48 protein-coding genes and 1 tRNA gene (1 of these 49 running past the window's edge) are annotated in these 57,034 nt (G+C 65.7%); 23 read left to right on the top strand and 26 right to left on the bottom strand.

All coding sequences use genetic code 11. The features are described from left to right. Positions 1-2 precede the first annotated feature (2 nt). Positions 3-78, bottom strand: a tRNA-Glu gene (locus BLP96_RS00755). A gap of 168 nt (positions 79-246) precedes the next feature. Here BLP96_RS00755 and msrB point away from each other — a divergent pair. From msrB to htpX, 4 genes are all read left to right on the top strand, one after another. Then, positions 247-648 (top strand): peptide-methionine (R)-S-oxide reductase MsrB, encoded by a 402-nt coding sequence (gene msrB / locus BLP96_RS00750; protein ID WP_089682092.1) that lies wholly within the window; start codon positions 247-249, stop codon positions 646-648. Between the two features lie 79 nt (positions 649-727). After that, positions 728-1,684, top strand: coding sequence for a ribosome biogenesis GTPase YlqF (ylqF, locus tag BLP96_RS00745; protein WP_089682090.1), 957 nt, complete (start codon positions 728-730; stop codon positions 1,682-1,684). A 53-nt stretch (positions 1,685-1,737) separates the two neighbouring features. Further along, complete coding sequence (locus BLP96_RS00740) at positions 1,738-2,970, top strand: pyridoxal phosphate-dependent aminotransferase (protein ID WP_089682089.1); 1,233 nt, start codon at positions 1,738-1,740, stop codon at positions 2,968-2,970. Between the two features lie 120 nt (positions 2,971-3,090). Continuing rightward, the gene (gene htpX, locus BLP96_RS00735) at positions 3,091-3,993 is read left to right on the top strand and encodes a protease HtpX (RefSeq protein ID WP_089682087.1); all 903 of its coding nucleotides are present in this window, start codon (positions 3,091-3,093) and stop codon (positions 3,991-3,993) included. A 145-nt stretch (positions 3,994-4,138) separates the two neighbouring features. Here htpX and pdxB read toward each other — a convergent pair whose 3' ends face one another. From pdxB to BLP96_RS00720, 3 genes are read right to left on the bottom strand one after another with little or no spacing between them, the layout of a single operon-like run. After that, positions 4,139-5,284 carry a 4-phosphoerythronate dehydrogenase PdxB gene (gene pdxB, locus BLP96_RS00730; RefSeq protein WP_089682085.1) on the bottom strand — a complete coding sequence of 382 codons (1,146 nt, stop codon included), beginning with the start codon at positions 5,282-5,284 and terminating at the stop codon, positions 4,139-4,141. Between the two features lie 2 nt (positions 5,285-5,286). Beyond that, entirely contained in the window at positions 5,287-6,768 is a 1,482-nt protein-coding gene (locus BLP96_RS00725; protein WP_089682083.1) for an ABC transporter substrate-binding protein, read from the bottom strand. Next, positions 6,761-8,155: a GGDEF domain-containing protein gene (locus BLP96_RS00720; protein WP_089682081.1), complete on the bottom strand. Its 1,395-nt coding sequence runs from the start codon at positions 8,153-8,155 to the stop codon at positions 6,761-6,763. The genes BLP96_RS00725 and BLP96_RS00720 overlap by 8 nt, the downstream gene beginning before the upstream one ends. 172 nt (positions 8,156-8,327) lie before the next feature. Between BLP96_RS00720 and BLP96_RS00715 the strand changes: the two genes are divergently transcribed. Continuing rightward, on the top strand, positions 8,328-8,609 hold the full coding sequence (locus tag BLP96_RS00715; protein WP_089682079.1) for a hypothetical protein: 282 nt from the start codon (positions 8,328-8,330) through the stop codon (positions 8,607-8,609). Between the two features lie 95 nt (positions 8,610-8,704). On the opposite strand, the gene BLP96_RS00710 is transcribed toward BLP96_RS00715, so the two are convergent. Continuing rightward, a complete protein-coding gene (locus BLP96_RS00710) occupies positions 8,705-9,049 on the bottom strand; it encodes a glutaredoxin family protein (protein WP_089682077.1) in 345 nt (114 codons plus the stop codon). After that, complete coding sequence (gene rlmKL / locus BLP96_RS00705) at positions 9,046-11,238, bottom strand: bifunctional 23S rRNA (guanine(2069)-N(7))-methyltransferase RlmK/23S rRNA (guanine(2445)-N(2))-methyltransferase RlmL (protein ID WP_089682075.1); 2,193 nt, start codon at positions 11,236-11,238, stop codon at positions 9,046-9,048. Before rlmKL ends, BLP96_RS00710 begins: the two co-directional genes overlap by 4 nt. 270 nt (positions 11,239-11,508) lie before the next feature. Here rlmKL and rmf point away from each other — a divergent pair, with 270 nt between their 5' ends. Next, positions 11,509-11,715 (top strand): ribosome modulation factor, encoded by a 207-nt coding sequence (gene rmf / locus BLP96_RS00700; protein WP_089682073.1) that lies wholly within the window; start codon positions 11,509-11,511, stop codon positions 11,713-11,715. A gap of 80 nt (positions 11,716-11,795) precedes the next feature. Here the strand turns inward: rmf and BLP96_RS00695 are convergent, their stop codons facing one another. The 5 genes from BLP96_RS00695 to BLP96_RS00675 form a co-directional block, all read right to left on the bottom strand. Further along, positions 11,796-12,857, bottom strand: a complete 1,062-nt coding sequence (locus BLP96_RS00695; RefSeq protein ID WP_089682071.1) for a quinone-dependent dihydroorotate dehydrogenase — start codon at positions 12,855-12,857, stop codon at positions 11,796-11,798. Positions 12,858-12,981: 124 nt separating this feature from the next. Beyond that, on the bottom strand, positions 12,982-17,823 hold the full coding sequence (locus BLP96_RS00690; protein ID WP_089682069.1) for an NAD-glutamate dehydrogenase: 4,842 nt from the start codon (positions 17,821-17,823) through the stop codon (positions 12,982-12,984). A 193-nt stretch (positions 17,824-18,016) separates the two neighbouring features. Beyond that, positions 18,017-19,126 (bottom strand): tRNA (uridine(54)-C5)-methyltransferase TrmA, encoded by a 1,110-nt coding sequence (trmA, locus tag BLP96_RS00685; RefSeq protein ID WP_089682067.1) that lies wholly within the window; start codon positions 19,124-19,126, stop codon positions 18,017-18,019. A 45-nt stretch (positions 19,127-19,171) separates the two neighbouring features. Continuing rightward, positions 19,172-19,948, bottom strand: coding sequence for a glutamate racemase (murI, locus tag BLP96_RS00680; RefSeq protein WP_089682065.1), 777 nt, complete (start codon positions 19,946-19,948; stop codon positions 19,172-19,174). 154 nt (positions 19,949-20,102) lie between these two features. Then, positions 20,103-20,648 (bottom strand): hemerythrin domain-containing protein, encoded by a 546-nt coding sequence (locus BLP96_RS00675; RefSeq protein WP_089682559.1) that lies wholly within the window; start codon positions 20,646-20,648, stop codon positions 20,103-20,105. Positions 20,649-20,899: 251 nt separating this feature from the next. Between BLP96_RS00675 and BLP96_RS00670 the strand changes: the two genes are divergently transcribed. Further along, positions 20,900-22,240 carry a replication-associated recombination protein A gene (locus tag BLP96_RS00670; RefSeq protein ID WP_089682063.1) on the top strand — a complete coding sequence of 447 codons (1,341 nt, stop codon included), beginning with the start codon at positions 20,900-20,902 and terminating at the stop codon, positions 22,238-22,240. Between the two features lies 1 nt (position 22,241). On the opposite strand, the gene BLP96_RS00665 is transcribed toward BLP96_RS00670, so the two are convergent. Beyond that, the gene (locus BLP96_RS00665; protein ID WP_089682062.1) at positions 22,242-23,624 is read right to left on the bottom strand and encodes an aminotransferase-like domain-containing protein; all 1,383 of its coding nucleotides are present in this window, start codon (positions 23,622-23,624) and stop codon (positions 22,242-22,244) included. A gap of 114 nt (positions 23,625-23,738) precedes the next feature. Here BLP96_RS00665 and BLP96_RS00660 point away from each other — a divergent pair, with 114 nt between their 5' ends. Then, complete coding sequence (locus BLP96_RS00660) at positions 23,739-24,893, top strand: MFS transporter (protein WP_089682060.1); 1,155 nt, start codon at positions 23,739-23,741, stop codon at positions 24,891-24,893. A gap of 85 nt (positions 24,894-24,978) precedes the next feature. Here BLP96_RS00660 and lolA read toward each other — a convergent pair whose 3' ends face one another. Next, positions 24,979-25,608 carry an outer membrane lipoprotein periplasmic chaperone LolA gene (gene lolA / locus BLP96_RS00655; protein WP_089682557.1) on the bottom strand — a complete coding sequence of 210 codons (630 nt, stop codon included), beginning with the start codon at positions 25,606-25,608 and terminating at the stop codon, positions 24,979-24,981. A 135-nt stretch (positions 25,609-25,743) separates the two neighbouring features. Beyond that, positions 25,744-28,755: a DNA translocase FtsK gene (locus BLP96_RS00650; protein WP_422666794.1), complete on the bottom strand. Its 3,012-nt coding sequence runs from the start codon at positions 28,753-28,755 to the stop codon at positions 25,744-25,746. A gap of 192 nt (positions 28,756-28,947) precedes the next feature. Between BLP96_RS00650 and aat the strand changes: the two genes are divergently transcribed. The 3 genes from aat (at position 28,948) to infA (ending at position 30,788) form a co-directional block, all read left to right on the top strand. After that, on the top strand, positions 28,948-29,691 hold the full coding sequence (gene aat / locus BLP96_RS00645) for a leucyl/phenylalanyl-tRNA--protein transferase (protein WP_089682057.1): 744 nt from the start codon (positions 28,948-28,950) through the stop codon (positions 29,689-29,691). Between the two features lie 12 nt (positions 29,692-29,703). Further along, entirely contained in the window at positions 29,704-30,444 is a 741-nt protein-coding gene (locus BLP96_RS00640; protein WP_089682055.1) for an arginyltransferase, read from the top strand. Positions 30,445-30,569: 125 nt separating this feature from the next. Next, a complete protein-coding gene (gene infA, locus BLP96_RS00635) occupies positions 30,570-30,788 on the top strand; it encodes a translation initiation factor IF-1 (protein ID WP_010627817.1) in 219 nt (72 codons plus the stop codon). A 129-nt stretch (positions 30,789-30,917) separates the two neighbouring features. On the opposite strand, the gene clpA is transcribed toward infA, so the two are convergent. From clpA to icd, 3 genes are all read right to left on the bottom strand, one after another. Further along, the gene (gene clpA / locus BLP96_RS00630; protein WP_089682052.1) at positions 30,918-33,194 is read right to left on the bottom strand and encodes an ATP-dependent Clp protease ATP-binding subunit ClpA; all 2,277 of its coding nucleotides are present in this window, start codon (positions 33,192-33,194) and stop codon (positions 30,918-30,920) included. A 138-nt stretch (positions 33,195-33,332) separates the two neighbouring features. Further along, entirely contained in the window at positions 33,333-33,716 is a 384-nt protein-coding gene (gene clpS / locus BLP96_RS00625; RefSeq protein ID WP_176761420.1) for an ATP-dependent Clp protease adapter ClpS, read from the bottom strand. A gap of 180 nt (positions 33,717-33,896) precedes the next feature. Beyond that, positions 33,897-35,153 (bottom strand): NADP-dependent isocitrate dehydrogenase, encoded by a 1,257-nt coding sequence (icd, locus tag BLP96_RS00620; protein ID WP_089682051.1) that lies wholly within the window; start codon positions 35,151-35,153, stop codon positions 33,897-33,899. 118 nt (positions 35,154-35,271) lie between these two features. Here icd and BLP96_RS00615 point away from each other — a divergent pair, with 118 nt between their 5' ends. Beyond that, positions 35,272-35,865, top strand: a complete 594-nt coding sequence (locus BLP96_RS00615; RefSeq protein WP_089682049.1) for a pseudouridine synthase — start codon at positions 35,272-35,274, stop codon at positions 35,863-35,865. After that, positions 35,862-36,311, top strand: a complete 450-nt coding sequence (locus tag BLP96_RS00610) for an NUDIX domain-containing protein (RefSeq protein WP_089682047.1) — start codon at positions 35,862-35,864, stop codon at positions 36,309-36,311. Before BLP96_RS00615 ends, BLP96_RS00610 begins: the two co-directional genes overlap by 4 nt. A gap of 24 nt (positions 36,312-36,335) precedes the next feature. On the opposite strand, the gene BLP96_RS00605 is transcribed toward BLP96_RS00610, so the two are convergent. The 3 genes from BLP96_RS00605 to BLP96_RS00595 are packed head-to-tail and all read right to left on the bottom strand — an operon-like array spanning position 36,336 to position 41,077. Beyond that, positions 36,336-39,341 (bottom strand): efflux RND transporter permease subunit, encoded by a 3,006-nt coding sequence (locus BLP96_RS00605; protein WP_089682044.1) that lies wholly within the window; start codon positions 39,339-39,341, stop codon positions 36,336-36,338. Then, positions 39,338-40,414 (bottom strand): efflux RND transporter periplasmic adaptor subunit, encoded by a 1,077-nt coding sequence (locus tag BLP96_RS00600; RefSeq protein ID WP_176761419.1) that lies wholly within the window; start codon positions 40,412-40,414, stop codon positions 39,338-39,340. The genes BLP96_RS00605 and BLP96_RS00600 overlap by 4 nt, the downstream gene beginning before the upstream one ends. Before the next feature lie 57 nt (positions 40,415-40,471). Continuing rightward, a complete protein-coding gene (locus BLP96_RS00595) occupies positions 40,472-41,077 on the bottom strand; it encodes a TetR/AcrR family transcriptional regulator (RefSeq protein WP_176761418.1) in 606 nt (201 codons plus the stop codon). Positions 41,078-41,213: 136 nt separating this feature from the next. Here BLP96_RS00595 and mnmA point away from each other — a divergent pair, with 136 nt between their 5' ends. The 6 genes from mnmA to BLP96_RS00565 all read left to right on the top strand — a co-directional run bounded on the left by mnmA (position 41,214) and on the right by BLP96_RS00565 (position 48,232). Continuing rightward, on the top strand, positions 41,214-42,344 hold the full coding sequence (gene mnmA, locus BLP96_RS00590) for a tRNA 2-thiouridine(34) synthase MnmA (protein WP_089682038.1): 1,131 nt from the start codon (positions 41,214-41,216) through the stop codon (positions 42,342-42,344). Beyond that, positions 42,341-42,982, top strand: coding sequence for a high frequency lysogenization protein HflD (gene hflD, locus BLP96_RS00585; protein ID WP_089682036.1), 642 nt, complete (start codon positions 42,341-42,343; stop codon positions 42,980-42,982). The genes mnmA and hflD overlap by 4 nt, the downstream gene beginning before the upstream one ends. Positions 42,983-43,031: 49 nt before the next feature. Continuing rightward, positions 43,032-44,396, top strand: a complete 1,365-nt coding sequence (gene purB, locus BLP96_RS00580; RefSeq protein WP_089682553.1) for an adenylosuccinate lyase — start codon at positions 43,032-43,034, stop codon at positions 44,394-44,396. 191 nt (positions 44,397-44,587) lie between these two features. Further along, the gene (locus BLP96_RS00575; protein WP_089682034.1) at positions 44,588-45,766 is read left to right on the top strand and encodes a cupin domain-containing protein; all 1,179 of its coding nucleotides are present in this window, start codon (positions 44,588-44,590) and stop codon (positions 45,764-45,766) included. A 55-nt stretch (positions 45,767-45,821) separates the two neighbouring features. After that, positions 45,822-46,253 carry a GNAT family N-acetyltransferase gene (locus tag BLP96_RS00570; RefSeq protein WP_089682032.1) on the top strand — a complete coding sequence of 144 codons (432 nt, stop codon included), beginning with the start codon at positions 45,822-45,824 and terminating at the stop codon, positions 46,251-46,253. Between the two features lie 383 nt (positions 46,254-46,636). Next, positions 46,637-48,232, top strand: coding sequence for an isocitrate lyase (locus BLP96_RS00565; protein ID WP_089682030.1), 1,596 nt, complete (start codon positions 46,637-46,639; stop codon positions 48,230-48,232). Between the two features lie 118 nt (positions 48,233-48,350). On the opposite strand, the gene BLP96_RS20555 is transcribed toward BLP96_RS00565, so the two are convergent. After that, the gene (locus BLP96_RS20555) at positions 48,351-48,473 is read right to left on the bottom strand and encodes a hypothetical protein (protein WP_176761417.1); all 123 of its coding nucleotides are present in this window, start codon (positions 48,471-48,473) and stop codon (positions 48,351-48,353) included. Here BLP96_RS20555 and BLP96_RS00560 point away from each other — a divergent pair. After that, positions 48,472-48,939 (top strand): outer membrane lipoprotein, encoded by a 468-nt coding sequence (locus BLP96_RS00560; protein WP_089682029.1) that lies wholly within the window; start codon positions 48,472-48,474, stop codon positions 48,937-48,939. The genes BLP96_RS20555 and BLP96_RS00560 overlap by 2 nt on opposite strands. Before the next feature lie 79 nt (positions 48,940-49,018). On the opposite strand, the gene BLP96_RS00555 is transcribed toward BLP96_RS00560, so the two are convergent. Further along, positions 49,019-49,303, bottom strand: coding sequence for a hypothetical protein (locus BLP96_RS00555; protein ID WP_089682027.1), 285 nt, complete (start codon positions 49,301-49,303; stop codon positions 49,019-49,021). Positions 49,304-49,519: 216 nt separating this feature from the next. On the opposite strand from BLP96_RS00555, the gene BLP96_RS00550 reads away from it, so the two are divergent. Further along, on the top strand, positions 49,520-50,002 hold the full coding sequence (locus BLP96_RS00550) for an FKBP-type peptidyl-prolyl cis-trans isomerase (protein ID WP_089682025.1): 483 nt from the start codon (positions 49,520-49,522) through the stop codon (positions 50,000-50,002). Positions 50,003-50,071: 69 nt separating this feature from the next. Here the strand turns inward: BLP96_RS00550 and BLP96_RS00545 are convergent, their stop codons facing one another. Further along, on the bottom strand, positions 50,072-52,294 hold the full coding sequence (locus tag BLP96_RS00545; protein ID WP_089682023.1) for an FAD-dependent oxidoreductase: 2,223 nt from the start codon (positions 52,292-52,294) through the stop codon (positions 50,072-50,074). Positions 52,295-52,433: 139 nt separating this feature from the next. Here BLP96_RS00545 and msrA point away from each other — a divergent pair, with 139 nt between their 5' ends. Further along, positions 52,434-53,072, top strand: a complete 639-nt coding sequence (gene msrA, locus BLP96_RS00540; protein ID WP_089682021.1) for a peptide-methionine (S)-S-oxide reductase MsrA — start codon at positions 52,434-52,436, stop codon at positions 53,070-53,072. Between the two features lie 125 nt (positions 53,073-53,197). Next, on the top strand, positions 53,198-53,647 hold the full coding sequence (azu, locus tag BLP96_RS00535; protein WP_089682019.1) for an azurin: 450 nt from the start codon (positions 53,198-53,200) through the stop codon (positions 53,645-53,647). Between the two features lie 15 nt (positions 53,648-53,662). Here the strand turns inward: azu and BLP96_RS00530 are convergent, their stop codons facing one another. The 3 genes from BLP96_RS00530 to BLP96_RS00520 all read right to left on the bottom strand — a co-directional run. Continuing rightward, complete coding sequence (locus tag BLP96_RS00530; protein WP_089682017.1) at positions 53,663-54,865, bottom strand: MFS transporter; 1,203 nt, start codon at positions 54,863-54,865, stop codon at positions 53,663-53,665. 126 nt (positions 54,866-54,991) lie between these two features. After that, complete coding sequence (locus BLP96_RS00525) at positions 54,992-55,555, bottom strand: C40 family peptidase (RefSeq protein ID WP_422666798.1); 564 nt, start codon at positions 55,553-55,555, stop codon at positions 54,992-54,994. Between the two features lie 287 nt (positions 55,556-55,842). Then, positions 55,843-57,034, bottom strand: the end of a protein-coding gene (locus BLP96_RS00520) for a DUF1266 domain-containing protein (RefSeq protein ID WP_089682013.1). Its footprint extends 1,268 nt past the window's final position; the window shows 1,192 of its 2,460 coding nt (coding positions 1,269-2,460); its start codon lies beyond the right edge, outside the window — the gene reads right to left on this strand; its stop codon occupies positions 55,843-55,845.

Genomic DNA, 57,034 nt, shown 5'->3' with positions numbered 1-57,034 from the left:
AGTGGCGTCCCATAGGGGGTTCGAACCCCTGTTACCGCCGTGAAAGGGCGGTGTCCTAGACCACTAGACGAATGGGACGCAGCCGTCTCGCCTCAACGAGGTGGCGCGCATGTTACTCGAGCCCCTAGGAGCTGTCAACTCCGCCCATGAACGCCCCGGGGCTGGAAATTACCGCTGCCGACGATGTCTGATGGAAGAGACCATGACACGCCGGCAGGACGACCTGAACCGAAAGGAGCAGAAACCATGCGCAGAAAAGTCGAGAAGAACGATGCGGAATGGCGCAGCCAGTTGACCCCGGAACAGTATCGCGTCACCCGGGAAAGGGGCACCGAGCCCCCCTTCAGCGGCGACTATCGGGTACATGACGAGCACGGCATCTACCACTGCATCTGCTGCCACGCCCCGCTGTTCGAGAACGAGCACAAGTTCGACGCCGGCTGCGGCTGGCCCAGCTTCGATCGCCCGCTGGGCAAGGCCGCCGTCGAGGAGCGCCCCGACGGCTCAGCCGGCATGCAACGCACGGAAGTGGTATGTGCCCACTGCGATGCCCATCTGGGGCATGTCTTTCCCGACGGCCCGCCCGAAACGACGGGGCTACGCTACTGCATCAATTCCGTGGCCCTAGCCTTCCATCCCGGCGAATGACCCTCGACCACTGCCCTGAGGCGGCCGACCATCTGCTATGATGGTCGGCCGTCACGTTTTGGGCAGGAGAGACCAAGCAATGCTCGGCTGGTATCCGGGACACATGAACAAGGCTCGCCGCCAGATCAAGGAGGCGCTGCCGGAAATCGACGTGGCGATCGAAGTGCTCGATGCCCGCCTGCCCTACTCCAGCGCCAATCCCATGCTGGCCGAGCTGACCCGGCACAAGCCGGTGCTGAAGATCCTCTCGCGGGCCGATCTGGCCGATCCCGAACGAACCCGCGAATGGGTTGCCCACTTCGATGCCCAGGCCGGGATGCGCGCCCTGGCGGTGACCACCACCCAGGCCCGGGAGCTCAAGCGCATCCCCAAGCTGTGCCACGAACTAGCCGGCGCGGTGCGCCCTGACCGTGACGTGCGTGTGATGGTCATGGGCATTCCCAACGTGGGCAAGTCGACGCTGATCAACGGCCTGGCCGGTAAGGCCATTGCCAAGACCGGCAACGAACCGGCGGTGACCAAGCGCCAGCAGAAGGTGCGCATCGCCGGCCGCGTGGCACTGGTCGATACACCCGGAGTGCTGTGGCCCAAGATCGAGGATCAGGCCAGCGCCTATCGGCTGGCGGCCAGTGGCGCCATCCGCGACACCGCCATCGACTACGTCGACGTGGCGGTGGTCACCGCCGCCGAACTGGCTCGGCGCTACCCCGAAGCGCTCACGGCACGCTTCAAGCTCGCGGCACTTCCGGCCTACGCGCCCCACCCGGAGGCCGAACGGGTCGAGGCCGATGGCCCCGAGCGGCCCGACCTGCTGGCCCAGGCCGGCTTCGACGGCCATGCGATACTGGCCGAGATCGCCGCCAAGCGCGGCGGCCTGCGCGCGGGCGGCGAGGTCGACCTGCACCGCGGCGCCGAGGTGCTGCTACACGAACTGCGCCATGGCAAACTGGGCCGCCTCACGCTGGAAACGCCGGCGGACATCCCGCCCGACGCCACGACCGATGACGAACTTTCGACCGCCGACACGCCCACCTGACACGACCGGCGCCCACCGGGCGCCACTGGACACCACCGACTTTCGGAATCGCCATGGAAACGCCCTCTCCGTTCAGGAAATCGCACAAGCTCGACAACGTCTGCTATGACATCCGCGGTCCCGTCCTCGAACAGGCCAAGCGCCTGGAAGACGAGGGCCAGCGCATCCTCAAGCTCAACATCGGCAACCCCGCCCCGTTCGGCTTCGAAGCGCCGGAGGAGATCCTCCAGGACGTGATGCGCAACCTGCCCACCGCCCAGGGCTACTGCGATTCCAAGGGGCTCTACTCAGCGCGCAAGGCGATCATGCAGGAGTGCCAGCGCAAGGCGATTCCGGGCGTCAGCATCGAGGACATCTACATCGGCAACGGCGTCTCGGAGCTGATCGTGATGGCCCTGCAGGCGCTACTCAACGACGGCGACGAAGTGCTGATCCCCGCACCCGACTACCCGCTGTGGACCGCCGCCGCCAACCTGTCCGGCGGACGAGCCGTGCACTACCGCTGCGATGAGCAGGCCGACTGGGCGCCCGATATCGCCGACGTGCGCGCCAAGGTGACCGGCCATACCCGCGCCATCGTCATCATCAACCCCAACAACCCCACCGGGGCGGTCTACCCGCCGGAGGTCGTCCGCGAGCTGCTGGCCATCGCCCGCGAACACGACCTGGTGGTGTTTTCCGACGAGATCTACGACAAGATCCTCTACGACGACGCCGAACACGTCTCCACCGGGGCCCTGGCCGACGAAGACCAGTTGGTGGTGACCTTCAACGGCCTGTCCAAGAGCTACCGCTGCGCCGGCTTTCGCTCCGGCTGGATGATCCTCTCCGGCCAGGTGGCCATGCAGCGCGCGACCGACTACATCCAGGGCATCAACATGCTCGCCTCGATGCGCCTGTGCGCCAACGTGCCGGCCCAGCATGCCATCCAGACGGCACTGGGTGGCTACCAGTCGATCAACGACCTGATCCTGCCCGGTGGGCGCCTGCGGGCCCAGCGCGACATCACCTTCGACAAGCTCAACGCCATTCCCGGCGTCAGTTGCGTCAAGCCCAAGGGAGCGCTCTACGCCTTCCCGCGCCTCGACCCCAAGGTGTTCGACATCCGCGACGACCAGCAGCTGGTGCTCGACCTGCTGCTGCAGGAGAAGATCCTGCTGGTCCAGGGCACCGCCTTCAACTGGCCGGACCCGGACCACGTACGCATCGTCACTCTGCCCTGGGCCGACCAGCTCGGCGACGCGCTGGACCGTTTCGCGAGGTTCCTCTCGCGCTACCGCCAATGAACAAGGTATTGCGATTGCGTACCCGACTTGAAACCCCGCGGCCAAGGCCGTATCTAAGCAACAGCTTGTCGACGCCGTGAACGGTGCGGACCCTTTGACGATCGACGGAGAGATCCCGAAATGATGCGAATCCTGCTCTTCCTGGCCACCAACCTGGCGGTACTGCTGGTTGCCAGCATCACCCTGCGCCTGCTGGGCGTGGACGGCTACCTCAGCGACCAGGGGCTCAACTTCCAGAGCCTGCTGATATTCTGTTTCATCTTCGGCATGGCCGGGTCGATGATCTCGCTGTTCATCTCCAAGTGGATGGCCAAGCGCAGCACCGGCACGGTGATCATCGAACAGCCTTCCAACGCTACCGAAAAATGGCTGGTCGACACCGTCGCCGAGCTGGCCCGCGAGGCCGGCATCAAGACGCCGGAAGTCGGGATCTTCCCCGCCCAGCAATCCAACGCCTTCGCTACCGGCTGGAACAAGGACGACGCCTTGGTGGCGGTCTCCGCCGGCCTGCTCAACCGCATGAAGCCGGACGAAGTGCGTGCCGTACTGGCCCACGAGATCGGCCACGTGGCCAACGGCGACATGGTCACCCTGGCGCTGATCCAAGGCGTGGTGAACACCTTCGTGATGTTCTTCGCCCGAGTGGTGGCTCACCTGGTCGATCAGTTCCTGCGTTCGCGCAGCGACGGCGAAGGCGGCCTTGGGTTCATGGGCTATTTCGCGGTGGTGATCGTCGCCGAGATCGTCTTTGGCATCGTCGCCTCCGCCATCGTGGCCTGGTTCTCGCGCTTCCGCGAGTACCGCGCCGATGCCGCCGGCGCCAAGCTCGCCGGCTCGGGGGCCATGATCGGCGCCCTGTCGCGCCTCAAGGCAGAAGTGGAAATGCCCGACCAGATGCCCGACACTCTGCGTGCCATGGCCATCACCAAGGGCCAGACGCGTTCGCTGATGGAGCGGTTGTTCGCCAGTCACCCGCCGCTGGACGATCGGATTCAGGCATTGAAGGAAGCCGAATACCGTTGAGGGCTGCGGGCTGCGGGCTGCGGGCTGCGGGCTGCGGGCTGCGGGCTGCGGGCTGCGGGCTGCGGGCTGCGGGCTGCAGGCAAGTCTAACTCGCCCATCGAAACCCGCAACTCGAACCCCGTGGCTCGTAGTCGTGGCTGGCAACTCAGCCCGGCGCTACCTGAAAGCCGGCGCCGGCCAGCAGCGGTGCCAGATCTTCGGTGCCCTCGCCTAATTCGATGCCCAGCGTGGCGAACTCGCGCCTCAGCGGGTAGTTCGCCCGGCAGGCATCGAAGCCACGTGCCAGGCCCTGGCGGTGCTGCTCACGCAGCAGGCGGTCGTGGTCGCGTCGCACGTCGAAGACGGCCCGAGCACAGAGCCGCAACGCCTCCTCCGGGGTGAGCCCGCCGCCGAGTTCGAGCCGCCGCAGGGGCGGTGTCGGCAGCAGGTCGGCCAGCCCGATGCGTGCCGGCAGCCCCAACTCGTGGCAGAGCGCAAGATAGACAGCATGGGTGCCACGCAGTTTGCCGTCGAGGCTGTAGCCAGCGACGTGTGGGGTAGCGATGGCGGCCAGGTCGCGCAAAGCCGGATCGATGGCCGGCTCGCCCTCCCAGACATCGAGCACCGCCGTGATGTCACCGGGGCCGGCGAGACGCCCACGCAGAGCCTGACCGTCCACGCAGTCACCCCGCCCGGCATTGACCAGCACGGTCTGCGGCGCCAGCTCCGCGATGCGCCGGGCATCGAGCAGATGATGGGTGGCATGGGGGCCATCGCGAACCAACGGCGTATGCAGGCAGAGTACGTCGCAGGCGTCGATCAGCGTCTCCAGGTCATGGAAGCCGGAGGCCCCCTGCCGTTGTGCACGTGGCGGGTCGCAAGCCAGACACTCGACGCCGAGGTCCTGCAGTCGCGTCAGCAAGCGCCCCCCCACGTTGCCGACGCCGACGATACCCACGCGCCGATCGGTCAGGCACCAATCGTGGCGCTCGCCTAGCGTCAGCAGGCTCGAAAGCACGTAGTCCACCACCGCTTCGGCGTTGCAGCCCGGCGCATTGGCGAAGTCGATGCCATGACGGACCAAGGCCGTCTCGTCGACATGATCGGTGCCGATGGTGCAAGTGCCGACGAAACGCAGCCGGCTGCCCGCCACCAGTGCTTCGTCTACCCGCGTGATGGAACGCACCACCAGGGCGTCGGCGTCACGCACGGCATGCGCGTCGATGTCACGTCCGGCCAGACGCACGACCTCACCCAGCTCGCCGAAACATGCCTCGGCGGCGGGAACGTTGGCGTCGACGACGATGCGCATGCTCACTCCCACGCGAGTTCCTGGAGAACCACCGCCGGAATCGGCGTATCCGACCAGACGCCCGTGAGACCAACCTTGTGGATCGCCTGCTGCGGCTTGAGAAAGAGGAAAACGTTGACTGCCTCGTCGGCGAGATGACGCTGCGCCTCGCCCAGCAGTGCGTGGCGAGCCGACGCTTCCTGCGCCGCCTCGATGCGCTTCCACAGCGCCTTAAAATCCGCATCTTGGTAGTTGAAGTAGTAATCATCGCGAGCATAGATATCGATATCCATGGGCTCGACGTGGGCAACGATGGTCAGATCGTAGTCGTGTTCGTTGAACACCTGAGCGAGCCACTCCGGCCAGTCGAGGCGTTCCAGGGTCACCTCGATACCCACCGCCTCGAGATCGGCAGCGATGTACAGGCTGGCGGATTCGGCGTACTGGGTCGGCGGCACCGTCAAAGTCAGCGACGAACCTTCGGCCTGGCCGGCTTCCGCCAAGAGTTCGCGCGCGCGCTGCGGATCATGGGGATAACGGTCGACCAGATCGACATAGGCCGGATGGCGAGGCGAGAAGTGGCTGCCGATCAACGGTGGGGAGATGGCGGGATAGATATCGAGCAGGGCTTCCCGGTCCACGGCATGGGAGAGCGCGCGTCGTACGCGGCGGTCGTCGAAGGGCGGGCGAGCATGGTTGATCGCCAGAATCACTTCGCCTTCGCTGAAACCGTCCTTGATTCGATAATCGGCACGGAGTGACAGGGCCATGTGCGACGTGAGGCTGCTGGCATCGGGGTAGAGGTCGATCAGCCCTTCGGCGAGCCCGCCCTCCAGTTCCAGGCGATTGCCGGTAAAGGTGAAGGTGGCACGCTCGATGGCCGGGGCTTGGCCCCAGTAGTCGGCGAAAGCCGCCAGGCGTACGCCCGAACCGCGCTCCCAGCCCTGGAATGCATACGGCCCAGTGCCCACCGGCCGCGTCACGTTGGTGTGGACGCTATCGGGATGCACCATCACGGCAGCGGAGAGTCCCAGCCGAAACGGCAGCAGGCTGTTGGGTTGCGAGAGATGCAGAACGAGCTCGTGGGAGCCGGCGACCTCCACCTCGCGAATCGCGCGATACAGCTGCCGCTGTGGATTGCCGGCATCCTCGCTCAACAAGCGTCGCAGGCTGTAGGCCGCCACCTCGGCGTCGAAACGCCGGCCATCGTGGAAGCGCACTCCCTTGCGTAGCCAGAAGCGATAGCGCAATCCATCCTCGGATACCCGCCAGCGCTCTGCCAGCCCGGGCCGTACCTCACCGTGGCGATCGATGCGGGTCAGTCCCTGGAAGACATTGCGATGAACGGTCTCGGCGGTAGTGGCCGACGGCGTACGCGTGGGGTCCAGGTGCGGCGGTTCGAGCTGCAGGTCGACTCGCAGGCTCTGCTGCGCCACTGCCACGCCAGACAGGCTCATCGACACGGCCAGCAGCAGTGTCGGCAACGCCGCGATTCGCTTACCCATTGTCGCCTCCCTCGCTATCGGACTGGCGCAGCGGCCGCACCACCACGCGGTTTCGGCCGCGACGCTTGGCCTCGTAGAGCGCCTCGTCGGCCGCCTTGAGGCAGCGATCGAACGCCGCGCCGGGAATCTTTTGCGCCACTCCGAAACTGGCCGTCACCCACAGCGTCACGCCATCGACCCGGACGACGGCCCCCATCAGTGCATGGCGAATGGTCTCGAGCATCGACGCCACTGCCGCCGCCGAACACCCCGGCACGAGCGCCACGAACTCCTCGCCGCCGTAGCGTGCCAGCAGCGCCGAATCCGGCAACCCCCGACTCAGTTGGTCGGCCACCATGCGGATCACCTGATCCCCCGCATCATGGCCATGATTGTCGTTGATCCGCTTGAAATGGTCGATATCGACCATGACCACGCTGTAGAGCTCGCTGTCGAGTGCCTGCTGTCGCTCGTTGATGGCACGCTCGAAATGGTGGCGATTGTAGAGATGGGTCAAGGCATCGTGACTGGCCATGAAGTCGAGTTCGCGATTCATCGCCAGGATGCGACGCTCGTTGTCGCTGATATTGTGCATGTAGCGCTGAATGGAACTCGCCATGCGGGCAATCTCGTCGTTGCCGCTGACATCGAGCTCCTCCGGCGCCGGCCGCTCGCGGCTGATGGCCCGATGCAGACGCAGCACCCGATGCACCACCGAGCGGCTGACGTAGAGCACCGTCACCAACAGTACCAGCATCGCCATGCCGGCAAAGCCGGCAAGCAAGCGCTCGCGCTGGCCGATCTCCTCGTTGAGCCGGTGCACCGAAGCGTCGAGCTGCGAACGGATATGGTTGACGTGATAGCCCACGGCCACGCCGAGCTCCATCGACAGCGAACGATTGGTGCGCATCTGTTCGGCGATCCGCTCCTCGAGATGATAGAGGCGCACCACGCTGTCTTCGTCGTGTGGCCCGCGACTCAGACGCAACGCCTGGGTATCGATGCGTCGCCGTACCAACGCATCCAGGGCGTTGAAGTTCTCGACCAGTTCGACCAGCGTGGTCTCGAGTGCGGTGAAGGAACCTTGTGTCGCGGGCGACGCTTCCAGTTCCGAAAGCAGCTCGCGAATCCACTCCTCGCGGTCGCTGATCTCGAACATCGCCTGGCGGCGACTGAAATGATCGTCGGCCAGCAGCAGCAAGGCTCCGCTACCCACCATGCTCTCGCTCTGCTGCTTCAGGCGGCTGGCCGTCATCAGCGCTCGGGTCGACTCATCGGACAAGCGCGACAGTGCCTGACGATACTCGCCGAACGACATCAGTGCCAAGCCGATGGTCGAGAGTATCACCAACGTCAGCAGCCCCGTCAGTACCGCCAGCCTGACGGTCAGACCGAACCCCTTTCTCATGTCACATCCTGTGCCCGAGAGCGTGGCGGATGAGTCGTGCCCGCCAAAGCCGACAAGCCACTCCGGCGAGATACCGTTGGCCCGCTTGTCCGGCAGAACGAGTGCATTACAATAGTTCCATCTCTTATCGGCCGCCAAGGCGGCAACTTGATGGCAGAAGCCGGGAGCACGCGTGATCGTCCGCTGGGAAAGTGACCATGACTATGTGTTGGTGCACATCCACCAGGACATGTTCGGAGACTGGATATTCAGCCGCGCCTGGGGGCAGATCGGCACCCAGTTCGGCGGGCTGAAGCACCAGCTGGCCGACGACCACGCCCAGGCCATGATGTGGCTCGCCGACGAGACCACCATCCAGGCCTCGCGAGGCTTGCGCAAGGTACTGGAAGCCGAGGACCACAGCGCCGAGGGCCGCGAAGCGGTCGGCCAGCTATCGCTGCTGGACACCCTTTAGAGCCGTAAGCCGAGAGGATGCCATCCGCGTAGCCAGTGGCGAATGTTTTTCTTACAGCTCAAGGTTCATAGCTTATGGCTCCCGGCGAAGCCGGGTCAGCCCAGGTAGCGCCGCCCATCCCGCATGACGGCACCGCGAGCCGTGCCCGGCGGCGTCGCTCCGGTCTCCTCCCGCAGCCTTGCCCAGGCCGCTTCGTCCAACTGGCCGCGTGCTGCCAGCCAGGCCGCCAAGCGCGTGGGCTCGAAGCCGCGATCGAGCTCCTCCCCTGCGGCATCCACCAATACCGGAATGCGCACCCCGTAGCGAGCCAGCAACGCCTCGTCCTCGCTGATCTCGACTCTTTCCAGCCGATAGTCGCCGTCGTGCAGCAGCGTCAGCAGAGCTTCCAACTGCTCGCACAGATGGCAGCCCAGGGTGGTGTAAAGCGTCAAGTGGGTCATGGGCTTTCCCGGTGGCGTATCAGGAATACGTGGTGCAGGTCGGGGTTACGATGGAAGTCCGGGTCGAACGTCCGCGCCGATATCTCCTCCACCGCATAGCGTTCGCCGAGGTCGGAGTCGAGCCGGAAGCGGCGCTGGTTGTTGGAGAACACCAGGGTACCGCCCGGTGCCAGACGGGCCATGGCGAGATCGACCAGGCGACCATGATCGCGCTGGACGTCCAGGGTATCCGTCATCTTCTTGGAGTTGGAGAAGGTCGGCGGATCGAGAAAGATCAGATCGAACTCGGCGCGGGCCGTCTCCAGCCAGCGCAGACAATCGTCGCGCACCACCCGATGGCACGAAGGATCGAGCGCGTTGAGGGCGAAATTGTCGCGCGCCCAGGACAAGTAGGTGTTCGAGAGGTCGACGCTGACGCTCTCGCTGGCACCCGGCGCCATCCGAGTGCCCAGCGCCGCCTGCACGGTAGCGGCAGCGGTGTAGCAGAAGAGATTGAGGAAGCGACGTCCGGCGGCCATCTCACCGAGCATTCGGCGTACCGGCCGATGGTCGAGAAAGAGTCCCGTGTCCAGGTAGTCGTGGAGATTGACCCACAGCCGCGCACTCCCCTCCTGCACCACGAACCGCTCGCCGCTGTCGCCCTGCTTGCGATACTGGTCGCGCCCGCTCTGGCGCTCACGGCGTTTGACCACGACATGGCCGGGATCGACCTCTAGCACCTCGGGAATCACCGCCAGGACATCGAACAGGCGTTTCTGAGCCTGGGACGGGTTCACCGAGCGTGGCGGGGCATATTCCTGCACGTGAATGCGATCGCCGTAGACGTCGATGGCCACGGCGTACTCCGGCATGTCGGCATCGTAGAGCCGATAGCAGGTTTCGCCGGAGCGGCGCAGCCACTTGGCCAGCCGCTTGCGGTTCTTCTCCAGGCGGTTGGCGAACATTTGCGCCCCGTCGCCGCGGACCGGACGCTCGGCCGCGGTGTTCTCATGGGCCTGATTCTCGACGGGCACGTCCAGCAACAGCAGTTTGGCCTCCAGCGGGCCGTTGTTGAGCGCATACTGCTTGTCGGCACGCAGGCCGAGACGGTGGCCCAGGTCAGGATTGGCGGTGAACACCGCCAGACGCCAACCGGGAAAGGCGCGCCGCACGCCCTCCCCCAGCTCGGCGTAGAGACTCACCAGTTCGGGCAGCTCGCCCAGCCGCTCGCCGTAGGGGGGATTGGTGATCACCAGTCCCCGCTCCGCCCCACCGAGTGACTGGGGCCGCTGCAACTGGGCCAGCGAGACCCCGTCGAATTCGATCAAGGCAGGTATGCCGGCACGCATGGCATTGGCCTTGGCCGCGGCCAACGCCGGCGGACTCCGGTCGAAACCGTACAGGCGTGCGCGGCAGCGCTTGCGCCCGATGCGCGCTCGCGCCTCGGCTTCGCGCTTTAGCTCGTGCCACTGCGCCGCGTCGTGGCCGGCCCAGCCGTGGAAGCCGAAGCGCTCGCGATTCAGGTTGGGTGCCATGTCGGCCGCCATCAGCGCCGCCTCGATCAGTAGCGTGCCAGCTCCGCACAGCGGATCGACCAACGCTTCGCCGGCACGCGCACGGGCCGGCCATCCCGCACGGATCAGCAGCGCCGCGGCTAGGTTCTCCTTGAGCGGAGCATGCCCAAGGTCGCGACGATAGCCGCGACGGTGCAGGCTATCGCCGGCCATGTCCACGCCGACCGTCAACCGACCGCGATGCAGGTGCGCATAGAGGCGCAGGTCGGGCTGCTTGAGCTCGACCCGCGGGCGCTCCCGGCCGGCGGCCTGGGCGGCATCGACGACGCCGTCCTTGACGATCTGGGCGCCGAAGCGGGTGTGGCGTATCTGCTCGCTGCGCCCGTGGAAATCTACCGCCAGGGTGCTGCCGGGGCCCAAGTGCTGCGTCCAGTCGACACGAGCCACCGCCTGACGCAGTGCGTCGGGCTGCTCGATGCCGTCCTCGCGAACGACGCAGAGCACGATACGGTTGGCCAGCCGCGACCACAGGCACGCCCGGTAGGCACCGGCCAGGTCGGCATGGAAGTGCACGCCGGCCACGGTGGTCTTTTGCGGCTCGCCACCCAATTCACGCAGCTCGTCGGCCAGTAGCGCTTCGAGCCCACGGGGACAGGTCGCCAAAAAGGCGAAAGGCGGTGTAGGAGTTTCGCTCATGATTCTCGTGCCGGCGTCTGACGCCGCGCATATTCCTTTTGTGGCATTTCCATGGCGATCTTATGACGAAACACAGGTCGACAGTCGCTGCCATGATGCGCTATGAATGAGGGTAGTAGCTACTGTCAAGACGCATGCGTCCATTGGCGAGCCGAGGGCTCGCCACCACTCGCTCGGCCGTGGAAAACGCCTCCTCGCGCCGAGAGCGTGGCACGCCGGGCTCCACGCTGTCGTGAGGCCCAAATTGGTACCTTGACAAGAGGTCATCCGATGAAAAGACAGAAACGTGATCGGTTTCAGCGCGCCTATCTGCATGGCTACAAGGCGGGTATCTCGGGGCGCTCCCGCGACGACTGTCCCAGTCAGGATGTCAATATACGCGAGTATTGGATGAGCGGTTGGCGTGAAGGCCGTGGGGACCAATGGGCCGGGATGACCGGCGTCTCCGGCATTCACAAGAACCCCATGGTCATTTGACCTTCCACTTTCGTTACACCCAATCGATCGTCCTGTGAGCCGATGCGTCGGCCTCATCTCAGCCAAGCCCATGACTGCGGTCATGGGCTTTCTTCTCGTCCCACGTCTTGCCTCACGGCCTCTCCCATCGCCACCGCCTGCAACGCCCTGGCGCACTCGGCCACCAGCGCAGGCCCGCGATAGATGAAGCCCGAATAGAGCTGTACCAGATCCGCTCCCGCCTCTCGCTTGGCAACGGCCGCCGTGCCGCTGTCGATACCGCCCACGCCAATGATCGGCAGTGTCGGCAGGTGGTGCCGCAGCTCGCGCAGGATGGCATTGGAGGCCTCGAACACCGGGCGGCCGGAGAGCCCGCCCGCCTCGTCGGCGTAGCGCCGGCCGGCCACCCCTTCGCGTGATACCGTGGTATTGGTGGCGATCACCGCATCGATGCCGTTGTCGGCGATGCTGCGGGCCACCAGCGCCACCTCTTCCGACTGCATGTCGGGAGCGATCTTCACCGCCAGTGGCACTCGCCGCCCACTCTCGCTGTCGAGCCGCGATCCAGCCTCGCGCAACGCGCCCAACAGCGCGTCCAAATGATCGCCGAACTGCAGGTCGCGCAGCCCCGGCGTGTTGGGAGAGGAGACGTTGACGGCGATGTAGTGGGCATGGGCGTGCACCTTTTCCAGACACGCCAGGTAGTCATCGACGGCACGCTCCACCGGGGTGGTCAGGTTCTTGCCGATGTTGATGCCGATCACCCCGTCATAGCGGCTCGCCTTGACCCGTTCCACCAGATGGTCGACGCCGGCATTGTTGAAGCCCATGCGATTGATGATGGCGCCCGCCTCGGGCAGGCGAAACAGACGCGGCCGCGGATTGCCGGGCTGAGGCTTCGGCGTCACCGTGCCCACTTCGACGAAGCCGAAGCCCAGCGCCCCCAGGGCATCCAGATGATCGGCGTTCTTGTCGAGCCCGGCGGCAAGCCCCACTCGGTTGGGGAAGCGCAGCCCCATGAGTTCCACCGGATCGTCGATGCGCTGGCCGACCAGCAACGAAGCGAGCCCCAGGCGATGCCCCACGTCGAGGCCGCGCAAGGCGATGCCGTGGGCCGTCTCCGCATCGAGACGGAACAGCAGGGAGCGGGCAAGAGCGTACATGGACATCTCCGAGCGGCGGTAACGAGCGGGCAGGAGTATACCAGCCCCGCTCGTCGGCCACGACTCACACCGCGCCCGGCCCGAAGCGAGTGCCGCTTGGCGGCACCGCCGACTGACCTAGGCCTCACCCATCGCCGTTGCTCTCGGCCAGATCGACCAGCTCGCGCACGGCCACCGCGAACAGCGGGAAGCCGCCCTGGCTGCCGCCGCGTACCTCACTGACCAAGCGGCACCAGCGCTCGTGCAGGTGACGGTGCTGATCGAGCCAGTGGGCGACCCGCTCGTCCGCATCGCGGCCTCCCTCCTCGGCCTTGAGCACGCTGACGGTGAGCGCCAGCTGCTGGCGGTCGATATCGTCGCGGAAGGTTTCCCGCGCCTGGGCCTGCCAGCTGTCGCGAACCTTGAGATTGGTTACCTGCTGGAGCATCCACGGCAGCTCTAGGCGATGCCCGATCTCGTAGAAGATCTCGGCCACCCGCTGCGGCTTCTCTTCGGACTGGCGGGCCGCCTGAATGATGCCCAGCGCGCTGTACAGGCTGCCGGCAGCCGCCACCGTGGCCGCCAGTCCCTCGGGCACCCCGGCTTCGAGCAGCTCGTCGCGGCGCGTTTCCCATTGGGCGCGCTCCTCGCCGCGCAGCAGATCGCCGACGCTCTCCTCTAGCTGGGCCACCCGCGGGGCGAAGTACTCGATGGCATCACGCGTCGACAGCCCCATCCGCTGACGCAGGAACCAGCGGGTCGCCCGCCGAATCAGACGCATCAGGTCGAGCATCATCGCGTACTGCACCTGGCTCGGCACCTGATTGTCGAGCGCCTCGATCTGTTCCCAGGTCGTGGCGAGTTGGTAGCTGTCTCGTGCCACGATGTAGGATCGAGCGATCTCGGCACGGCTCGCCCCGGTGGAGTCGATCAACCGCCGCACGAAGACGATGCCCATGTGGTCGACCAGATCGTTGGCCACCTGGGTGGTGACGATCTCGCGCTTCAGACGATGCTGGTACATCTCGTCGCGGAAGCGCTCGACCAGCACCGGCGGGAAGATACGCTCCAGGTACTGCTGGATGTAGGGGTCATCGGGAACGTCCGAGGCCAGCACCTCGCCCTTGAGCACGCTCTTGGCGTAAGAGATCAGCACCGAGAGTTCGGGCAGCGTCATGCCCTGCTCATTGTTGGCCCGTTCATGGAGCTCATCGTCGGCCGGCAGGTATTCCAGCTCGCGATCGATCTGACCGGCCGCCTCCAGCTCGCTGATGAAGCGCCGATAGGGCCCGATGCCGACTCGCGAGAGGATCTCGGAGAGATCCAGCGCCTGCGTCTGGCGGTAATTGTCACGGATCACCAGCTCGGCGACCTCATCGGTCATGTCGGCCAGCAGCCGGTTGCGCTGCTTTTCGGTCATGTCGCCGCGCTTGACCACCTCGTCGATGAGGATCTTGATGTTGACCTCGTGGTCGGAGCAGTTCACGCCGCCGGCGTTGTCGATGAAGTCGGTATTGACGCGAATGCCCTTGAGAGCGGCCTCCATGCGACCGAGCTGGGTGAGGCCCAGGTTGCCGCCCTCGCCCACCACGCGACAGTTGAGCTCGGCGCCGGTGACGCGCAGCGCGTCGTTGGCCTTGTCGCCGACCTCGGTATCGTTCTCTTCACTGCCCTTGACGTAGGTGCCGATCCCGCCGTTCCAGATCAGATCCACCGGCGCCTTGAGCATGGCGCGAATCAGCTCGTTGGGGGGAAGCTTGTCCTCCTTGATACCGAAGCGCTGTTTCATCGGCTTGGAGATGGGAATCGACTTGGCGCTGCGCTTGAACACGCCGCCGCCCGCCGAGATGAGGCTGGTATCGAAGTCCTCCCAGGACGAGCTCGGGGCAGTGAACAGGCGTTGACGCTCGGCGAAGGTGGCCGCCGCATCGGGCTCGGGGTCGACGAAGATGTGCAGGTGGTTGAAGGCGCCGACCAGGCGAATCTTGTCGGAGAGCAGCATCCCGTTGCCGAACACGTCACCGGCCATGTCGCCGATGCCCAGCACCGTGAACTCGTCACGCTGGGTATCCACCCCCAGGCCGCGGAAGTGGCGCTTGACCGACTCCCAGGCCCCCTTGGCGGTGATGCCCATCTTCTTGTGATCGTAGCCGTTGGCGCCGCCGGAGGCGAAGGCATCGCCCAGCCAGTGGCCATACTCGGCGGAGATCTCGTTGGCGATGTCGGAGAAGGTGGCGGTGCCCTTGTCGGCCGCCACCACCAGGTAGGCATCGTCGTCGTCGTGACGGACCACGTCGCGGGGCGGCACCACTTCACCGCCGACCAGATTGTCGGTGACATCGAGCAGCGCGCGAATGAAGGTCTTGTAGCAGGCGATGCCCTCTCGCTGCATGGCCTGGCGGTCGCCACCCTCGGGCAGACGCTTGCACACGAAGCCACCCTTGGCGCCCACCGGCACGATCACCGCATTCTTGACCTGCTGCGCCTTGACCAGCCCCAGCACTTCGGTGCGGAAATCCTCGTGGCGGTCGGACCAGCGCAGACCGCCACGAGCCACCTTGCCGCCGCGTAGGTGTACGCCCTCCACTCGTGGCGAACAAACGAAGATCTCGTAGACCGGCCGCGGGCGAGGCATGTTGGTGACCTGGCTCGGATCCAGCTTGAAGGCGATGTAGTCCTTGATCTGCCCATCCGGCGTGGTCTGGTAGTAGTTGGTGCGCAGCGTCGCCAGGATCAGCTCCATGTAGCGTCGCAGCAGCTGATCGTCGTTGAGGCTCGCCACCCCGTCGAGATGACGCACGATGGTCTCGACGCAGGCATCGATGGCCTGTGCGCTCCCCGTTTCCTGAGGATGGAAGCGCAGCGCGAACAGGCGCACCAGCTCACCGGTGATCTCGGGATGATTGGCCAGAGTCGTGGCGATGTAGTCCTGCGACATGCCGAAGCGAATCTGCTTCAAGTAGCGTGCATAGCCGCGCAGCATGGCGACCTCTCGCCAGTCCAGATTGGCGACGATCACCAGGCGATTGAAGGCGTCGTTGTCCGCTTCGCCAGCCCAGATGCGCTGGAAGGCCTCGATGAAGGGTTCGCGCATCGCCTGCAGGCTGACTTCGATGCTGGTGTGATGTTCCAGGTCGAAGTCGTGGATCCAGTAGGTCGTCTCCTCCGTCTCGATCTCGTAGGGCCGCTCGCCGATCACCCGCAACCCCAGGTTCTCCATCATCGGCAGCACGTCGGACAGCGGAATCGGGCGGCCACGGTGGAACAGCTTGAGGTTGACTCCGCTGCTCTCTTCCTCCAGCAGGCGATAGAGCGACAGCGCCAGATCCTTGCCGTCGTCCAGCTCGATCAGGTGATGAACGTCGAATACCGCCGTGCGTGCGCCATAGTCGTCACGATAGCTGGCGGGAAAAGCGTTGCGGAAGCGATCCATCAGGCGATTGGCCTGCTCCTCGCCATAGCCTTCCACCATGGCTTCCTGGAGCTCGTCTCGCCAGCTGCGGGCCAGGCGGGCCACCTTCGCCTCGATCCGCCGGATGTCGACGTCCTTCGGCGTCTCGCCGTTGAAGCGCAAGATGAACTGGATGCGTGCCAACACCGATTCCGAGAGATAGGTATTGAAGTCGCCGAAGACGGCATCGAGTTCCTCGCAGAGCAGATCCTGAATGCGCAGACGCAGGTCGGTGGAGAAGACGTCGCGGGGCACGAACACCAGGCAGGAATGGAATCGCCCCGAACGGTCGGTACGGACGAACAGCCGCACCCGACGCCGCTCACGGATGTCGAGAATGCCCAGCGCCGTTCGCGCCAGCTCCTGAATGTCGATCTGGAAGAGATCGTCGCGCGGGTAGACCTCGAGGATCTGCAACAGTTGCTTGCCGTTGTGCCCCTTGGGGTTGAAGCCGGCGATGTCCATCACCGCCTTGAGCTTGCGGCGCAGCAACGGGATGTTGCGTGGCGACTCGTTGTAGACGGTGGCGGTGAAGAGTCCGAGGAAGCGACGCTCACCGACCACCCGGCCGTGTTCGTCGTAGCGATCCACCGAGATGTAGTCAGGGTAGGTGGGTCGGTGAACTCGGGCGTGGTGAGCGCTCTTGGCGAACGACAGCAGTTGGGGCACCAGCACGAAGCGTTCGCCATCGACGCCCAGCTCGGTGCGAATGCGCTCGCGATAGCGCGGCTGATCGAGGCGGAAGACGCCCAGTTCGCTGCCGGCGACCTTCTCCAGGCGATCGCCCTCGGTATCCGTCTCGACGGTGAACTCGTCGTAGCCGAGGAACGTGAAGTTGTCGCGCACGAGCCACTCGAGAAAGGCGATCGCCTCGGCATGATCGTCGGCATCGACCGTCTCCGGCCGTCCCGCCTCGAGCTCGTCCACCGCTGCACGCACCCGCTCGCACATGGCGGGATAGTCGCCCACGGCGGTACGTACGTCCTGCAGCACTTCATGAATGCCGCTTTCGATCTCGGCCAGAAAGGCGGGATTGGAGTGGCGGTCTATCTCGATGACGATCAACGACTCGCGGGCAGCCGGCGCCCCATCGCCACGCGGCGAAGTGACTTGTTGGAGGTCGTGCCTGGCACTGCGCTTCACGGCCAACACGGCATTGTGGATGGCATGCACGGTGAGACCGCGACGGTTCAGTTCGATGCGTACCGAATCGACGAGGAAGGACATGTCCTCGTGCAACACCGCCACGAAGGTGTGCGTCGACTGCCAGCCGTGCTCTTCGAAATCGGGGTTGAAGACCCGCACCTTGGGTTCGGCAGAGTCGAAGTGCTGAATGAAATGCCACACCGACAGCGTGGCACCGTAGAGATCGTCGAGTCGTCGGTCGGCCAGATCGTCCAACGGCACCGTGGCGTAGAAGTACCGCGCGAAGGCATCCACCGCCTCGGCGCGCTTCCGGTCCAGGCCGCTCTCCAGCCGCTCACGCAACTGATCGAGGATATCCTGCCTGTCCGCTTCGATCGTCTCGTAATGCATCCCTCACCTCGACTGCCACGGGCCGCGATCGGCGACCCAGATAGATGTTCGGCGATGACCCCGCCCGTGACGCCAGCTTACTGCAGCCCGTTCAGCCAACCTACCGAGTTGCCGGCCTTTTCATGGTGCATGTCGCTTGCGCATCGCTGTCGACGCCATGATGCCTTGACTTTCCTGCCAGGCATCGAAAGGCTCAGGCTTCACGGCGAACCAGCAGCACACCGCATTCGCAGTGGTCGGTCCAGGGAAACTGGTCGAACAGCGCCAGGCGTTCGACGTCGTGGGATTGACTGAGAGACTCCAGATTGTGCGCCAACGTATCGGGGTTGCATGAAATATAGACGATACGCCGATACCCGCTCAGTTGACGACAGCTCGCCGCGTCGAGACCGGCACGCGGCGGATCGACCAGCACGGTGGAAAAGTCGTGATCATCGAGGGCCATGGCGGCCACGCGCCGCCCCGCTTTTTCACCGGCCAAGGCCTCGGCGAACTCCTCGGCGGACATGCGTGCCACATGCACGTTGTCGATGCCGTTGGCTGCCAGGTTCTGCTGCGCACTGGCCACCGACACCCGCGAGATTTCCGTGGCCACCACACGCCGGAAATTCTCGGCCAGCGCCACGGTGAAGTTGCCGTTTCCACAGTACAGCTCCACCAGATCGCCATCGCCGCTGTCACGCGTCACGTCCCGAGCCCAGGCGAGCATCGAGCGACACACTTCGGCGTTGGGCTGGGTGAAGCCATTCTCCACTTGCTGATAGTGGAAGGTCTGCCCTTCCACCTCGAGTCGCTCCCAGACGTGATCCCGAGCGAGCACCAGGCGCTGCTTGCGAGCCCGCCCGATGATGTCGATGCCCAGCCGCTCCTGCAGCTGGCGGGCCTCGGCCTCCCAGGCGTCATCCAACTGGCGGTGGTAGATCAGCGTCACCAGCGCTTCTCCGGAGAGCGTGGTGAGGAACTCCACCTGAAAGAGCTTGCGCCGCAGCACCGGACTTGCCAGCAGCGCCTCGCGCAGGCGCGGCATCAGCGCGTTGATGTGCCGGCTGGCCACCGGGTAGTCGTCCAGGCGCACCACCCTCTTGTGCTTGGGGTCATCGGGGTCGACCTCGAACATGGCGTAGAAGAGATCGTCCCCGGCGTGCCAGATGCGGAATTCGCAGCGCTGCCGGAAGTGGCTCGGCGGCGAGGCAAAGACCTCGAGATCGGGCGGTGCGAAGCGCGCGAACTGGCGGCGGATGCGCTCGCACTTGGCAGCGAGCTGGTCGTCATAGCGGGGCGGGTCGACAGCAGGAATGGACACGGCAACTCCGTAGGGATGACGGTAACGGGAAGACTAGAAAGGCGCTCAACCGACAGGCAACAGGCGCGGCTCGGCAAACCCGAAGCGGGCCAGACCACGGGCCAGGCGCGCGTCGGGGGCAGTGGCCAGGCTCGCATCTTCAGCGTGGCGCTGGGCGGTATCGCCCACCACCTGCCCGGTGCGACGGGCGATGGCCGAACTGGAATCGACCAGCGTCACCGGCCAGGGAGCCGACTCGGCGATCTCGCGATGCAGTAGCGGAAAGTGAGTGCAGCCAAGCACCAGGGTATCCAGCGTGGGCGACCGCCACAGCGGGGCCAGCGCCGCACGGATGGCGCTCTCGTCGACCGTCTCTCCCGCTACCCGACGCTCGGCCTGCACCACCAGGCCATCGGCTGCCACGCGCTCTACCCGGCAGTCGCTGGCGAAATCACGGATCAGTCGCTCGGTGTAGGGGCGCACCACGGTGGCACTGGTCGCCAACAGGGCGACATGGCGGTTTCGGCTGAGACGTGCAGCCGGCTTGATGGCCGGTACCGTCCCCACCACCGGCACCGAAAGGCGCGCACGCAGGGCATCGAGCGCCAGGGTGCTGGCCGTGTTGCAGGCCACTATCAGCACCGCGCAGCCACTGGCTGTCACGGCCGCCTCGCACACCGCCAGGATGCGCGCTACCAGCCAGGCATCGGGGCGAGTGCCATAGGGCAGCATGGCGTTGTCACAGACATAGGTCAGCGCCGCACCAGGCAGCTGGCGACGCAGTTCGGCGACCACGGACAGCCCGCCGACGCCGGAGTCGAAGATCAGGATCGGGCCGGGCATGCAGCGGTGCAGGTCATTGCGTTGAAGCGCGCCTGCCGGCGCGGCCGGCAGGGACGGAGAAAAAGGTCGATCATGCAGCTGGACTCCGCGACGACGAGGCGCCCATTCTAGCAGCCTGCCGTGCCACGCAAAGCCCGGCACCCTCCCGCTCGGCTCAAGACACTGGCTCGGGAGCCTCCTTCAGCTCGGCATAGAGTTCGGGGTACGCCTGCTGGAGCCGCTCCAGCTCGGCCGCGGCGCCTTCCGGCAACGCCTCGGCGAGCCGGTCGAGATCCTCGTCCTCGAAGTGTTCGCGAATCAGCGGGAACAGCAGCTCGCGCTCATCGCGCAAGTAGGCGCGGTGGGCGTCGAGATAGGCCTTGAGATCGTCGGCGAAGCGGTCCATCGGGACCACGGCGTCCATCAGTATCATGTCGATGTCGTTGGACAGTCGCTTCAACTGGCGGCGCAACGCCTGGTAATCGCAACTCAGGCGTTCCGTCAGCACCTGGCAATCGGGTTGCTTGGCCTGGAGACGCTCCGCCAGCACGCTCTCGAGCGGCTGGGTGAAACCTTCCATGTAGTCGAGAATGTAGTCGACCACCTCCCGAACCAACTGAAAGTTGGGCCGCTCTCCAGCGGACAGGGTCTTCTGCTTGAGCTGAAGGACGTGCAACATGCGCGCCATGTTGGCATGATCCTGGCGCAGCTGGGTCAGCATGGGCATGTCGAGGCCTCCTCTAACCGGCGGGTGAACGGCATACTGGATTGGAGTCGCGTAGCGGGGGCGGGTTCAGTGCCACGTCAACGTCCCGACGCACGTGACCGGGAGTGCTGTATCACCCTAGTGCCTTTGTGCCCGCAGCGCCTATCATCAAAAGTCATATTGACAAAGCCGCCAAGCAGCTTTCAACGCTTGATCCCGACTCTCCGATTCGGCACCGTTGCCGACATTCCAGCAAGGACGAGCCCATGGACCTCTTCGAATCGGCCAACGACGCTGCCTCCCCGCTCGCCTACCGTATGCGCCCGCGGCGCCTGGCTGACTACGTCGGCCAGCAGGCGCTGGTCGGGCCCGGCAAGCCGCTGGCCCGCATGGCCGAGACGGGCAAGGTGCGCTCGATGATCCTGTGGGGCCCACCCGGCAGCGGAAAGACCACCCTGGCCGACATTCTCGCCGAGGAGTCGGGCTCCCACCTGGAGCGCCTCTCGGCGGTCATGGCCGGGGTCAAGGAGATCCGCGCTGCAGTGGAGAGAGCCCGCGCCCTGCAGGCCCAGGGGCGCACCACCCTACTGTTTCTCGACGAGATCCACCGTCTCAACAAGAGCCAGCAGGACGCCTTGCTGCCTCACGTCGAGTCGGGGCTGTTGACGCTGATCGGCGCCACCACCGAGAACCCTTCCTTCGAGGTCAACTCGGCGTTGCTATCGCGGGCCCGCGTGCACGTGCTCAAGCCGCTCGGCGAGACGGAGCTCATCGAGGTGATGCGCCGTGCCCTGGCCGACCGCGAACGCGGCCTCGGCGAGCGACGCATTGCCGTGAACGACGACGTGCTGGAGATCATCGCTCGGGCAGCGGCAGGAGACGCGCGCCGCGCCCTGGGCCTGCTGGAAACCGCCTGCGATTTCGCCGAGCCGGGAACGGACGGGGGCGAAGTGCTGCACCGCGAAGCGCTCGACGACGTGCTCGGCCACCAGGCCAGCGCCTTCGACAAGCAGGGCGACCATTACTACGACTTGCTGTCGGCCATCCACAAGTCGGTGCGCTCCTCGCGGCCCGATGCGGCGCTGCTCTACATCGCCCGTTTCGTTCAGGGCGGCGGCGACCCGCTGGATGTGATCCGTCGACTGGCAGCCATTGCCTCCGAGGACGTCGGCAACGCCGACCCGCGCGCCCTGCCGTTGACGATGTCCGCCTGGGACGCCTACCTGCGCCTGGGCGACTACGAAGGGCAGCGCGCCATCGCCCACGCCGCCATCCACCTCGCCGTGGCGCCCAAGAGCAACGCCATCGACCGGGCATGGAAGCGCGCCCAGGCTTTCGTGGCCGCCCAGCCGAGCCTGGAAGTGCCCACCTATCTGCGCAATGCGCCCACCAAGCTGATGGAGTCGCTGGGCCACGGTGACGGCTATCGCTACGCGCATAACGAGCCCAACGGCTATCCGGCGGGCAGCGCCCACGACTGCTGGCCGGGTGACACACCTCGGGAGCGTTTCTACCGGCCCACCGAATACGGTCAGGAGAAGCGGTACGGCCAGATGATGGAATGGCGGGCGGAGCTGGATGCGGCCGCCGACCGGGAATCGTCCTGAATCATCGCGGGGAATCCAGAAACGCCCGCGCCCGAGGGTCGTCGACGTAGGCCACGTTGAGTCGAATCCAGGGCGACTCGTTCGCCTCGGGGAGGAAGACATCTCCCGGAGACAGCCGAATGCCCCGTCGCCCCGCGCTGGCCACCAGTTCCCGAGATGATGCGACATCCGGATGACGCGCCCACAGGAACATCCCGCCTTGGGGCGTCGCGTACGTTTCCCAACCGCCGTCGCGGGCCAGCGCGAGGGCAGTGACCATGCGCCGCGACAAGCGCTGGTACAGTTTCTCCGTCAGTCGGCGGTAGCTCCCGTTGCGCAACAGGGTGGCCACCACCTGCTCGGCGAAGGGCGAGGTGGCGATGTTGCTCAGCATCTTCACGTCGACCAGCGGCTTGAGGAGTTCCGGCGGCGCGGCGATGAAGCCGACCCGCAGCGAGCAGGACAGGGTCTTGGAGAAGCTGCCCACGTAGAGGACCCGCTGGAGGCCATCCAGCGCGGCCAGTCGCGGCGTGGGCGTCGGCTGGAAATCGGCGTAGATATCGTCCTCGACGATCCGCAGATCATGGCGCTCGGCCAACGCCAGCACTCGCCGGGCAACCGCCGCGGAAAGGGTCGTGCCGGTCGGGTTGTGGAGGACGCTGTGGCAGAAGAACAACTTGGGGGAATGGCGCTCGAGCAGCGTCTCGAGGTGCTCCGGATCCGGCCCCTCCTCGGTGCGGCGCACGCCGACGACGTTGACGCGGTGGAGGTGCAGCAGCCCGAACAGGTTGTAGTAGCCCGGAGACTCGACGATGACGGTGTCTCCCGGCCGCAGCAGCCAGCGCACGATGACATCGAGCGCCTGGCTCCCGCCACCGGTCATCAGCAATTGATTGGCATCGACCTCGATGGCGAGACGACGCAGCCGTTCCTGCAGCAGGGCGCGCAGCTCGGGCGACCCCAGCGGCGTGCCGTACTCGAACAACCCCGCCGACGACTGCCGCGTCACCTGGCGCAGGGCATGACCGAAGAGGTCCTCGTCGCGCCAGGCGTTGGGCAGCCAACCGCAGCCCAGCCGCAGCGACTCGCCGTCCTCCTGGAAGAGGTTCCACATCTCGTCGGAGACATCGGCCATGCCCGAACGCGCCCCCCGCTCGGCGTCATCGACCGCCCCATCGGCCACATAGAACCCCGAGCCAGGCCGCGAGACGATCCACCCCAGGGCAACGAGCCGTTCGTAGGCCTCGATCACCGTGTTGCGGCTGACGCCGTGCGTCGCGGCGAGTCGGCGGATCGACGGCAATCGCTCGCCGGATACGCCGTGCCGCACGATCCAGTCCTGGATGCCATCGGTCAGTTGCTCGACCCGGGGACGCGCCGCGAGCGGATCGACCTTCACCTGCATGGGCCTCCCCCTCCTCGCCCGCACCGTTACCGCAAAATCCGTCGCCAGTGTACCTTATGCCGCACCGGGTGGGATGGGAGCCTGAGCTCTCCATCCATTCGCTCGAGGAACACCATGCCATCGCTTCCGGGACTCCGCCTGGCCTTGGCCCTGTGCCTGATCACCACCGCCGTCAACCTCCAGGCCCCCTACTACGACGCCCTGGCGACCCATGACGGCCTCGGCGTCACCGCCACCAGCATCGCCTTCGCCTGCTATGTGCTCGGCATCCTGCCCGTGCTCCTCCTGGGTAACGGACTGCCCGACCGGTTTGGACGACGCTCGCTGATCGCGGCCGCCCTGGGGCTGTGCCTCGTCGCCACCCTGCTGACATGGCTCGCTCCCGGTGTCATCACGCTCGCCGTCGCCCGTTTCCTGATGGGCATCGCCACCGCTCTGACCTCGGCCTCGGCGCCGGCCTACATGCTGTCGCTGTTCTCCGGTCGCGATACCCGACGCCCTACGGCCTGGGTGACGACCAGCACCTCGCTCGGCTTCGGCCTGGGGGCCGCCCTGACCAGCCTGTGCCTGCTGTACGAACCCAGCCTGGCCCCGCCGAGCCTGTGGTGGTATCTATGCGCGGCTTCCCTGGCGTTGCTGGGCCTGTGGCGCCTGGAGGACGGCACCTCCCATCCCCCAACCCCCGTGCGCTTGCGTCTGCCCACCTATCCAGCCGGTGGCGTGACGTTCGGCGTCGCGATCCTGTTGGCCTGGGCCACGGTCGGGCTGGTCATCGCCCTGCTGCCCGGCGTGCTGGCTCGACACGGCCTGTCGGCCTGGTCCGGATTCGCCACCCTCGGCGTCTGCAGCGGCGGCGTCCTGTTCCAGCCCCTGGCCAGGCGCCTGGCCCCGGTGGTCTCCGTTCGCCTCGGCCTGGTCATCCTGCCGTTGGCCTATGCGCTGATCGCCTGGGGCGCGCTCAACGGCCAGTTGCCCGCCGTGCTGCTGGGCGCCGTGGGGGCCAGCAGCGCCTGCTACGGCTTCATCTACCTAGGTGGCCTGAGCGGCGTCCTGGAAGCGGCCGGCGACCAGCCTGACCGCGCCAGCGCGGGGTTCTTCCTGCTGGCCTACATCGGCTTCAGCGTGCCGGTCGTCGTCACCGGCGCACTGATGGAACACCTCGGCCAGCACGATGCCCTCATCGCCTTCGGCATCGCGCTGCTCATCACCAGCCTGGCGGTGAAGGGTCGACTGTGGCAGCAGGGCCGCCGCGCCTCCCCGCTGGCATGATCGCCGGTGCCTGAACGCCGACGGCCATAACGAGATCGCCCCCGAGCATTGCCGGGGGCGATGACATGCCGCGAAGCCGTCTGGCTCAGCGAGACTCGCGAATCACATCGACGCCGTCGGGTACCTCGAGTTCGAAACGCGCTGCGTCGATGGACGAGTTCATCACCACATCGTGGAATTCGATGGCGGTTTCCTGACCGGTGCTGTCGGTCATCTGCAGGAAACGCAGGCGCTGATCGCGGAAGGTCATCTCAAGCTCCTCGAAGAGGGTATCGGAAGCCTTGGGCACCAGCGTGAAGCTATCGCCCCCTTCCTGTTGGCGATACGAAACCTCGTAGCTCTCGGTGAGCTCGTCGGCGCTACCGGAAAGCAGCAGGGCAGGCGTGTGGGTGACGCGCTGATCGAGCGCCTGGACGGTGACCTGCTCCAGATCGGGATCGTAGAGACTGACCTCTTCACCGTCCGACACCACCACCTGCTCGTAGGGAGCGTCGACCTCCCAGCGGAACTTGCCGGGACGCGACAGCCACATCCGGCCACGGGTCTCCTGCAGGCGTTCACCGCCGCCATCGAGGATCAACTGCTCGAAGCTGGCCTGGTAGGACTCGAGCGGCTCGAGGATGGCAGTCAGTCGCTCAGCGCCGTCGTTGGCCAGCACCGCCGTCGGTACGGCAAGGGCCGCAGCCAGCACGGCCAAGCGTTTTTTCACGGTCATCGTCATGAGTCTCCTTGGACGGTTGCACGACACTCCTGTCACTCGGACTGCCGCCGCGCCGGTGGGTTGCGCACCCGCCGACGCTTGCAGGATGATTGCACGGTTACCCGCTGGCGTCGCTGGGTGGCGACATCGTCAATCCCCCGCCGGCGGCCCTGCCAGCACTTCGCGCGCGCCGTTGGTGCCCATTGAGGAGACCACCCCCGCGGCTTCCATCGCCTCCACCAGGCGCGCCGCGCGGTTGTAGCCGATCTTGAAGCGGCGCTGCACCGCCGAAATGGAGGCGCGGCGGCTTTCGGTGACGAAGGCCACGGCTTCGTCGTAGAGCGCGTCCTGCTCGGCATCACCGCCACCCTCGCCACCATCGGACTCGAGGCCGGTAAGCGCGTCGGCGGTGACGCCACCAGAAAGGATCTCCTCGATGTATTCCGGTTCGCCGCGACGCTTCCAGTCCTCCACCACGCGGTGTACCTCGTCGTCGTCGACGAAGGCGCCGTGGACGCGGGTGGGCAAGCCGGCACCCGCCGGCAGGTAGAGCATGTCACCGTGGCCGAGCAGGTTTTCGGCCCCGCCCTGGTCGAGGATGGTGCGCGAATCGACCTTGGAAGAGACCTGGAAGGCCATGCGCGTGGGGATGTTGGCCTTGATCAGGCCGGTGACCACGTCCACCGAGGGGCGCTGAGTGGCCAGTATCAGGTGGATGCCGGCGGCCCGCGCCTTCTGCGCCAGCCGCGCGATCAACTCCTCCACCTTCTTGCCGACGATCATGAACATGTCGGCGAACTCGTCGATCACCACCACGATGTAGGGCAGCTTCTCGAGCACCGGGGGATGCTCGTGCATCTGCCACGGTTGCGGCTCCCACAGCGGGTCGGCGACCTGGGCACCGGCGCGCTCCGCCTCGTCGAGCTTGGCGTTGAAGCCGGCGATGTTGCGCACCCCCATGGCGGCCATCAGCTTGTAGCGCCGTTCCATCTCGGCGACGCACCAGCGCAGGGCGTTGGCGGCCTCTTTCATGTCGGTGACCACCGGCGCCAGAAGATGCGGGATGCCGTCGTAGACGGAGAGCTCGAGCATCTTGGGGTCGACCATGATCAGGCGCAGCTCGTCGGGCGTGGCCTTGAGCAGCATCGAGATCAGCATGGCGTTGACCCCCACCGACTTGCCCGAGCCGGTAGTGCCAGCCACCAACAGGTGGGGCATCTTGCCCAGGTTGGCCACCACCGGGCCACCGCCGATGTCCTGACCGAGCGCCAGAGTGAGCGCCGAAACGGCCTCCTGGTAGCGGTCTGAATCGATCACCTCGCGCAGGCGGATCATCGCCCGGTGCGGGTTGGGTATCTCGATGCCCACCGTGGGCCGCCCCGGGATCACCTCCACCACGCGTACGCTCTTGACCATCAGCGAGCGCGCCAGGTCCTTGGCCAGGTTGCTGATCTTGGAGACCTTCACCCCCGCCGCCGGCTTGATCTCGAAGCGGGTGATGACCGGCCCCGGCCAGGTGTGCACCACCTCTGCCTTGACGCCGTACTCACGCAGGCGCGTTTCGAGCAACTCAGCCATGTCGGCCAGCTGCTGCTGGGTGTAGTTCTGCTGGTGAGGCTCGGGTGGCGTGAGCAGGCGCAGGTCGGGCAGCTGACCATCCGGCTCCGGCAAGCCGTCGAGCACCGGGCGTTGGCTCTGCAGATGTTCGACCGTCCACAGCGCTGGACCTTCGGGGTCCTCCGCCGCGTCATGCGCCTGCTCGGCCGTAGCGTGGCGCTGCGGGTCTGCAGCGCTTCCCGGCGTGTCGGCCGACTCCCCGCGCGACTCGCGCCACGAGCGCAGTCCCGAGGCCTGATCATCCCCGGCCGGGCCGTCGGTCTGATCCTCGGCTTCGCCCTCCGACGGCTCGGGCGGCGCGAAGGTCATGACGGCACTACGCTCTGCGCCAGCCTCCGGCTTCATGTCGTCCCAGCGCAGTCGCGGTTCGTTGTCGTCTGGCTCCGGCTCGGTCGGCTGCCAGTCACCCATGCCCGGCTCGCGGCGCGCCTTGGTCGTTGCCGGCTCTTCGTTGCCGGATACGACCGGCCGCGACGGCGTCGAGCTGCCCTCGCTCTCACCTTCCTCTGCCGGCTCGGGGTCGCGGGCTCGCAGCGGCATGGCTTCGGCCAGCGGTTCCGGCTCGTCGCGGCGGGCGCTGAGCGGCGACCGAGGCGACTCGGGGGTGGCGTCCCTCGCCGGGCTCTCCGTTCGGGCGGCATAGGCCGCCCCGGGCTGCTTGGCTGAGGGCGTGCGCTCGGGCACTTCCCAGGGGATCTGCACATCGCCGTCATCGCCGTAGTTCTCCGACAGCCCGGGCTCTCGCGCAGCACCCTCGACCGGACGCCGCTGACGCTGCCACCAGCGGCGCCGCGGCGGCTGATGCGGCGCCGCTGGCGCCTCGGCGGCCGGTTCGCCGACGTCATCCTCGACATCACGCCCGGCCTGGCGCGCCTCGCGTCGCTCGCGCGCCAGGCCGAAGGGAACGGCCGTCCAGCGCCATAGCCTCAACGCCCCATGACCCAGCTCATCCATGACGGTCAGCCATGACAGACCGCTGAACAACGGAAAGCCGCACAACATGGCAGCCACCGCGAGCAGACCGGTACCGCCGGTATCCACCAGCGGAACCAATGCGCCCACCAGTCCTTCGCCGAGAATCCCGCCCGCAGCGTAAGGCAACAGGCTGTCGGGATTGTAGAAATGCAGGGCTCCCAGGGTGGTCGTGCCCAGCAGCAGCAGCACGAGTCCGCCCAGACGCACGGCCAGCGCCGTGGCATCCCACTCGAAGCGCACTTGCCGCGAGCGCACCAGCCACCAGCCACCGAAGCCCAGCATGCCGGGCCACCACAGTGCGCTGGCACCGAACAGCGAATAGAGCACGTCGGCCAGCCAGGCGCCGATGGGGCCCATCCAGTTGGTCACGGCCGTCTCGGGACCGCGCTGAGACCAACCCGGGTCGCTGGGTTGGTAGCTGAACAGCGCCAGCAGCAGGAACACGCAGGCGGCCAGCAGGACGATCACCACGCCCTCGCGTGCGGCCCCCTGCAGGCGCAGTCCGAACCGCTTGGCGCTGGCTCGGGCCTGGTCGGCCGTGGCCCGTGCCGAGGCTCGCTTCTCCTTCACGCTCAACTGTTATCCCCCTAGCGCCGTGACAACGGCACCTTGCAGAAGCCTCGAATGGTCCGAATCGTTCTCGACCGTCCATCATACCGGGACGACGCGCCAGCGCACAGGGAGTGACCACCTTGCGCTTGAGCGGCCGCACAACCAGCGTCACACTGGGCATTCATTCACGCGAAGGCGCCCCGTGTCATCATGCTGCCCTGGCTGCCCAAGTCACCGATCGCTTTCCCTTGCGTCTCGCAGGCGCTTCGCGACCCCGACGGCCTGTTGGCCGCCGGCGGCGATCTGACGCCCGAATGGCTGCTCGCCGCCTATGCCCGTGGCATCTTCCCCTGGTACAGCGACGACCAGCCGATCCTGTGGTGGAGCCCCGAGCCACGCATGGTGCTCTTTCCCGACGCGCTGCGCGTCTCGCGAAGCCTCGCCAAGCGAGTGCGCAACGGTGGCTTCTCGGTCACCTTCGATCATGCCTTCGACACCGTGGTTGCCGCCTGTGCCGCCCCGCGCCCCGGCCAGCCGGGCACCTGGATCACCGACGCCATGCGCCAGGCCTATGGCACTCTTCACACCCTGGGTTTCGCCCGCTCGGTGGAGGTATGGCGAAACGATCGGCTGGTGGGAGGACTCTACGGCGTGGCCATGGGCGGCGCTTTCTTCGGCGAGTCGATGTTCTCGCGCGAGAGCGATGCTTCCAAGGTCGCGCTGGTGCATCTCGTGCGGGCCATGCGCACCGGCGGCGGACGGCTGATCGATTGCCAGATGCATACCGCTCACCTGGAGCGTCTCGGCGCCCGGGACATCGCTCGCGAAGCGTTCATCGGCTATCTTGAAGAGTGCCTGACAGGCCCGGCGGAACGGCGCTTCGGCTATCCATTGCCGGCCTGGCCGAAACCCGATGACGCCACGAATCCGTCGACACCTCATGCACTCACATAGGAGGCGGCCGCCGTGAGCAGCAATGCGCCCCAACAGCCGGTGCGCGACCTGCGCTTCTTCCTGACGGTACCTCATGCCTGCAGCTACCTGGCAGGGCGAGAGGCCACCACCCTCTTCCTCGACCCTCAGGAATCCCACAGCCAAGGGGTCTACGATGCCTTGGCCCTGCTCGGCTTTCGCCGCAGCGGACGCCATCTCTATCGCCCGCATTGCGAGGGTTGCAGCGCCTGCGTCTCGGCACGCATCCCGGTCGCCGACTTCACGCCCAGCCGCAGCCAGCGCCGTGTCAGGCGCCGCAATGCCGATCTCAGCTGGAGCGTGCGCCCGGCACTCTTCGATGCCGAGCACTATGCGCTCTACGACCGTTACATCCGGACTCGCCACGCCGACGGCGACATGTACCCGCCGAGCCACGAGCAGTACCGTACCTTCCTGACGCTGGACGAGCCCTACGCCCGCCTCATGGAATTCCGCCTGGGCCAGCGGCTGCTCGGGGTAGCAGCTTTCGACCATCTCGATCATGGCCTCTCGGCGATCTATACCTTCTTCGACCCAGACCCGGAATGGAACCGGCGCTCGCTGGGCACCCTGGCGATCCTCAGCCTGGTCGCCCATGCTCAACACTTGGAGCTGCCACACCTCTATCTGGGCTACTGGATCCGCGAGTGTCGCAAGATGGCCTACAAGGAAGCGTACCAGCCCCTGGAGATTCTCGACGGCCGCCACTGGCGACGCATGATCGCTACCCGATAGGGGCCTTTCTTTGCCTTGGCGTCCGCCTTGCGGCACAATACCGCGCTATCCTGTCCAGCATGGGCTGGTCGTTGCGGGCATCACGCCCGATCGGTTTCAATCATCATCAGCGAGGAATCGCCTATATGGCACGTGAAGACCATATCGAAATGGAAGGCGTCGTCGTCGATACCCTTCCCAACACCACTTTCCGGGTCGAGCTGGAAAACGGTCACGTGGTGACCGCCCATATCTCGGGCAAGATGCGCAAGAACTACATCCGCATTCTCACCGGCGACAAGGTCAAGGTCGAGCTCACTCCCTATGACCTGACCAAGGGTCGCATCGTCTACCGCTCGCGCTGAGCCCTTTCTCGCGTCCTGCCACAGCGCCGCACGCCGGAGCCCCGTAGCCGAGATCGGCAAACCGCATACGAGACAACGCCCCGTCCGTAGACAGGGCGATGTGTCGTGCTGCCGGTCGCCGAGCGGCCATCAGGGCGCGTCGGCCAACTCCGCTTCCGTGGCCAGGTGCAGCTCGTCGTCTTCCACGCTGACGTGCACCACGCCGCCATGCTCGGAGAGCTCGCCGAACAAGATCAGCTCGGCCAGGGGCTTCTTGAGCTTCTCCTGGATCAGGCGTGCCATGGGACGCGCGCCCATGTCGGGGTCGTAGCCCTTCTCGGCCAGCCAGGCGCGAGCCGCTTCGTCCACGTCGAGCTGCACGCGCTTCTCGTCCAGTTGGGCCTGCAACTCCACCAGGAACTTGTCCACCACGCTGCGCACCACGGTAGTGGGCAGAGAGTGGAACTGGATGATCCCGTCCAGGCGGTTGCGGAACTCCGGCGAGAAGGTCTTGCGGATCACCTCCATGGCATCGGTGGAGTGATCCTGGGTCTGGAAGCCGATCGAACGGCGCGTGGCCTGCTCGACCCCGGCATTGGAGGTCATGATCAGGATCACATGGCGGAAGTCCGCCTCACGGCCGTTGTTGTCGGTCAACCGGCCATGATCCATCACCTGCAGCAGCAGGTTGAAGACCTCGGGATGCGCCTTCTCGATCTCGTCGAGCAGCAGCACGCAGTGAGGCTGCTTGGTGATCGCCTCGGTCAAGAGCCCTCCCTGGTCGTAGCCCACGTAGCCAGGGGGCGCGCCGATCAGCCGCGACACCGTGTGCCGCTCCATGTACTCCGACATGTCGAAGCGCACCAGCTCGATGCCCATGATGTGCGACAGCTGCCGAGCGACCTCGGTCTTGCCCACCCCGGTAGGGCCAGCGAACAGGAAGCTGCCTACCGGCTTGTCCGGCGACTTGAGGCCGGCACGCGACAGCTTGATGGCCGCCGCCAGGCTGTCGATCGCCTCGTCCTGACCGAACACCAGCATCTTGAGGTCGCGGTCGAGGTTTTCGAGCAGCTTGCGGTCGGAGCTGGAGACGCTCTTCGGCGGGATGCGTGCGATGGAAGCCACCACCGCCTCGACCTGGTCGACATCGATGGTGTCGACGCGCACCTCGGGCGGCAACAACCGCTGATGGGCGCCGGCCTCGTCGATCACGTCGATCGCCTTGTCGGGCAGGTGGCGATCGTTGATGTAGCGGTCCGCCAGGCGCGCGGCACTCTCCAGGGCGCCGTCGGTGTACTTGAGCTGGTGGTGCTCCTCGAAGCGCGAGCGCAGCCCCTTGAGGATACGGATGGTATCCTCAACCGAGGGCGCCATGACGTCCACCTTCTGGAAACGGCGCGCCAGGGCCCGATCCTTCTCGAAGATGCCGCGGAACTCCTGGAAAGTGGTGGAGCCGATGCAGCGCAGCTCGCCCGAGGAGAGCAGCGGCTTGAGCAGGTTGGAGGCATCCATCACGCCACCAGAGGCGGCACCGGCACCGATGACGGTGTGGATCTCATCGATGAACAGGACGGCGTTGGGTTGCTTGCGCAGCTCGGCGAGCAGACTCTTGAGGCGCTTCTCGAAGTCGCCACGGTACTTGGTGCCGGCCAGCAGCGCCCCCATGTCGAGCGCGTAGACCACCGCATCGCCGATCACTTCCGGCACGTCTTCCTCGACCACGCGTTTGGCCAGTCCCTCGGCGATGGCAGTCTTGCCTACGCCGGCCTCGCCCACCAACAGCGGGTTGTTCTTGCGCCGCCGCGCCAGGATCTGAATGACGCGCTCGAGCTCGTGGTCGCGGCCGATCAGCGGGTCGATCTTGCCCAGCCGGGCCTGCTCGTTGAGGTTGGTGGCGTAGCCGGTCAACGGGTTGGTGTTGGCCTCGGCACCGCCTTCCTCGACCTCCTCGGACTCCGGCGATGGCGAAGAAGGGTTCTGACCGTGGCCGGCCACCTTGGAAATGCCGTGGGCGATATAATTGACCGCATCCACACGCGCCACGTTCTGCTGTTTCAGGAAGTAGACCGCCTGGCTCTCCTGCTCGGAGAAGATCGCCACCAGCACGTTGGCCCCGGTCACCTCGCTCTTGCCGGATGACTGCACGTGGAAGACCGCACGCTGCAGTACGCGCTGGAAGCCCAGGGTGGGCTGGGTTTCACGATCGCCCTGATCCTCGGGGATCAGCGGGGTCGTGGAGTTGATGAAGTCCTGCAGGTCGGACCGCAGCTTGTCGAGGTTGGCCCCGCAGGCCCTTAGCACGTCTGCGGCCGAGGCGTTGTCGAGCAGGGCCAGCAGAAGGTGCTCCACGGTCATGAACTCGTGCCGCTTGGAGCGCGCCACGGTAAAGGCCGTGTTCAGGGTCAGTTCAAGTTCTTTGCTCAGCATGGCAGTCCCCTTCTCGCCGCCTAGGGCTTGCGTCGGATCTTTCACAGTCCGGCATCAATCAACATCGGGCACAAACGCGGCCGTTGCAAGTCGGGCACTCAACGTCGCCATTCACATCCCGTCTGACCATGCCAGCCGTCAGTCCGTTGCCTCGGTATCGCACAGCAACGGGTGCTGACACTCTCTTGCATATTGATTGACCTGATGGCTTTTGGTTTCCGCGATGTCGCGGGTAAAAATGCCGCAGGTGGCCTTTCCCCGGGTATGCACCGTCATCATGACCTGCACCGCCGTTTCGCCATCCATGTGGAAAAAGGTCTGTAGAACCTCCACCACGAACTCCATGGGGGTGAAGTCGTCGTTGTGCAACACCACCTTGTACATCGGCGGGCGGGCCAGCTCCGGGTCCGAGGATTGCACGGACAGGTCGCCGTCATCATCCTCCTGGGGCCGCGAGGGTTGCGTCATGCCAGCGACACCGCCCATCGCCACTCGGTCCCACGGACCATCTTTCTTGAACATAAGAGCCACATACCCTCTCGACAAGCCGCACGCCATCGTACACCTCCAACGCAATTGGACGGCATGGCGCCGGCGGGGTTCACCGAATATCTCATCATCTGCCGAAACCGCAGCCGGTTACAACGCAAGGGCCCCTGTCCACCGTCTGGCGGACAGGGGCCCCACGGCACGCCGTCGATGTCACATGTTGTCGGCGACGGCCTGACCGAATTCGGAACACTTGAGCAGCTTGGCGTTATCCATCAGGCGGTGGAAGTCGTAGGTCACTTCGCCCTTGGAGATGGCTTTTTCCATGCCCTTGAGTACCAGATCGGCCGCCTCGAACCAGCCCATGTGACGCAGCATCATCTCAGCGGAGAGGATCAGCGAGCCGGGGTTGACCTTGTCCTGGCCAGCATACTTCGGCGCGGTGCCGTGGGTGGCCTCGAACATGCCCACGGCGTCGGAGAGGTTGGCACCCGGGGCGATGCCGATGCCGCCCACCTCGGCCGCCAGGGCGTCGGAGAGATAATCGCCGTTGAGGTTCAGAGTGGCGATGACGTCGTACTCGGCCGGACGCAGCAGGATCTGCTGAAGCATGGCGTCGGCGATCACGTCCTTGACCACGATCTCCTTGCCGTTCTTGGGGTTCTTGAAGGTCATCCAGGGGCCGCCGTCGAGCAGTTCGGCGCCGAACTCCTCCTTGGCCAGCTCATAGCCCCAGTCCTTGAAGGAGCCTTCGGTGAACTTCATGATGTTGCCCTTGTGCACCAGGGTCACCGACTCGCGGTCGTTGTCCACGGCGTACTGCAGGGCCTGGCGCACCAGCCGCTTGGTACCCTCCACGGAGACCGGCTTGACGCCGATGCCGCAGTTCTCGGGGAAGCGGATGTTCTGAACGCCCATCTCTTCACGCAGGAACTTGATCACCTTGTCGGCTTCCGGGGTCCCGGCCTTCCACTCGATACCGGCATAGATGTCCTCGGAGTTCTCGCGGAAGATCACCATGTCGACATCGGCGGGCTTCTTGACCGGGCTGGGCACGCCTTCGAACCAACGCACCGGGCGCAGGCAGGTGTAGAGATCGAGCTTCTGACGCAGCGCCACGTTCAGGGAGCGGATGCCGCCGCCCACGGGAGTGGTCAGCGGCCCCTTGATGGAGACGACGTAGTCCTTGACGGCTTCGAGGGTCTCTTCGGGCAGCCAGGTGTCGGCATCGTAGACCTGGGTGGCCTTCTCGCCGGCGTAGACCTCCATCCAGTGTATCTTGCGCTCGCCGCCATAGGCCTTCTGCACCGCCGAATCGATGGCGATCTTCATGGCGGGCGTCACGTCCATGCCGATGCCATCACCCTCGATGAACGGAATGATCGGCTCATTGGGCACGTTCAGGGTGTTGTCAGCGTTGACGGTGATCTTCTGGCCGCCTTCTGGGACGACGATTTTCTGGAACCCCATTGAGAACTCCCCTGTCTGGTCTGTTCAGTGGAGCGCGGAGTATAGCATTCACCGCGCGGATCGGAGTAGGCTTGGAGCGAGTTTTGTCGACAATCCATGGTAGCAAGACCTTGGTCGAATGAGCGCACTTTACCTGCTGCACAAGCCCTACCGCATGCTTTCGCAGTTCACCGATCGCCAGCGCGGCGAGGGTGAGCGGCGTGCGACCCTGGCCGAGGTCATCGACGTGCCCGGCATCTACCCGGCCGGCCGGCTCGACTACGATTCGGAAGGCCTGCTGCTGCTCTCGGGCGACGGTGAACTGATCCATCGCATCAGCGATCCGCGCCACAAGCAGCCCAAGACCTACCGCGTCCAGGTGGAGGACACTCCCGGCGACGACGCCTTGAAGGCCCTGCGTCGCGGCGTCGAACTCGCCGACGGACCGACCCGGCCCGCCAAGGTGCGCCGGATCGACACGCCCGATCTGCCCGAGCGCCAACCGCCGGTGTCCGCCAAACGCCATCCGACCACTGCCTGGCTGGAACTCACGCTCACCGAAGGACGCAATCGCCAGGTACGCCGCATGACCGCGCACGTCGGTCACCCCACCCTGCGCCTGGTGCGCGTGGCCATCGGACCCTGGCGGCTCGACGGGCTGGCACCCGGCCAGTGGCGGCGCGAGGCACTGCATGCCCCACGCCGCTCGTCACCTCGGAGGAGACGCCGATGAATCGCTGGCAGCCCCACGTCACCGTGGCCACCGTGGTGGAGCGCGCCGGCCGTTTCCTGATGGTGGAGGAGCGCCCCGACGGCGGAGAAACGCGCTTCAATCAACCGGCCGGGCACCTGGAACCCGGCGAACGCATCCGCGAGGGGGCTCTGCGCGAGCTGCGCGAGGAGACCGCCTGGCAGGTCGGCATTACCGACTATCTGGGCATGTACGTCTATGAAGCCCCGAGCGGCGCCACCTTCCATAGCCACGGCTTCTTCGGAATGGCGCTGGCCCATCTCGGCACGCCACTGGACCCCAACATTCTCGGCGTGCACTGGCTGACCCTGGAGGAACTGGAAGCGCTGGAGCGTGCCGGCCAGTTGAGAAGCCCCCTGGTCATGCGCCGCGTACGCGATGCCCTGGCAGGGAAGTTCTATCCCATGGACGTGATCCACGAGCGCTGAAGCTTCCCGGAGAGTGGCGGCCAGCTACTGCTCGACGAAGAGAAGGCGGTACAGGGCCGGGATCACCAGCAGGGTCAGCAGCGTCGAGGCGACGAGCCCCGAGATGATCGCCCAGGCCATCGGCGGCCACAGCGTCGACTGGGTCAGCGTCAGCGGCACCAGGCCAACCACCGTCGTGGCCATGGTGAGCAGCACCGGCCGCGTGCGCCGCGACACTGCCGAGACCACCGCCTCGTCGACGGCCAGCCCCTGGCGTCGATTGGCATTCATCAGGTCGATCAGCACGATGGCGTTGTTGACCACGATGCCGACCAGCGCCACCACGCCGAGAATGGCGGTGAAACCGAACGGCTGCCCGGCAAGCCAAAGCCCCGGCACTACGCCGATCAATGCCAGCGGCACGCTGGCGAGCACGATCCCGAGCTGGCGAAAGGAATTGAACTGTGCCAGCAGGAACACCACCAGCAGAAGGCCGCCGATAGGCAGCGTCTGAAACAGTGCGGTGTTGGCATCGCCGGCCGACTCCGCCGCTCCCCCGACGGTGTAGCCGACCCCGGGTGGTAGATCGAGCGTTTCCAGTCGCGGCAGGATCTCGTCGAGCACGCCGCCGTAGGTCCAGCCATCGGCCACCTCGGCCAGCACGGACGTCATGCGCCGCAGGCCGCGATGCTGTATCACCGCGGGGCGCCAGGCCAGCTCCAGGGAAGCGATTTCGCCGAGCGGCACCGTACGACCGTCGGCTGCGGCCAGGCGCAGCCCCTCGAGCCCCTCGATGGAGAAGCGCTCGCCCTCCGGCGCACGCACCAGCAGCGGCGCAGGGTCGCGGCCGGCTCGCCAGGTGCTGACCTTGACGCCGCGGCTGGCGCCAGCCAGCGCCATGGCCACGTCGCGCCGCGAAAGTCCATACTCGGCGGCGCGGGCATCATCGGTTTCGACCTGCAGCGTAGCCAGCCCTTCGCCCAGGCGATGGCGTGCATCGCGGGCGCCCTCGGCCTCGCGAACCACGCTGAGGATACGGCCAGCGGCGTCGGCCAGCGCAGCCCGGTCCTGCGCATAGACGCGAATCTCCACTGGCGCCTCTACGGGCGGCCCCTGCCCCAGTCGCCGGGCCACCACCTCGGCCTCGGGCAGCCGCTGCGGTGCCACCGCCCGCACCCATGCCATCAGGCCCGCCAGGTCATCGGCGCCTTCGGCTTCCACCACCAACCGCGCCAGATGCGACTGGTGTGGCTGCTCGACCAGGTTGTAATAGAAGCGCGGCCCGCTGAAACCGACGAAACGATGCACCGCCTGCACCGCGGGCCGTTCGGCCAGTGCCGTGGCCAGGACCTCGGCCTGGAAGGCAGTGACATCGAGATGGGTGCCTTCGGGAAAGTTGAGATCGACGACCAGCTGGTTGCGATCGGTGTCGGGAAAGAAATCCTGATCGAGCAGCGGCATCATCGCCACGGCGCCTGCCAGCAGCGCACCGGCCGCTGCCAGCACCCAGGCCGGCCAGCGCACGGCGAACCGCCCGATGCTCCCGCCCATTGCACGGAGCCTCTCGCGGCGCGCCTGCGGGCGAGGCTTGAGTAGGCCGGCGGCGAAGATCGGCGTGACGAATACGGCATAGAGATAGCTCACCGCCAGGGTCAGCATCACCATGATCGGAATGGCACGGGTGAAGTCGGCCGTGTTGCCGCTCGAGAGCAGCAGCGGGACGAAAGCCGCCAGGGTCGTGCCGGTGGCTGCCAGCAGCGGTGTCGCCAGCTCACGCACGGAGCGCGTGACGGCCTGAATGGCCGTGCGTCCCTGATCGCGGTACCACTGGATGTTCTCGACCATGACGATGGCATTGTCCACCAGCATGCCGAGTGCGATGACCATGCCGGCCACTGCAATCTGGTGCAGTACGCCGCCACCCATGGCGTAGAGGGCCAGAGAAGAAAAGGTGACCAGGGGCACGATCATCATGACGGCAAGCCCCAGCCGCAGCCCCATGGCCAGGAACAGCAAGGCGCCGAGGATGCCGATGCCCAGCAGCAGCGAGACGCCGAGCTCCGCCAGCCGCCGCTCGACCCAGCGCGGCTGGTAGAAGGTTTCTTCGATCGTGAGCGGCGCATAGGCCGGACGCAATTCTTCCACCAGCGCTCGCAACCGCTTGCCGAAGCGCACGGCGTTGACCCGATCGTTTGAGAGCACCAACCCCAGCGCCACCGCCGGCCGGCCATCGTGCCACATGCGCTCGGTGGCCGGCTGCTGGACGGTGAGATTCACATCGGCCAGCTCGCCAAGAGGCACCTGGTCGCCGTGCACGGTGCGTATGGGCGTGGCGGCCAGTTCCTCCAGCGAGCCGAGTTCGCTGCGCGGGTCGAGCACCAGCGAGCGCCCAGCGACCGCCAGGCTTCCACCGGGAGCGGTCCGGTTGCGCGCGGCCAGTTGGTCACCGAGCGCACCGGCATCGAGCCCGGTCAGCTCGGCCAGGGTATCGTCCCAACCGATCACCACCTGCTGCCCGGGGTCGGCCAGCAGGTCGATGCGGGCGATTTCCGGGAGCCGGAACAGATCCCGGCGCAGCCGCTTGGCTGCCTCGCGCAGCTCGAGCAGGTCGTCGGAACCGGTCACTGCCAGTACGATGCCATGGGCATCGGAGTCCCGGTCGCTGATCTCGGCCTCGCCGACGCCGTCGGGAAATTCTCGGCTCGCCCGATCCACGGCAATGCGCACTCGCTCCCAGGCGGCATCGGTATCGTAGACGCTCTCATGCATCTCGAGCGTTATGTGAGCCACGCCGAGACGAGCGGTACCGATGATGTCGTTGACGTCTTCGATCTGGGCCAGCTCCTCTTCCAGCGGATTGAGAACCAGCCGCTCGACCTGCTCCGGCTCCGCCCCGGGGTAGGGCACCAGCACCCGGCCGAAGCGATAGGGAAAGAAGGGATCCTCCTGGCGATCCATCGCCACCCAGGCTGCCAGCCCCAACAGGGCCAGCAGCATCGTGATGCTGAGACTGAGCCGTTTGTATCGCAACGAGGCGAGCAGCCAGCTCATGGCAGCACCCCCACCTGCATGCCCTCCTCCACACGTCCCTGCCCGGCCGTCACCACCCGGTCGCCGGGGCTGAGCGCAGCAGATGACACCGACACCCAACCGTCGGCGAGGCGACCTGCCGTCACGGCAACGTGTCGCACCGTATCGTCTTCGCTCAGCACCAGGACGTACGGGGCATGGCCACCGGGATCGATCACCGCCGTCAGTGGCACCTGCATGACCGGCCCCGCGACCAGAGGAAGCCGAACCCGCAGCGACTCCCCGAGCGCCGGAGCAGGCTCGGCTTCGATAGTTACGATGACGGGGGCCATGGCGCCATCCGCACGACCGACATGGGCGACCCGCCCTGCCATGCGCTGCACCCTGGACATCGCTGTCAGCGTGGCTTCCTGTCCTACCTCGATCCGAGCGACGAGACGCCCCGGCACACGAATTTCGACCTCGCGTCCGGCGAGTCCGGCCAACTTCAGGACGGGCTCGCCGGCGGCGACGAAATCGCCGGGCTCGATCAGCAGGTCGGTCACTTCGGCATCGAAAGGGGCACGCAAGGTCAGCTCGTCGAGCTGTGCCCGGGCCTCGTCACGCTGCGCCAGGGCGCGTTCACGAGCCTGGGCGGCGGCCTCGTGCTCCGCAAGCAGGCGGTCCCGTTCCTCCTCGGCAATGAGGTTGCGTTCATGCAGGGTACGGACACGCTCCACGTCACGTTTCAGGCGGCCAAGACTGGCATCGAGTTCACGAACTCGGGCCTCGGCAGCCACCAGCGCCGGCGCCATGGCCGGATGGTGCAGCGTGGCCAGCAGCTCGCCCTGTGCCACCCGCTGCCCTCGCACCACGTGCCGCTCGCGCAGCACACCGCCATGCAGGAAAGCCGGCGCCGCGCGCTCGCTGGCCCGTACCGTACCGGGGAAGCGATACCTCACCTCCTGCTGCGCCAGGCGCACGGTTTCGCTGCGCACCCAGGGTAGCGGCTCCTCGATCCGCTCGACCTGCGCAGGAGCCCCATAGCAGCCCATCAACAACGCCGCCAACAGCATCGATATGGCCACCGGGCCCCCTTTCACCGCCCTTCGCATCGCCTCCCCTCCCTTCATGAACTGGTCGACCGGTCAGTTGCTGGCACAAAAAAAAGCTCACGAACGAGGCGTCACGCCTTCCATGAAGATCTTGAGGAAATCTTCCAGGAACGCCTCGTCGTCCCCCATGCCCGGCCAGTGCTCGTGATGACACTTGGCCTCGAACCACTGGGTGCAGGTCATCACGAACATGGCAATCACGTGGGTGGGGTTGATGTCCTGGCGCAGCATGCCGCGCCTCTGGGCCTGGCGAACCCACTCGGCCCCTGCGCCGACGAGCTGGTTGTCGAGTTCGCCGCAGTGACTGTCGCCTTCCAGGTGGGTCCAGGCGAACAGCCGCACCACGCCGGGATTGTCACGCAGGAAATGAAAGTAGGCTTCCACCGAGCGGCGCAGCAGTGCGGCATCCGGCTCGCCGGCCTCCTCGAGCATGGCCATCTGGGCCGTGAAGTAGCGCTCGAAGGCGCGATTCTTGACCGCCTCCCACAACTGCTCCTTGCTGCCGAAATGGTGGTGAATCAAGCTCTTGGTAACCTCGGCCGAGCGCGCCAGCTCGCTGAGCTTGACGGCGGAGAAGCCATGTTCGACGAACAGTGCCTCTGCCGCGTCGAGAATGCGCACGCGGGTCAGCTCGGGGTCACGGGTCTGGGATCTTGGGTTCATGACGCAACGATAGTCTTGATTGGCCGACCGGTCAATAACGTCGTTTTCCCGAGCGACGTCCTCACCAGATGAAGGTCCGCGGCAACATGAGGTATAATCCACGCCCATTTATGATCCACCAATTCCGTGAGCGCCCATGACCGCCACCCCTGGCAAGGTGATCGTCGGCATGTCCGGCGGCGTCGACTCCTCCGTCTCCGCCCTGCTGCTGCTCGAGCAGGGCTATCGAGTCGAAGGCCTGTTCATGAAGAACTGGGACGAAGACGACGGGACCGAATACTGCACCGCCAAGGCCGACCTGGCGGACGCCGAAGCCGTGTGCGAGAAACTCGGAATCAAGTTGCATACGGCCAACTTCGCCGCCGAGTACTGGGACAACGTCTTCGAGCACTTCCTGGCCGAATACCGGGCCGGGCGTACGCCGAATCCGGACATCCTGTGCAACCGCGAGATCAAGTTCAAGGTGTTCCTGGAGTACGCCGAGATGCTCGGTGCCGACAAGATCGCCACCGGGCATTACGTCCGCCAGCGCGAAGCGCGAGGCAGCATCGACGGCCAGCTCCGTCCGCGCCTGCTCAAGGGGCTCGACGCCAACAAGGACCAGAGCTACTTCCTGCACGCCGTGCCGGAAGCCGCCATCGCCCGTACGCTCTTCCCGGTGGGCGAGCTGGAAAAACCCGAGGTGCGTGCACTGGCCGAGCGCCATGGCCTGGCCACCGCCCGCAAGAAGGACTCCACCGGCATCTGCTTCATCGGCGAGCGGCGCTTCCGCGACTTTCTCAAGCAGTACCTTCCCGCCCAGCCCGGGGTGATCGCAACGCCGGAGGGCGACGTGATCGGCGAACACATGGGCCTGATGTACTACACCCTGGGCCAGCGTCAGGGACTGGGCATCGGTGGCCTGGCCGACTACCCCGAAGAGCCCTGGTACGTGGCCGCCAAGGATCTCGAACGCAACGTCCTCGTTGCCGTGCAAGGCAAGCATCACCCCTTGCTCTACACCGACGGCCTGGCTACCGAAGCCATGGAGTGGATCGCCGGCGCGCCGCCCGCCGACGCTGGACGCCTCACCGCCAAGGTGCGCTACCGCCAGGCCGACGTGCCCTGTACTTTCCGCACGCGGGAGGATGGCGGCGTGGAGGTTCGCTTCGATGATCCTCAGCGCGCCGTCACCCCCGGCCAGTCGCTGGTGCTCTACGATGGCGAGATCTGCCTCGGCGGCGGAGTGATTCGCAACGCCTGGAACACCACGGAGGGTCGCCCATGACCGTCACCACCCCGATTCATCGCGCCCCGGATTCGCCGGTGGCCCGCCAGGCGCTGGCACTCGCCGGCGTCTTCCAGGCGGCCAGCCTGGTCGACGAACTGGCCCGTACCGGCCAGGTCGAGCCTCGCCCCTGGGAGACACTCATCGAAGCCACCGTGGATACCAGCCCGGAGAGCTTCGAAGCCATTTACGGCGGCCACCCCAACAACCTGCGCCGCGGCCTCGAAGTGCTCGAGGCGGTGATCGGACGTCGGCAGGCCAACCCCGCCGTGCTGCGCTACGGCTTCTCGATGCTGATGCTGATGAACAAGCTGCGCAGCAACACGGCCATGATGGACGCATTGGGCGAGAAACTGACCCGGATCCAGGGTCAGGCCGAACACTTCGGCCCCACCCACGAGAACGTCATCGCCAGCCTCGGCGAGGCCTATCAGGAGACTCTCTCCACGTTCAAGACGCGCATCGTGGTTCAGGGCGATCCTTCGCTGTTGCAGAACCGCATGATGCCCGAGCGGGTGCGCGCCATCCTGCTGGCCGGCATCCGCTTCGCCTTGCTCTGGCACCAGCAGGGCGGCCGGCGCTGGAAACTGGTTTTCCAGCGCAGCGCTCTCAAGAAGGCACTGGACCAGTTGAACTGACCGCGCATCTCCACCACCGACCCGGAACTCGACCATGCAAGCCGCCGACCTGCCACTCTCCTCCCTCACCGCTCTCTCTCCCGTGGACGGACGTTATGCCGCCAAGGCCGCCGCCCTGCGCGAGCACTTCAGCGAGTTCGGACTGATCCGCGCCCGGGTCACCGTCGAGGTGCGCTGGCTGCAGCGTCTCGCCGAGCAGCCCGGCATCACCGAAGTGCCGCCGCTCTCCGCCGAGGCCACCGCCTTCCTCGAAGGGCTGATCCGCGACTTCTCGGTGGCAGACGCCGAACGCATCAAGGCGATCGAAGCCACCACCAATCACGACGTCAAGGCGGTGGAGTACTTCCTCAAGGAGCGGATCGCCGAGGTGCCGGAACTGCACGCCATCAGCGAGTTCGTGCACTTCGCCTGCACCAGCGAGGACATCAACAACCTCTCCCACGGCGTGATGCTCACCGACGGCCTCCGGGCCTTGCTGCCGGTGATGCACAGGCTCGCCGACGCCATCGCCGCGCTGGCCCATGAGCACGCCGAACTGGCGATGCTCTCGCGCACCCACGGCCAGACGGCGAGCCCCACCACGCTGGGCAAGGAGATGGCCAACCTCGCTTACCGCCTGCGCCGCCAGCTCGCGCAGATCGAGAGCGTCGAGATCCTGGGGAAGATCAACGGCGCGGTGGGCAACTACAACGCCCACCTGGCCACCTACCCGGAAGTCGACTGGGAGGCCAACGCCCGCACCTTCGTCGAAGGCCTGGGGCTGACCTTCAACCCCTTCACCACTCAGATCGAGCCCCATGACTACATCGCCGAACTGTTCGATGCGGTGTGCCGCTTCAACACCATCCTCATCGACTTCGACCGCGACGTCTGGGGCTACATCTCGCTGGGCTACTTCAAGCAGAAGACGGTCGAGGGCGAGATCGGCTCCTCGACCATGCCCCACAAGGTGAACCCCATCGACTTCGAGAACTCCGAAGGCAACCTGGGGCTTGCCAACGCCATTCTCGGCCACCTGGCCCAGAAGCTGCCGATCTCCCGCTGGCAGCGCGACCTCACCGACTCCACGGTACTGCGCAACCTGGGCGTCGGCTTGGCCTACGGCCTAATCGCCTACGAGGCCTCGCTCAAGGGCATCGGCAAGCTCGAGGCCAACCCGGCACGCATCGCCGAGGACCTCGACGCCAGCTGGGAGGTGCTCGCCGAACCGATCCAGACGGTGATGCGCCGCTACGGCATCGAGAAGCCCTACGAGAAGCTCAAGGAGCTGACCCGCGGCAAACGCATCGATCAGCCCGGCTTCGCCGCCTTCATCGACACCCTCGAACTCCCCGAGGCGGTAAAGGAAGAGCTCAAGGCGCTAACACCGGCCAACTACATCGGCAACGCCAGCGAGCAAGCCCGCAAGCTATAAGCCGGAAGCTGGAAGAGCTGACACCACCAAGGTGAGCGGCGCCGGCGACAGGCCGTAGAGGGGGTCTTTATGCCATGGATGGCAAAAGTAGCGTACAGGGATGTATTTACAGCGCCCCCTCGCAGGCCTGTCGCCGGAACAGCCGCGACTCGAAGCCACCCACGGCTTCAGCATTGCAAGAGGTAGTGCCCATGTCCTCCAATACCTCCCTATCGATGCTCGGCGGCCTGACCGCCGCCGAGTTCCTGCGCGACCACTGGCAGCGCAAGCCGCTGCTGATCCGCGGCGCCTTTCCCGACTTTCAATGCCCGCTCGACCCCGACGAGCTGGCTGGCCTCGCCTGCGAGGAGGGCATCGAGGCGCGGATCGTCGAAGAGCATGGCAGCGATGGCCCCTGGCAGGTGAGCCACGGCCCCTTCGACGAGGCCGTGTTCGCCGAGCTGCCCGAACGCGACTGGACGCTGTTGGTGCAGGCCGTGGACCACTACGTGCCGGAAGTGGCCGAGCTGCTCGATCGGTTCGACTTTCTGCCCCGCTGGCGACTCGACGACATCATGATCAGCTACGCCCCGCCGGGCGGCAGCGTCGGTCCCCATGTCGACCAGTACGACGTCTTCCTGCTCCAGGGCAGCGGCCAACGGCGCTGGCAACTGGGCGGCAAGGTGGCCGACGATGCACCGATCGTCGCCGGCATCGACCTGCGCATTCTCGAACGTTTCGAGGTGACGCCAGGAGACGACTGGGTTCTCGAGCCCGGCGACATGCTCTACCTACCGCCCGGCTGGGCACACCACGGCGTCAGCCAGTCCGACGACTGCCTGACCCTCTCGGTGGGCTTCCGCGCTCCCTCCGCGGACGAAGCCATCACCTCCTTTGCCGACTACCTCGGCGAGCAGTTGCCCGCTTCGCTACGCTACGCCGACCCCGACCTGGCGCCTCCCGAAGACCCCGGCGAGCTGGACGATGCCGCCGTGGAACGCATGCGACGCCTGATTCTCGACACTCTCGACGACCCCGCCCAACTCACCCAGTGGTTCGGTCGCGCGATGACCCAACCCAAGTACGTCGACCAGCTCGTTCCCAGCGAAACACCGACCCCGATCGACGACCTTGTCGCCGCACTACACGATGGTGAAGTTCTGCAACACATGCCCGGCTCACGCTTCGCCTGGCATGACCTGGGCAACGGGCGCGCGACGCTGTTCGCCGATGGCGATGGCATCGCCTGCGAGCGGAAACTGGCTCAGGCCCTGTGCACGAACGCCCCGCTGGACGCCGAGCTGCTCGACATCCCCGGCGCCGCCGAGACGATCGCCACCCTGCTGGATGCAGGCAGCCTCGGCTGGATCGACGCCGAGCGAGAGGAGTAGATGCGAGGCCTGCCGCTGGATCGGTCCCGAGTACAAGAAACGTGAGAGGTGAAAGATGACGCACTCGCTGGAGATCCGCGAAGGTGGCTGGGAGACGTTGGGGCCCGAGGCTACCGAGATCCGCCGCGTGGTATTCATCGAAGAGCAGAACGTCCCCCGAGAAGAGGAGTGGGACGGTCGCGATCACGACTGCATCCACTTCCTCGCTCTGCTCGATGACCAACCGGTGGGGACCGCCAGGCTGTTGCCCGATGCCCATATCGGACGTGTCGCCGTGCTCACCGAGGCCCGCGGCCTCGGCATCGGCGTGGCACTGATGCGTGCCGCCATCGATGCGGCACGTCGCGAAGGCCACCGCGCCGTGGAACTCGCTGCCCAGACCCACGCCTTGCCTTTCTACTCGCGGCTCGGCTTCCAAGCCTTCGGCGGCGAGTTCATGGACGCCGGCATTCCGCATCGCAACATGCGGCTTTCCTTCACGTGGTGACGTTTTCGATCCAGCGAAATTCGACTACAGGATCGCCACCTGCCACGGCCTTTCTGTAGTCGAGCTACAACGTCTCCTGCCCCCAAGTATCAATTGTCGAATCCCGCCATCATGGGCCATAGTGAACTCAAGACGAGGTTAAAACACCCGTTCGATCACTGAATCCCCAGTGCATCACGGCAGTGCGTTTTTCCTCGGCGGCGGTTCGACCATGGCCGTAGAGACACCCTCCACGATCTAGTCGAACCTGACGAAGAATTCGCAGGTGCAGCATGCCCGGTTCCGGCACCGGTCCTGCCACTGTGGCGATAACGTGACGACGACGAAACGGCCTCCCCTGGCTCTCGACGTCGACGCCTCTAACCGATCGGAAGGATGGTTCCATGTCATACCAAGACGACATCAAGGCACTGGCTCAACTCCGCGAAGCCCAGCGTGGCAAGTGGGACAACGTCAATCCCGAGCATGCCGCTCGCATGCGCGCCCAGAACCGTTTTCGGACCGGACTGGACATCGCTCGCTACACGGCCAGGATCATGCGCGAGGACATGGCTGCCTACGACGCCGACAGTTCTAAGTACACCCAGTCGCTGGGCTGCTGGCATGGCTTCATCGGCCAGCAGAAGCTGCTCTCCATCAAGAAGCACTTCGGCACCACCCAGCGCCGCTACCTCTACCTCTCCGGCTGGATGGTCGCTGCACTGCGCTCCGAGTTCGGGCCGCTGCCCGACCAGTCCATGCACGAGAAGACCAGCGTGCCGAGCCTGATCGAGGAACTCTACACCTTCCTGCGTCAAGCCGATGCCTGGGAACTCAACCACCTGTTCCGTGACCTGGAAGCCGCCCAGAAGGCCGGCGACAAGGCGAAGGCCGACGAACTGATCGCCAAGATCGATGCGCACGAGACCCACATCGTGCCGATCATCGCCGATATCGATGCCGGTTTCGGCAACGCCGAGGCCACCTACCTGCTGGCCAAGAAAATGATCGAAGCCGGCGCCTGCTGCATCCAGCTCGAGAACCAGGTGTCCGACGAGAAGCAGTGCGGCCACCAGGACGGCAAGGTCACCGTGCCCCACGAAGACTTCATCGCCAAGATCAACGCCGTGCGCTACGCCTTCCTCGAGCTGGGCGTGGAAGAGGGCGTCATCGTCGCCCGCACCGACTCGCTGGGTGCCGGCCTGACCCAGAAGATCGCCGTCACCAAGGAGCCCGGCGACCTGGGCGACCAGTACAACAGCTACCTGGACGGCGACGAGATCGCCAGCGCCTCCGACATCGACAATGGCGACGTGGTGATCAAGCAGAACGGCAAGCTGGTCAAGGTCAAGCGCCTGGCTTCCGGCCTCTACCAATTCAAGCCGGGCACCGGCGAGGACCGAGTGGTGCTCGACTGCATCACCAGCCTGCAGAACGGCGCCGACCTGTTGTGGATCGAAACCGAGAAGCCCCATGTCGGCCAGATCAAGGGCATGGTGGACCGCATCCGCGAAGTCTGCCCGGACGCCAAGCTGGTCTATAACAACTCGCCCTCCTTCAACTGGACGCTGAACTTCCGTCAACAGGTGTTCGACGCCTGGGAAGCCGAAGGCAAGGACGTCAGCGACTACGACCGCGCCGACCTGATGAACGAGAAGTACGATGCCACGCCACTGGCCCAGCTGGCCGACGAATGGACGCGCAATTTCCAGCGCGACGGCTCCCGCGAAGCCGGCATCTTCCACCACCTCATCACGCTGCCGACCTATCACACGGCAGCACTCTCCACCGACAACCTGGCCAAGGGCTACTTCGGCGACGAGGGCATGCTGGCCTACGTGGCGGGCGTGCAACGCAAGGAGATCCGTGAAGGCATCGCCACCGTCAAGCACCAGGACATGGCCGGCTCCAACATCGGCGACGACCACAAGGAGTTCTTCCACGGCGACGCGGCCCTCAAGGCCGGTGGCAAGGACAACACCATGAATCAATTCGGCTGAACGCCACCGCGCCACTGAAGACTGGAACCCTTGGGAGGCCTTGCGCCTCCCTTTTTTCGTGCCCCACTGCGTGCACGGAATTCGCTTTGTTGGTTGCCCGTATGGCGGCACTCTGCCATCAGGCGGTGGTCAAATCTGGCACACCTGGTATAAGCTGGTTGACAAAACAGCGTTCCCTAACTGACGGACCCGGTGCCAGACCCAGCTGGCTGGCGCCCACCAAGACTGCGGAGGTCTTCATGAAGCGTCTTCTCCCCATCCTGGCCATCGGCTTGCTGACACTGGCCGGCTGCGCCAATACCGCCCCCTATGGCGGCAACGTCTATCGCGGCAACCAGGCTGGCGCCGAACAGACGGTGCGCTTCGGAACCATCCAGGCCCTGCGCCAGGTGCAGATCCAGGCCGACAGTCGCGCTGGCGGCATCGTCGGCAGCGGCGGGGGCGCGGTGATCGGCGGCCTGCTGGGCAATCAGGTCGGCGGCGGCTCGGGGCGCACCCTGGCTACGGCAGCGGGCGCCATCGTTGGCAGCGTGGCCGGTAGCAAGATCGAGGAGTCCGCCAACCGCGTCACCGCCTGGGAGATGGAGATCCAGCGTGACGACGGCATGAACGTGGTGGTGGTGCAGAAGGCCGACCAGGCCTTCGAAGTGGGACAGCGCGTGCGGCTGATCGGCAGCGGCACCAACGTGACCGTCGCCCCGTACTGAGCGACTCGGCGAGCCGGCAAGGCGAAGGCCCGCGGCTGTTGCCGCGGGCCTTCCTTTTGGACGCTCGATCGCCTCTGCGTCAGTGGAAATCGGCCTTGTTCAGCCCCCAGCAGGCCAGCTTGCGGGCGATGAGCACGCCGATCCCGAGAAGGATGGCGATCATCAGCATGTCGACCGGGCGCACCAGCGTCGTGGCACCGAGAATGGCCAGCGACAGGCTCCACACGATCCGGTTGTCGTCATCGTGCTTGATGACCCGCGGCAGGATCTTGTCGAGGCCGGGACTGACCGATGCCTCCCAACGCGTGAAGCTGAAGAACAGGATGAAGGCAAAAGCGAGCAACCAGATCACGATCTCGGTCATGGGTCAGTCTCCTGGACAGGATGGAAAGTTAGCACGAGGGGGCGGAATCGAATTCCGCTAGGGTAGCCCCGGCACCCTGGTGGCGCAACCGCGCCAAAAGGCGTGAATGGCGTTCAGCCGGTCCCTTGCGAAACTGAAAATCCCCCATGCCCCCTGACACCACTTGTCATGGCACGTTACCATGGTCGAGACATGCACTCACCGAAAGGTTCATCAATGCAGATTGCGCAGAATTCCGTCGTCGCGTTCCACTACACCCTGACCAACGATGCAGGTGAGGTGCTGGACAGCTCCGAGGGCCGCGATCCCCTGACCTACCTCCACGGTGCCGGCAACATCATCCCCGGCCTGGAGAAAGAGCTCGAGGGTCGTGAAGCCGGCGACAAGCTCAACGTGGCCGTGACACCGGAAGAGGGTTATGGCGAAGTTCAGCCTCAACTGGTGCAAGAAGTGCCACGCGATGCCTTCCAGGGCGTCGAAGCCGTGGAGCCGGGCATGCAGTTCCAGGCGCAGACTCAGGGTGGACCGCTGATGGTCACCGTCACCCAGGTCGAAGGTGACACCGTCACCGTTGACGGCAACCATCCGCTGGCCGGCCAGAAGCTCAACTTCGACGTCGAGATTGCCGACGTTCGCGAGGCCAGCCAGGAAGAAGTCGAGCACGGTCACGTGCACGGTGAAGGGGGTGCAGAGCACTGACTCTTTAACACCGGTCGCATCATCGGGGGTAGCCGGTCGGCTGCCCCCGTTTGGTTTCAGACCCTCTCGTCACTGACGCGCAGCCTTTCGAGGCGATGCCCCCCGCCTCGCGGTCGTTCGTTCCCCTCGGCGCCAGGCGAAATAGCGTGCCAACCAACCGAGCAGGCGCTCCGGCTTGTGGGCGTTCTTCCACATCCCGGCACTCGCCTTGGCAGCTTCCGACCAGGTCGGATAGGGGTGCACCGTACCCAGCAGCTTGTTGAGCCCGATGCCGTGGGTCATGGCCAGGGTGAACTCGGCGAGCATCTCGCCGGCCCCGTGTCCGACGATGGACGCCCCCAGGATACGGTCTTTTCCCGGCACCGTGAGCACCTTGACGAACCCTTCCTGCCTGCCTTCGGCTATGGCACGGTCGAGTTCGGACAGCGCGTAACGCGTCACTTCGCAGGCAATGCCTCGAGCCTGTGCCTCTCGCTCGCTGAGGCCCACCCGCGCCACTTCCGGCTCGGTGAAAGTGACCGCCGGCAAGGCCCGATAGCTGACGCGAAAGCGCCGGAACTCCCCGAACAGCGCGTTCACGGCGGCGTGCCAGGCTTGATGGGCACTGGCGTGGGTAAGCTGATAGGGGCCGGCGACATCGCCACAGGCCCAAACGTTGGGCAGCACCGACTGTAGCGTGTCATCCACCGCCAGGGTGCCGTCGGCACGCGTCTCGACGCCCAGGGCTTCCAGCCCCATTCCCGACACGCTGGCTTGGCGCCCGATCGCCACCAGCAAGCGATCGAAAGGCAGCCGCGCCTCCGCTATCTCACCACCTGCATCGCGGCGTTGCACCACCAGCGCATGGGTCCCATGCTCAGCGGCATCGGCTTCGACCCGCACGGCCCGCGTGCCCAGCCACACTGCAACGTCGTCGAGCTCCAGGCGGTGCTGCAGCACATCGGCTACCTCGGCATCCTCGCGAGGCAGCAGTTGCTCACCCATCTCGACCAGGCTGACCTTGCTGCCCAATCGGGCGAAGCTCTGCCCCAGCTCGCAGCCAATGGGCCCGCCGCCCAGCACCACCAGCCGATCCGGCAACGTCTCGAGCTGCCATAGGTTGTCCGATGTGAGCACATCGATCTCATCGAGCCCAGGCAAATCCGGCACGCGTGGCCTTGCCCCGCTGGCGATGATCACGTGACGGGCAGTGAGCACACGTTCACCGTCCGCCCCTTCGACCCGAACCCGCCACGGATCATCGAGAGACGCGCGACCGGCAACCACTTCCACCCCCAGGCTCTCATAGCGCTCACGGCTATCGTGGGGTTCCACCTCACGGACCGCTTGCCGGACGTGCGCCATCACCTCGCGAAAGTCGATCTGCGGTTCTGCCGCATGAACGCCGTATCGGGCCGCCTCGCGAACCTCCTGGGCCACGCGGGCGGCACGAATCAACGCCTTGGAGGGCACGCAGCCGGTATTCAGGCAGTCGCCACCCAAGCGATCGCGCTCCACCAGCACCACTTTGGCCTGGACCGCCGCGGCGATGTAGCTCGCCACCAACCCGGCCGAACCGCCACCAATCACGACGATATCGTGCTCGAAGTGCGCCGGGCGTGCGAAGCGTGCTGCCAAGCGCCGACGCTTGGCAATCGCCACCACCGCTCGTGCCAACCAGGGGAAGAGCCCAATCAGAGCGAAGGAGGCGAGCAGCCCCGGCGAGAGGATGCCCGACAGCGAGTCGAGCTCGCCCAGCTCCCGGCCGGCATTCACGAACACCGCGGTACCGGGCAGCATGCCCAGTTGGCTGACCCAATAGAAGGTCCGCAGACGCATGCGCGTGAGCCCCATCACCAGATTGATGACGAAGAACGGGAAGATGGGAATCAAACGCAGGGTGAAGAGATAGAAGGCCCCCTCACGACGGATGCCTGCATTGATGCGCTCCAGCTGCACCGCAAAACGCCGCTCCAGTAGCGTGCGCAGCAGGGTGCGAGCGATCAGTGCCGCCAGGGTCGCCCCGAGCGTGCTGGCAAAAGAGATGATCACCAACCCCCACCCCAGCCCGAACAGCGCCCCACCCAGCACGGTCAGCAGCGTAGCGCCAGGTAGCGAGAGTGCGGCCATGACCACGTAGATGGCGAAGAAGGCACCGATCACGGTGACGGGATCGCTGGCCAGCCATGCCTGGAAACGCGCCTGTTCGGCCTGGAGGTTGGACAGGGTGAACGCCTCGTCGGCGCCACTGAGAAAGAAAACGGCTATCGCCAGGCCGATCACCAGCACCAATAACAGACGTCGTTTGGTCACGAAGGCACTCCTTGTTGGATCGGGATCGATGTCACTGCGTCGCCACGCCCCGGGCTTCCTTACAGCGCTACCCTCTCCGGGAACCCTATGGACGTTGCAGCCTCCAACCTATCACCCCCCCACGGCACAGGCATGCACCATGAACTGGAAATTCTCTGTCAAACCGCTGCTGATCGCTACGCTGCCGCTCTCGCTGGCCATGCCCGCGGCGTCCCAGGAAGACGACGGCTCCGCCCAGGCGGTGTTTGCCGGCGGCTGCTTCTGGTGCGTCGAGGAAGCCTTCGACAAGGTGGACGGCGTGCTCGCCACGACATCTGGCTTCAGCGGCGGCAACGTGGCCGATCCCAGCTACGAGCAGGTAGTCGATGGGGACACGGGCCACGCCGAGGTGGTCGAGATCGAGTACGATCCCGAGCGCGTCGACTACGAAACCCTGCTGTACGTGTTCTGGCGCAACATCGACCCCTTTGCTGAGGGCCGCCAGTTCTGCGACGTGGGCGATAGCTATCGCAGCGCCATCTTCGTGCTCGACGAGGAACAGCGCGAACTGGCGAAAGCCAGTCGCGAAGCGCTGGCAGAACGATTCGATCGCGAAATTGCTACCGAGATCAACGACTTCGAAGCCTTTTACGCTGCCGAGGAGTACCACCAGGATTACTATCGCAAGAATCCGGTGCGCTACAACTACTACAAGGCCGCCTGTCAGCGCGAGGAACGCCTGGAAGAGGTATGGGGCGATGAAGCCGGCGGACACCGTGCCGGCGCCTCCCTCGGGTGAGCGACCCGCGGACCATCCGGCGAGGTGAGACAATTCACCGCACCGATCGGCGCCGCGTCGTGCAGACACACCCGCCGCGAAAGTGATTGAATTCCATTACCTTTCAAAGGCAAAAGGAGTCAAATATGATCCGTCACATGGCCGTTGCCGTCTTTCTCGGCTTGCTGAGCCTGCCCGCCATGGCAGACGACTGCTCCGTTACGGTGGAAGCCAACGATCAGATGCAATTCGATACCGATGCCATAGAGGTCAGCCAGAGCTGCGACGAGTTCACCGTCAATCTGGAGCACACCGGCTCGATGCCCGTCGAAAGCATGGGCCACAACTGGGTGCTGACCCGGGAAGACGACATGAGCGATGTCGCCGGTGCCGGTGCTGGCGCCGGCGTGGACAATGACTACATCGAGCCTGGAGACGACAGGGTCATCGCCCACACCGAGCTGATCGGCGGTGGCGAGAGCACTTCGGTGACTTTCGCTGTCGATGAACTCGAGGACGGCGAGGATTATACCTTCTTCTGCAGCTTCCCCGGGCACTCAGGCCCCATGCAGGGTAGCGTCTCGCTGGTCGATTGAACCGGCGCTGAATGGCTAGCCCTGCCGGCAAGGAGCGCGTCTCCCCCGCTCCTTGCCCTGCAGCCAGAAGGCGATGCTCATGGTCATCGCCAACACCAGCCAGGAACCCAGGGCCACCCCGAACCATCCTCCACGCTGCCAGAACGGCTCCAACCACAAGCCGCCCAGGCTGGCCCCGAGATAGTAGAACACCAGATAGAGCGCCGAAGCGCTTCCCCGGGCCCGTTCGGCCTGTCGACCGACCCAGCTCGACGCCATCGAGTGGGCGAGGAAGAAGCCAAAAGCGTTGATGGTCAATCCGGCCAGGATCCAGACCAGAGAGTCCGACAAGGTCACCGCCGTTCCCGTCACGAAAATGGCGATGCCCAGTGCCATGCAGGTCGGCTGTGACAATCGCCCTGCCAGGCGACCCGAAAAGGCCGAGCCCAACGTTCCTCCCAGGTAAGTGATGAAGATCAGCCCCAGCAGCCGCGTTCCCAGGTCATAGGGTGCCTCGGCCAGACGAAAGGTGATGTAGCTGTATTGGTTGATGAAAATCAGGAAATTGAGCCCACCGAGCAGATAGGCGGGCAACAGCAGCGGATGGCGCAGATGTCCGGCAAGGTCGGTCAGAGCGCCGCGCAGCTCGAAGGCACGCGGGGTGAAGGCACGCGCCGGCGGCAATAGCTTCCAGAACAACACCAGCCCCACCAGCGTCAGCCCCCCCACCGTCGCGAAACTCGCCGACGTACCCGCCAGTTCGGCAACGGCACCGCCAACGATGCGCCCACCGATGCCGCCCAGGGTATTGGCACCGATATAGAGCCCCACCGCCGAGAGCAGCGCCGGTTTTTCGAACTCGTCACCCATCCAGGCAATGGCCACGGCCGGAAGACCGCCGAGTACGAAGCCCTGTACGGCGCGCAGCACCAGCAGCGTCTCGTAGTTGGGAGCGAGGGCGAGCCCCACGGAGAGCAACCCGGCAGCGAGCAGCGTCGACCGCATGATGCCGCTGCGACCGATGGCGTCGGAAAGCGGCCCGAATACCAGCAACGAGGCCGCCACCGCCAGGGTGGCCACCGACATCACCAGGCTGATCGCCAGGGTCGAAACGCCATAGCTGACCCGCAGTTCGGGCAGCAGGGGCTGTGGCGCATAGAGGTTGATGAACACCAGCAAGGAACCGAGGCAAAGCGCCAGGGTCGAGCGCCACCAGGCCGGAGACCGGGCTTCAATCATGACGGTGTACGCCGCCCCAGCGCATGGCCATCGCTCGATGGCCGCTGCGCACCGTCACGCACCCGGCAGGCGTTGGACATGAGCTCGCCTCGTACCGCCCCGTGACCGGCATGAACGCCCCACGACCTAGCCTTCGCCATGCAAGCTCACGCGCTGGGCCAGAAGGGTGGGTGCCAGGGTGCGACGTGCCTGCCAGAAGTGGCGTTGCCAATACACGTTGTCGAGGCGGGACAGCTTCACCCCTTGCGAAGTAGAGGCATGCAGGAAATGACCTTCGCCCACGTAAATGCCTACATGGTCGTAGGCACCGGGCGGGCGGAAAAAGACCAGATCGCCGACCTGCAGGGCATCGCGATCGACCGGCTCTCCCTCCCGAACCTGATCGCCGGTGGTACGCGGCAGTTCCAGGCGAAAGGTTTCCGCGAAGACGCGCTGTACCAGCGCCGAACAGTCGATGCCCCGTGTCGACTCACCACCCAGGCGATACGGCGTACCCACCCAGCGCTGGTGCTGATCGAGCAGCGCCAGGCGCAATTGCTCGGACGGCGAAGCGCGAAGATCGTCCAGGAAGAAGGACCTGTCGGCTGACGACATCATGGGATCCCAGTCGTCGGGGAGGCCCGGCAACTGGCGCGCGAAGTAGTCATTCGAGTTCCGTTCGGGCTGTATCGAGGTCGCGCTACAGCCCATCAGCAACGCAAGCGGCAGCAACAGGCCCAAGACTTGCAAAGTACGCAACGCAGGCGTAACGGCCATCCGGCGAATTCCTCATTCCCTGAGCCGCCGATCACCGCGGCGAGTTGCTTCGCGGCGATCTCCTCGGGCGGTCGCTGTGGCAGTGGCGCAACAAGGGTACCACTGCCAAAACGGCCTCTCGGCGACTCGCTGTCATGGCAAACGGGCTTCCCAACGGAAGCCAGTTCAATCGAACGTCCGACTACCGACTATACGATAGTCCCAAGGCACATGGCGAGCCGCTAATGCAGCGTGTGCGCATCTCCCGGTAGCGTATCGACATGCATCGGCGCCCAGTGGCGCGGTCGCGCGCCGGGGAAGTCGAGGCTCGCCCAGGGCCCGCCCAGGGGCGGCGCGCCGCTCAGCCAGGCGGCCAGCGCCTGACGCATGCCGGCGAGAAAGCTCTCCCGCTCGGGCGTTTCCCCCATGAAGAACGAGAAACCGGCATACAGACCGCGTGCATAGGCGACCCAGTCCGCATAATGCTCGGCGGCCAGGGCATGGGCTCGCTCCAGCACGGAATCGAAGGCCTTGGCCTCCAGCCAACCGAGCTGGCGCCCGGCGATGGCCAGGTCCACCGCCTGGGCCAGGTCCCAGGCGGTCAGATCCACGTCGTTGCAGCCATCCTCGTTGTCGCGTACGCGGCGCAATCGCAACAGATGATGGCGATCCTCCTCGCTGCAGTCACCGGACTCCAACATGGCGATCTCGGAGGCGAGACGAGCATCGTTCAGGGTATAGGGAGCGTAGTTGATCTGATACTCCTGCCGGTCGCCGGCTTCGAGCAGAAAGTCCAGGAACTCGCCGAGCTCGGCACGCCCGGTGATGCCATAGTGATCGTCGACCCACTCGCGGATCGATACCGCCTCGCGCTCGCTCTCCACCTGGGGTTCGCTCCAGGCCGGCATGTTCAGCGGCCCCACCAGCGCCATGGCGGTGAAGCGTCGCAGCGTAGGACGTGGCCCAGGCTCATGCCATTCATGACTGTGCCAGTCGAGCCAGTGGAAAGGGCTCCCGGGGTCTTCCAGGTGCCACCGGATTTCTGCCGTGAGCGGCGGCTGTTCCGCCTCGGGCAGCAGCGCATCCCACTGTGCCCAGGCCTCGAGCAAGCGACGCGCATCCGGGTAGAAACGACACAAGGTACTGCATAGCGCTTCGGCCAGACGAGTCAGCGCCTGGTGATCGAACGCCTCGGTATCGAAGGCCATTTGCAGATAGAAGGCGTACTTCTCTGCCATGTGGATGGTAGCCGCGTGCCGGCACCCCTGGCGCAGGGCATCCCGGGCAGCCAGGTCGGCCGGCTGCGGCTGGCCGAAGGCGGTCTCGGCGCTGGGCAGGGCGGCGTGGGCGGCATCGGCGGCCAACTGATTGAGGTGATGGGCCTGGGCCGGTAGCCAGTAGCGTGCCAGCGCTTCGGCTCCCTCCTCGGGATGC

Source organism: Billgrantia gudaonensis (genome assembly GCF_900100195.1).
Classification (GTDB): Bacteria; Pseudomonadota; Gammaproteobacteria; order Pseudomonadales; family Halomonadaceae; genus Halomonas; species Halomonas gudaonensis.
This window is presented reverse-complemented; position numbering and strand designations above follow the sequence as displayed.

What these genes read in the sequence shown, in the direction of transcription:
- msrB (WP_089682092.1), top strand. Translation starts at nt 247, where the DNA reads ATGCGCAGAAAAGTCGAGAAGAACGATGCGGAATGGCGCAGCCAGTTG.
- ylqF (WP_089682090.1), top strand. Translation starts at nt 728, where the DNA reads ATGCTCGGCTGGTATCCGGGACACATGAACAAGGCTCGCCGCCAGATC.
- BLP96_RS00740 (WP_089682089.1), top strand. Translation starts at nt 1,738, where the DNA reads ATGGAAACGCCCTCTCCGTTCAGGAAATCGCACAAGCTCGACAACGTC.
- htpX (WP_089682087.1), top strand. Translation starts at nt 3,091, where the DNA reads ATGATGCGAATCCTGCTCTTCCTGGCCACCAACCTGGCGGTACTGCTG.
- pdxB (WP_089682085.1), bottom strand. Translation starts at nt 5,284, where the DNA reads ATGCGCATCGTCGTCGACGCCAACGTTCCCGCCGCCGAGGCATGTTTC.
- BLP96_RS00725 (WP_089682083.1), bottom strand. Translation starts at nt 6,768, where the DNA reads ATGGGTAAGCGAATCGCGGCGTTGCCGACACTGCTGCTGGCCGTGTCG.
- BLP96_RS00720 (WP_089682081.1), bottom strand. Translation starts at nt 8,155, where the DNA reads ATGAGAAAGGGGTTCGGTCTGACCGTCAGGCTGGCGGTACTGACGGGG.
- BLP96_RS00710 (WP_089682077.1), bottom strand. Translation starts at nt 9,049, where the DNA reads ATGACCCACTTGACGCTTTACACCACCCTGGGCTGCCATCTGTGCGAG.
- rlmKL (WP_089682075.1), bottom strand. Translation starts at nt 11,238, where the DNA reads ATGAGCGAAACTCCTACACCGCCTTTCGCCTTTTTGGCGACCTGTCCC.
- rmf (WP_089682073.1), top strand. Translation starts at nt 11,509, where the DNA reads ATGAAAAGACAGAAACGTGATCGGTTTCAGCGCGCCTATCTGCATGGC.
- BLP96_RS00695 (WP_089682071.1), bottom strand. Translation starts at nt 12,857, where the DNA reads ATGTACGCTCTTGCCCGCTCCCTGCTGTTCCGTCTCGATGCGGAGACG.
- BLP96_RS00690 (WP_089682069.1), bottom strand. Translation starts at nt 17,823, where the DNA reads ATGCATTACGAGACGATCGAAGCGGACAGGCAGGATATCCTCGATCAG.
- murI (WP_089682065.1), bottom strand. Translation starts at nt 19,948, where the DNA reads ATGCCCGGCCCGATCCTGATCTTCGACTCCGGCGTCGGCGGGCTGTCC.
- BLP96_RS00675 (WP_089682559.1), bottom strand. Translation starts at nt 20,648, where the DNA reads ATGCTGACCCAGCTGCGCCAGGATCATGCCAACATGGCGCGCATGTTG.
- BLP96_RS00670 (WP_089682063.1), top strand. Translation starts at nt 20,900, where the DNA reads ATGGACCTCTTCGAATCGGCCAACGACGCTGCCTCCCCGCTCGCCTAC.
- BLP96_RS00665 (WP_089682062.1), bottom strand. Translation starts at nt 23,624, where the DNA reads ATGCAGGTGAAGGTCGATCCGCTCGCGGCGCGTCCCCGGGTCGAGCAA.
- BLP96_RS00660 (WP_089682060.1), top strand. Translation starts at nt 23,739, where the DNA reads ATGCCATCGCTTCCGGGACTCCGCCTGGCCTTGGCCCTGTGCCTGATC.
- lolA (WP_089682557.1), bottom strand. Translation starts at nt 25,608, where the DNA reads ATGACCGTGAAAAAACGCTTGGCCGTGCTGGCTGCGGCCCTTGCCGTA.
- aat (WP_089682057.1), top strand. Translation starts at nt 28,948, where the DNA reads ATGCTGCCCTGGCTGCCCAAGTCACCGATCGCTTTCCCTTGCGTCTCG.
- infA (WP_010627817.1), top strand. Translation starts at nt 30,570, where the DNA reads ATGGCACGTGAAGACCATATCGAAATGGAAGGCGTCGTCGTCGATACC.
- clpA (WP_089682052.1), bottom strand. Translation starts at nt 33,194, where the DNA reads ATGCTGAGCAAAGAACTTGAACTGACCCTGAACACGGCCTTTACCGTG.
- clpS (WP_176761420.1), bottom strand. Translation starts at nt 33,716, where the DNA reads ATGTTCAAGAAAGATGGTCCGTGGGACCGAGTGGCGATGGGCGGTGTC.
- icd (WP_089682051.1), bottom strand. Translation starts at nt 35,153, where the DNA reads ATGGGGTTCCAGAAAATCGTCGTCCCAGAAGGCGGCCAGAAGATCACC.
- BLP96_RS00615 (WP_089682049.1), top strand. Translation starts at nt 35,272, where the DNA reads ATGAGCGCACTTTACCTGCTGCACAAGCCCTACCGCATGCTTTCGCAG.
- BLP96_RS00610 (WP_089682047.1), top strand. Translation starts at nt 35,862, where the DNA reads ATGAATCGCTGGCAGCCCCACGTCACCGTGGCCACCGTGGTGGAGCGC.
- BLP96_RS00605 (WP_089682044.1), bottom strand. Translation starts at nt 39,341, where the DNA reads ATGAGCTGGCTGCTCGCCTCGTTGCGATACAAACGGCTCAGTCTCAGC.
- BLP96_RS00600 (WP_176761419.1), bottom strand. Translation starts at nt 40,414, where the DNA reads ATGCGAAGGGCGGTGAAAGGGGGCCCGGTGGCCATATCGATGCTGTTG.
- BLP96_RS00595 (WP_176761418.1), bottom strand. Translation starts at nt 41,077, where the DNA reads ATGAACCCAAGATCCCAGACCCGTGACCCCGAGCTGACCCGCGTGCGC.
- mnmA (WP_089682038.1), top strand. Translation starts at nt 41,214, where the DNA reads ATGACCGCCACCCCTGGCAAGGTGATCGTCGGCATGTCCGGCGGCGTC.
- hflD (WP_089682036.1), top strand. Translation starts at nt 42,341, where the DNA reads ATGACCGTCACCACCCCGATTCATCGCGCCCCGGATTCGCCGGTGGCC.
- BLP96_RS00575 (WP_089682034.1), top strand. Translation starts at nt 44,588, where the DNA reads ATGTCCTCCAATACCTCCCTATCGATGCTCGGCGGCCTGACCGCCGCC.
- BLP96_RS00570 (WP_089682032.1), top strand. Translation starts at nt 45,822, where the DNA reads ATGACGCACTCGCTGGAGATCCGCGAAGGTGGCTGGGAGACGTTGGGG.
- BLP96_RS00565 (WP_089682030.1), top strand. Translation starts at nt 46,637, where the DNA reads ATGTCATACCAAGACGACATCAAGGCACTGGCTCAACTCCGCGAAGCC.
- BLP96_RS00560 (WP_089682029.1), top strand. Translation starts at nt 48,472, where the DNA reads ATGAAGCGTCTTCTCCCCATCCTGGCCATCGGCTTGCTGACACTGGCC.
- BLP96_RS20555 (WP_176761417.1), bottom strand. Translation starts at nt 48,473, where the DNA reads ATGAAGACCTCCGCAGTCTTGGTGGGCGCCAGCCAGCTGGGTCTGGCA.
- BLP96_RS00555 (WP_089682027.1), bottom strand. Translation starts at nt 49,303, where the DNA reads ATGACCGAGATCGTGATCTGGTTGCTCGCTTTTGCCTTCATCCTGTTC.
- BLP96_RS00550 (WP_089682025.1), top strand. Translation starts at nt 49,520, where the DNA reads ATGCAGATTGCGCAGAATTCCGTCGTCGCGTTCCACTACACCCTGACC.
- msrA (WP_089682021.1), top strand. Translation starts at nt 52,434, where the DNA reads ATGAACTGGAAATTCTCTGTCAAACCGCTGCTGATCGCTACGCTGCCG.
- azu (WP_089682019.1), top strand. Translation starts at nt 53,198, where the DNA reads ATGATCCGTCACATGGCCGTTGCCGTCTTTCTCGGCTTGCTGAGCCTG.
- BLP96_RS00530 (WP_089682017.1), bottom strand. Translation starts at nt 54,865, where the DNA reads ATGATTGAAGCCCGGTCTCCGGCCTGGTGGCGCTCGACCCTGGCGCTT.
- BLP96_RS00525 (WP_422666798.1), bottom strand. Translation starts at nt 55,555, where the DNA reads ATGGGCTGTAGCGCGACCTCGATACAGCCCGAACGGAACTCGAATGAC.